Annotated in this window: 52 protein-coding genes and 1 tRNA gene (2 of these 53 running past the window's edge); 25 read left to right on the plus strand and 28 right to left on the minus strand. The window is 65.9% G+C overall.

Going from position 1 to position 56427, the window contains the following annotated elements; all coding sequences use genetic code 11:
• The 5 genes from FIU85_RS02450 to pdxH all read right to left on the minus strand — a co-directional run.
• Positions 1-1766, minus strand: the start of a protein-coding gene (locus FIU85_RS02450; RefSeq protein ID WP_152495725.1) for a vitamin B12-dependent ribonucleotide reductase. 1900 nt of this gene lie to the left of the window's left edge; the window shows 1766 of its 3666 coding nt (coding positions 1-1766); the start codon lies at positions 1764-1766; its stop codon lies off the left edge, out of view.
• Positions 1767-2349: 583 nt separating this feature from the next.
• Positions 2350-2426 (minus strand) — tRNA-Pro (locus FIU85_RS02455).
• 148 nt (positions 2427-2574) lie between these two features.
• Positions 2575-3009 (minus strand): DUF192 domain-containing protein, encoded by a 435-nt coding sequence (locus FIU85_RS02460; protein WP_152495726.1) that lies wholly within the window; start codon positions 3007-3009, stop codon positions 2575-2577.
• 23 nt (positions 3010-3032) lie between these two features.
• Complete coding sequence (locus FIU85_RS02465) at positions 3033-3578, minus strand: cold-shock protein (protein ID WP_152492242.1); 546 nt, start codon at positions 3576-3578, stop codon at positions 3033-3035.
• 113 nt (positions 3579-3691) lie between these two features.
• A complete protein-coding gene (gene pdxH, locus FIU85_RS02470; protein ID WP_152495727.1) occupies positions 3692-4297 on the minus strand; it encodes a pyridoxamine 5'-phosphate oxidase in 606 nt (201 codons plus the stop codon).
• A 180-nt stretch (positions 4298-4477) separates the two neighbouring features.
• On the opposite strand from pdxH, the gene fabI reads away from it, so the two are divergent.
• Genes fabI through FIU85_RS02500 form a run of 6 tightly spaced genes read left to right on the plus strand, consistent with a single transcriptional unit; the run spans position 4478 to position 10994 of the window.
• Positions 4478-5284, plus strand: a complete 807-nt coding sequence (fabI, locus tag FIU85_RS02475; protein ID WP_152492240.1) for an enoyl-ACP reductase FabI — start codon at positions 4478-4480, stop codon at positions 5282-5284.
• A gap of 24 nt (positions 5285-5308) precedes the next feature.
• Complete coding sequence (gene gpt, locus FIU85_RS02480) at positions 5309-5809, plus strand: xanthine phosphoribosyltransferase (RefSeq protein ID WP_152495728.1); 501 nt, start codon at positions 5309-5311, stop codon at positions 5807-5809.
• Positions 5810-5818: 9 nt separating this feature from the next.
• Positions 5819-7006 (plus strand): aminotransferase, encoded by a 1188-nt coding sequence (locus FIU85_RS02485; protein ID WP_152495729.1) that lies wholly within the window; start codon positions 5819-5821, stop codon positions 7004-7006.
• A 50-nt stretch (positions 7007-7056) separates the two neighbouring features.
• A complete protein-coding gene (locus tag FIU85_RS02490; protein WP_152495730.1) occupies positions 7057-8898 on the plus strand; it encodes a peptidyl-prolyl cis-trans isomerase in 1842 nt (613 codons plus the stop codon).
• An 11-nt stretch (positions 8899-8909) separates the two neighbouring features.
• The gene (gene trpE / locus FIU85_RS02495) at positions 8910-10421 is read left to right on the plus strand and encodes an anthranilate synthase component I (protein WP_152495731.1); all 1512 of its coding nucleotides are present in this window, start codon (positions 8910-8912) and stop codon (positions 10419-10421) included.
• A gap of 33 nt (positions 10422-10454) precedes the next feature.
• On the plus strand, positions 10455-10994 hold the full coding sequence (locus FIU85_RS02500; protein WP_152495732.1) for a pseudouridine synthase: 540 nt from the start codon (positions 10455-10457) through the stop codon (positions 10992-10994).
• Positions 10995-11067: 73 nt separating this feature from the next.
• On the opposite strand, the gene FIU85_RS02505 is transcribed toward FIU85_RS02500, so the two are convergent.
• Both FIU85_RS02505 and FIU85_RS02510 read right to left on the minus strand, forming a co-directional pair.
• Entirely contained in the window at positions 11068-12162 is a 1095-nt protein-coding gene (locus tag FIU85_RS02505; RefSeq protein WP_152495733.1) for a sensor histidine kinase, read from the minus strand.
• A 159-nt stretch (positions 12163-12321) separates the two neighbouring features.
• Positions 12322-13944 (minus strand): divergent polysaccharide deacteylase family protein, encoded by a 1623-nt coding sequence (locus FIU85_RS02510; RefSeq protein WP_254702990.1) that lies wholly within the window; start codon positions 13942-13944, stop codon positions 12322-12324.
• 121 nt (positions 13945-14065) lie between these two features.
• Between FIU85_RS02510 and FIU85_RS02515 the strand changes: the two genes are divergently transcribed.
• The 6 genes from FIU85_RS02515 (at position 14066) to lexA (ending at position 18915) form a co-directional block, all read left to right on the plus strand.
• Entirely contained in the window at positions 14066-14647 is a 582-nt protein-coding gene (locus FIU85_RS02515; protein WP_152495734.1) for an aminodeoxychorismate/anthranilate synthase component II, read from the plus strand.
• Positions 14644-15666, plus strand: a complete 1023-nt coding sequence (gene trpD, locus FIU85_RS02520) for an anthranilate phosphoribosyltransferase (RefSeq protein ID WP_152492232.1) — start codon at positions 14644-14646, stop codon at positions 15664-15666. Before FIU85_RS02515 ends, trpD begins: the two co-directional genes overlap by 4 nt.
• Positions 15663-16475 (plus strand): indole-3-glycerol phosphate synthase TrpC, encoded by an 813-nt coding sequence (gene trpC, locus FIU85_RS02525; RefSeq protein WP_152495735.1) that lies wholly within the window; start codon positions 15663-15665, stop codon positions 16473-16475. The genes trpD and trpC overlap by 4 nt, the downstream gene beginning before the upstream one ends.
• Positions 16475-16951, plus strand: coding sequence for a cyclic pyranopterin monophosphate synthase MoaC (moaC, locus tag FIU85_RS02530; protein WP_152495736.1), 477 nt, complete (start codon positions 16475-16477; stop codon positions 16949-16951). The genes trpC and moaC overlap by 1 nt, the downstream gene beginning before the upstream one ends.
• On the plus strand, positions 16948-18120 hold the full coding sequence (gene glp, locus FIU85_RS02535) for a gephyrin-like molybdotransferase Glp (RefSeq protein ID WP_152495737.1): 1173 nt from the start codon (positions 16948-16950) through the stop codon (positions 18118-18120). Before moaC ends, glp begins: the two co-directional genes overlap by 4 nt.
• A gap of 84 nt (positions 18121-18204) precedes the next feature.
• A complete protein-coding gene (gene lexA, locus FIU85_RS02540) occupies positions 18205-18915 on the plus strand; it encodes a transcriptional repressor LexA (protein ID WP_152495738.1) in 711 nt (236 codons plus the stop codon).
• Here lexA and FIU85_RS02545 read toward each other — a convergent pair.
• A complete protein-coding gene (locus tag FIU85_RS02545; protein WP_254702991.1) occupies positions 18909-20942 on the minus strand; it encodes a ComEC/Rec2 family competence protein in 2034 nt (677 codons plus the stop codon). The two genes, lexA and FIU85_RS02545, sit on opposite strands and share 7 nt — an antisense overlap.
• Positions 20943-21026: 84 nt before the next feature.
• Between FIU85_RS02545 and gltX the strand changes: the two genes are divergently transcribed.
• The 4 genes from gltX (at position 21027) to FIU85_RS02565 (ending at position 25848) form a co-directional block, all read left to right on the plus strand.
• Positions 21027-22436: a glutamate--tRNA ligase gene (gene gltX / locus FIU85_RS02550; RefSeq protein ID WP_152495739.1), complete on the plus strand. Its 1410-nt coding sequence runs from the start codon at positions 21027-21029 to the stop codon at positions 22434-22436.
• A 72-nt stretch (positions 22437-22508) separates the two neighbouring features.
• Positions 22509-23804: a citrate synthase gene (gltA, locus tag FIU85_RS02555; protein ID WP_152492226.1), complete on the plus strand. Its 1296-nt coding sequence runs from the start codon at positions 22509-22511 to the stop codon at positions 23802-23804.
• Between the two features lie 170 nt (positions 23805-23974).
• Positions 23975-24727 carry a calcium-binding protein gene (locus tag FIU85_RS02560; protein ID WP_152495740.1) on the plus strand — a complete coding sequence of 251 codons (753 nt, stop codon included), beginning with the start codon at positions 23975-23977 and terminating at the stop codon, positions 24725-24727.
• A gap of 188 nt (positions 24728-24915) precedes the next feature.
• Positions 24916-25848 carry a calcium-binding protein gene (locus FIU85_RS02565; RefSeq protein WP_172978780.1) on the plus strand — a complete coding sequence of 311 codons (933 nt, stop codon included), beginning with the start codon at positions 24916-24918 and terminating at the stop codon, positions 25846-25848.
• On the opposite strand, the gene FIU85_RS02570 is transcribed toward FIU85_RS02565, so the two are convergent.
• The 10 genes from FIU85_RS02570 to FIU85_RS02615 all read right to left on the minus strand — a co-directional run bounded on the left by FIU85_RS02570 (position 25849) and on the right by FIU85_RS02615 (position 37546).
• The gene (locus FIU85_RS02570; RefSeq protein WP_152492223.1) at positions 25849-26628 is read right to left on the minus strand and encodes an enoyl-CoA hydratase-related protein; all 780 of its coding nucleotides are present in this window, start codon (positions 26626-26628) and stop codon (positions 25849-25851) included. It abuts the gene before it with no gap.
• A gap of 73 nt (positions 26629-26701) precedes the next feature.
• A complete protein-coding gene (locus tag FIU85_RS02575; protein ID WP_152495742.1) occupies positions 26702-27154 on the minus strand; it encodes a cytochrome c-type biogenesis protein in 453 nt (150 codons plus the stop codon).
• Positions 27151-29118 (minus strand): heme lyase CcmF/NrfE family subunit, encoded by a 1968-nt coding sequence (locus tag FIU85_RS02580; protein ID WP_152495743.1) that lies wholly within the window; start codon positions 29116-29118, stop codon positions 27151-27153. Before FIU85_RS02580 ends, FIU85_RS02575 begins: the two co-directional genes overlap by 4 nt.
• Before the next feature lie 383 nt (positions 29119-29501).
• On the minus strand, positions 29502-30089 hold the full coding sequence (locus FIU85_RS02585) for a holin family protein (RefSeq protein WP_172978781.1): 588 nt from the start codon (positions 30087-30089) through the stop codon (positions 29502-29504).
• On the minus strand, positions 30080-30691 hold the full coding sequence (locus FIU85_RS02590; protein WP_152495744.1) for a holin-associated N-acetylmuramidase: 612 nt from the start codon (positions 30689-30691) through the stop codon (positions 30080-30082). Before FIU85_RS02590 ends, FIU85_RS02585 begins: the two co-directional genes overlap by 10 nt.
• Before the next feature lie 67 nt (positions 30692-30758).
• A complete protein-coding gene (ccmE, locus tag FIU85_RS02595) occupies positions 30759-31205 on the minus strand; it encodes a cytochrome c maturation protein CcmE (protein WP_152495745.1) in 447 nt (148 codons plus the stop codon).
• 28 nt (positions 31206-31233) lie between these two features.
• Entirely contained in the window at positions 31234-32262 is a 1029-nt protein-coding gene (gene argC / locus FIU85_RS02600; RefSeq protein WP_152495746.1) for an N-acetyl-gamma-glutamyl-phosphate reductase, read from the minus strand.
• 71 nt (positions 32263-32333) lie between these two features.
• On the minus strand, positions 32334-33149 hold the full coding sequence (locus tag FIU85_RS02605; protein ID WP_152495747.1) for a glutamate racemase: 816 nt from the start codon (positions 33147-33149) through the stop codon (positions 32334-32336).
• Positions 33150-33171: 22 nt separating this feature from the next.
• Positions 33172-34035: a lysophospholipid acyltransferase family protein gene (locus tag FIU85_RS02610; protein WP_152492216.1), complete on the minus strand. Its 864-nt coding sequence runs from the start codon at positions 34033-34035 to the stop codon at positions 33172-33174.
• A gap of 91 nt (positions 34036-34126) precedes the next feature.
• Positions 34127-37546, minus strand: coding sequence for an indolepyruvate ferredoxin oxidoreductase family protein (locus FIU85_RS02615; RefSeq protein ID WP_152495748.1), 3420 nt, complete (start codon positions 37544-37546; stop codon positions 34127-34129).
• Positions 37547-37725: 179 nt separating this feature from the next.
• Here FIU85_RS02615 and FIU85_RS02620 point away from each other — a divergent pair, with 179 nt between their 5' ends.
• A complete protein-coding gene (locus tag FIU85_RS02620; protein WP_152492214.1) occupies positions 37726-38619 on the plus strand; it encodes a LysR family transcriptional regulator in 894 nt (297 codons plus the stop codon).
• Positions 38620-38818: 199 nt separating this feature from the next.
• Here FIU85_RS02620 and FIU85_RS02625 read toward each other — a convergent pair whose 3' ends face one another.
• Complete coding sequence (locus FIU85_RS02625) at positions 38819-39949, minus strand: Xaa-Pro peptidase family protein (protein ID WP_152495749.1); 1131 nt, start codon at positions 39947-39949, stop codon at positions 38819-38821.
• Positions 39946-40971 carry a pyridoxal-phosphate dependent enzyme gene (locus FIU85_RS02630; RefSeq protein ID WP_152495750.1) on the minus strand — a complete coding sequence of 342 codons (1026 nt, stop codon included), beginning with the start codon at positions 40969-40971 and terminating at the stop codon, positions 39946-39948. Before FIU85_RS02630 ends, FIU85_RS02625 begins: the two co-directional genes overlap by 4 nt.
• A gap of 146 nt (positions 40972-41117) precedes the next feature.
• Here FIU85_RS02630 and purL point away from each other — a divergent pair, with 146 nt between their 5' ends.
• The 5 genes from purL to grxD all read left to right on the plus strand — a co-directional run bounded on the left by purL (position 41118) and on the right by grxD (position 45155).
• Positions 41118-43283 carry a phosphoribosylformylglycinamidine synthase subunit PurL gene (purL, locus tag FIU85_RS02635; RefSeq protein ID WP_152495751.1) on the plus strand — a complete coding sequence of 722 codons (2166 nt, stop codon included), beginning with the start codon at positions 41118-41120 and terminating at the stop codon, positions 43281-43283.
• Positions 43284-43470: 187 nt separating this feature from the next.
• Positions 43471-44019 carry a type III secretion system chaperone gene (locus FIU85_RS02640; protein ID WP_152495752.1) on the plus strand — a complete coding sequence of 183 codons (549 nt, stop codon included), beginning with the start codon at positions 43471-43473 and terminating at the stop codon, positions 44017-44019.
• A gap of 293 nt (positions 44020-44312) precedes the next feature.
• Positions 44313-44555 (plus strand): BolA/IbaG family iron-sulfur metabolism protein, encoded by a 243-nt coding sequence (locus tag FIU85_RS02645; protein WP_057793905.1) that lies wholly within the window; start codon positions 44313-44315, stop codon positions 44553-44555.
• 4 nt (positions 44556-44559) lie between these two features.
• The gene (locus FIU85_RS02650) at positions 44560-44796 is read left to right on the plus strand and encodes a hypothetical protein (protein ID WP_152495753.1); all 237 of its coding nucleotides are present in this window, start codon (positions 44560-44562) and stop codon (positions 44794-44796) included.
• Positions 44793-45155, plus strand: a complete 363-nt coding sequence (grxD, locus tag FIU85_RS02655; RefSeq protein WP_152495754.1) for a Grx4 family monothiol glutaredoxin — start codon at positions 44793-44795, stop codon at positions 45153-45155. The genes FIU85_RS02650 and grxD overlap by 4 nt, the downstream gene beginning before the upstream one ends.
• A gap of 177 nt (positions 45156-45332) precedes the next feature.
• On the opposite strand, the gene FIU85_RS02660 is transcribed toward grxD, so the two are convergent.
• From FIU85_RS02660 to FIU85_RS02690, 7 genes are all read right to left on the minus strand, one after another.
• Positions 45333-47126: a TRAP transporter fused permease subunit gene (locus tag FIU85_RS02660; protein WP_254702992.1), complete on the minus strand. Its 1794-nt coding sequence runs from the start codon at positions 47124-47126 to the stop codon at positions 45333-45335.
• A 4-nt stretch (positions 47127-47130) separates the two neighbouring features.
• The gene (locus tag FIU85_RS02665; protein ID WP_152495755.1) at positions 47131-48084 is read right to left on the minus strand and encodes a TAXI family TRAP transporter solute-binding subunit; all 954 of its coding nucleotides are present in this window, start codon (positions 48082-48084) and stop codon (positions 47131-47133) included.
• Positions 48085-48142: 58 nt separating this feature from the next.
• Positions 48143-49477: a type III glutamate--ammonia ligase gene (glnT, locus tag FIU85_RS02670; RefSeq protein WP_152495756.1), complete on the minus strand. Its 1335-nt coding sequence runs from the start codon at positions 49475-49477 to the stop codon at positions 48143-48145.
• Positions 49478-49519: 42 nt separating this feature from the next.
• Positions 49520-50857, minus strand: coding sequence for an FMN-binding glutamate synthase family protein (locus FIU85_RS02675; protein WP_152495757.1), 1338 nt, complete (start codon positions 50855-50857; stop codon positions 49520-49522).
• Positions 50858-50869: 12 nt separating this feature from the next.
• The gene (locus FIU85_RS02680) at positions 50870-51541 is read right to left on the minus strand and encodes a protein GlxC (RefSeq protein WP_152495758.1); all 672 of its coding nucleotides are present in this window, start codon (positions 51539-51541) and stop codon (positions 50870-50872) included.
• Between the two features lies 1 nt (position 51542).
• Complete coding sequence (locus FIU85_RS02685) at positions 51543-52436, minus strand: glutamine amidotransferase family protein (RefSeq protein WP_152492203.1); 894 nt, start codon at positions 52434-52436, stop codon at positions 51543-51545.
• A gap of 85 nt (positions 52437-52521) precedes the next feature.
• On the minus strand, positions 52522-53154 hold the full coding sequence (locus FIU85_RS02690; RefSeq protein WP_152492202.1) for an XRE family transcriptional regulator: 633 nt from the start codon (positions 53152-53154) through the stop codon (positions 52522-52524).
• Between the two features lie 198 nt (positions 53155-53352).
• On the opposite strand from FIU85_RS02690, the gene FIU85_RS22475 reads away from it, so the two are divergent.
• The gene (locus FIU85_RS22475) at positions 53353-53478 is read left to right on the plus strand and encodes a hypothetical protein (RefSeq protein ID WP_302849012.1); all 126 of its coding nucleotides are present in this window, start codon (positions 53353-53355) and stop codon (positions 53476-53478) included.
• Positions 53479-53548: 70 nt separating this feature from the next.
• Here FIU85_RS22475 and ndk read toward each other — a convergent pair whose 3' ends face one another.
• A complete protein-coding gene (ndk, locus tag FIU85_RS02695; RefSeq protein WP_057793921.1) occupies positions 53549-53971 on the minus strand; it encodes a nucleoside-diphosphate kinase in 423 nt (140 codons plus the stop codon).
• Positions 53972-54103: 132 nt separating this feature from the next.
• Between ndk and FIU85_RS02700 the strand changes: the two genes are divergently transcribed.
• On the plus strand, positions 54104-55969 hold the full coding sequence (locus FIU85_RS02700; protein WP_152495759.1) for an ABC-F family ATP-binding cassette domain-containing protein: 1866 nt from the start codon (positions 54104-54106) through the stop codon (positions 55967-55969).
• Positions 55970-56014: 45 nt separating this feature from the next.
• Positions 56015-56427, plus strand: the 5' portion of a protein-coding gene (locus tag FIU85_RS02705) for a MarC family protein (protein ID WP_152492200.1). Its footprint extends 208 nt past the window's final position; only the first 413 of its 621 coding nucleotides appear in the window; it begins with the start codon at positions 56015-56017; its stop codon lies beyond the right edge, outside the window.

Consider the following 56427-nt stretch of genomic DNA (forward strand, 5'->3'; position numbering starts at 1 on the left):
GCGAACGGTCCCAATTCCTTGGCCATCTCGGCCGAGGTGGCATAGGCCACGCCGGTCATGATCGCGGTCAGAGCACCACAGAGCGCCCGGCCCTCGTTACTGTCATAGCCGAAGCCCATGTTCATCAGAAGGCCGCCGATATTGGCGTAGCCCAGCCCCAGCGTGCGGAACTCGTAGCTGAGCTGCGCGATCTCCTGGCTGGGGAACTGCGCCATGGTAACGGAAATTTCCAGCGTCACGGTCCAAAGGCGCGTGGCGTGAACATACGCTTCCGCATCGAACGTGGTGCCATCGAAGAATTGCAGCAGGTTCATCGACGCCAGGTTGCAGGCCGTATCATCGAGGAACATGTATTCCGAGCACGGGTTCGAGCCGCGGATCTCGCCGTGTTCCGGGCAGGTATGCCAAGCGTTGACGGTGTCGTGGTACTGGATGCCCGGATCGGCGCAGGCCCATGCGGCGTGGCCCACCTTCTCCCACAGCTCGCGGGCGGGGATTTCCTTGACCACTTTGCCGTCGGTGCGGTTGGTCAGCGGCCACATCGCGTCGTCCTTGACCGCCTTCAGGAAGGCATCGGTCACGCGGATCGAGTTGTTGGAGTTCTGCCCCGATACGGAGGCGTATGCTTCACTGTCCCAGTCGGTGTCATAGGTCGGAAACTCGATGCTCTCGTAGCCCTGGCGAGCGTAGTCCAGCACGCGCTTGACGTAGGTTTCCGGGATGGCCGACTTTTTCGCGCCGCGAATGGCGTCCTTGAGTTGTGCGTTCTTGCTGGGGTCCACCGCGTCCTCGGTGCTGCCGTCCCAGGCGCGGATCGCGCCGAAGATCTCGTTCAGCTTGGCTTCGTGCATCTTGGAGCCGGCGACGATCGACGCCACCTTCTGTTCCTCGATGACCTTCCAGTTGATGAAATCCTCGATATCGGGGTGGTCGACGTCGCAGATCACCATCTTCGCGGCGCGGCGCGTTGTGCCGCCCGACTTGATCGCGCCCGCCGCGCGGTCGCCGATCTTCAGGAACCCCATCAGGCCGCTGGACTTGCCGCCACCCGACAGCGGCTCGTTGGCCGCGCGCAGCGAGGAAAAGTTGGTGCCGGTGCCCGAGCCGTACTTGAACAGGCGGGCCTCGCGCACCCACAGATCCATGATGCCACCGTCGCCGACAAGGTCGTCCTTGACCGACTGGATGAAACACGCATGGGGCTGCGGGTGCTCATAGGCGCTGCTCGATTTGGTCAGTTCGCCCGTCTTGAAATCCACGTAGTAGTGGCCCTGGCCGGGGCCGTCGATGCCGTAAGCCCAGTGCAGGCCGGTGTTGAACCATTGCGGGCTGTTGGGCGCCGCCATCTGCCGCGCCAGCATGAAGCGCATCTCGTCGAAATAGGCACGGGCGTCTTCCTCGGTGGTGAAATAGCCACCCTTCCAGCCCCAATAGGCCCAGGCGCCGGCCAGCCGATCGAACACCTGCTTGGCGCTGGTCTCGCCGGTCTTGGGCGTGTCGTCGCTGGCGGGAACCGAGCGCCACAGGAACTCGGGCACGTCCTTTTCCTCAACCTTCTTCACCTCGGTCGGAACGCCGGCCTTGCGGAAATACTTCTGGGCGATCACGTCGCTGGCGACCTGGCTCCACTTGGCGGGCACCTCGACCTCGTCCAGCTTGAAGACGGTGGTGCCGTCAGGGTTGCGGATTTCCGAACTCGTGGTGACGAAATCCAGCTCCGCGTAAGCGTCCTGACCTGCCTTGGTAAACTTTCTTTCGATCTTCATTGTGGCTGCCCCATGATCCAGCGTTTTATGACCTGCACGACCCTTGGCCGCGACCCTCGCGTCTCAGTGGACCAGGAGGCAAAACCCATCCCCGCCGATGCGCCGCATCCGGTCGCACCTGGCCGTCCCGGCCGTGCCGGTGGAAGTCTGTGGTGTTCGTCCCTCTCCAGATCCGCGCCACTATATCTTGTGGCTTGCTGATCCGCCCGCACAACCTGACGTATCCGGCCCTCACCGGTCAACGAATTTTTTACCTTGATTGCCGAAAAATTTCCACGCGCCGGGTTATCCACAGCACCGGGTTTGGCCCGCTGGTGATTCCTTTCCCGGCCCCGTGCGACTGACCGCTTCAGCGGGGGCCGGAAAAGCGCTTTTATCCGTGTGGCTTAGCCGGTTCTGAACGAACGAGTTCGGCACACCCACACGCAATCGCCCAGGAATCCACCACATGTGGTATCCCAAACACGCAAAACACCCCAGATAGTGCGGGCGCATGCCTCGACAACGCTCTTGGCGGTGTTATCCACAGAATCGACCGCAGGCGGCGGTGCCCGCGTGTCGGCGTTGTCATGTCGGAAAGAAGTGGTCGGGGCGGCAGGATTCGAACCTACGACCCCCTGTACCCAAAACAGGTGCGCTACCAGACTGCGCCACGCCCCGGACCGTGGCGCCCATGTAGACAGCTTTGCCGCGAATGGAAAGCCCCTTTGCGACACGCACAAGATCCGCGTGCCACGTCATCCCGGACCTGATCCGGGATCTCGGGCCGAGAGGTCCCGGGTCAGGCCCGGGACGGGCGCACGCAGGCCTATTCGGTGTCGCAGGGCCAGGCGGCGGCGTCAGCCCCGATCGCCGGATGGCGCAGCTCGGTGCCTTCGGAAATGCCCAGTTGCCGTGCCATGCCGCCATTGATCTCCAGCACGTACTGGATCGCGTCGCCGCCGTAGATCAGCGACTCGTCGAGGGGCTGCGCCTCGTGATGCACCTTCTGCACCGTGCCGGTGTCGTCGAGAAAGATCATGTCGAGCGGGATAAGCGTGTTGCGCATCCAGAACCGCACCGGACGCGGGGCCGGATAGGCGAACAGCATGCCCGCCGAACGCGCCATGCTCTCGCGGTTCATCAGGCCCTGGGACCGTTCAGCGTTGTCGTCGGCCAGTTCCACGGTAAAGCTTGCTGAGCCCCAGTCGCCGCGCAGATCGACCTTGTCCTCGCGGCAGGCGCCCATCGCGGCCCCCGCCATCAGAACCAGCGCCGCAGCACACGTCAGGAGCCTTTGGATTCCTTGACCGCCATTTCCCATCCACACACCTCCGTGGCCATGCGGCCGCGTTTACCTTCTATGACACGAATGGCAAGCGCCTCGCCCGGCTGCAAGTCCGCAAGACCCGACCGGCGCAACACTTCTATGTGAACGAACACGTCCTCGTCCCGTCCGAACGTGTTGGCGAAACCGAACCCCTTGCCCTTGTCGAACCACTTGACCCGGGCCGGTTCCAGCGGCGCGGCGCGGATCACCTCGGGGTCGATGCCTTCCAGGTCCGCCAGCCCGGTCGCCTCGGCATCCTCCGGTGGCTTGATCTCCAGCACCTCCACCGCCTGCACGCCGCGTTCGGTCTGCTGGACCGTCAGCAGGATGCCGGCACGGTCGGCGACGGAGCTTTGACCGAAATTGCGCAGAACGTTGGCGTGCAGCAGGATGTCCGGACCGCCCTCGTCGGCCACAACGAATCCGAACCCCTTGACGGGATCGAACCACTTTACATGGCCATGCAATTGCCTGGTGCCGTTTGCCGAGTCTTCCACGCTCACTGTCCGGTTGGGCCTTATTCACAGGCTGTTTCGGAATATTGCGCCGAAGTGAACCACGGTTTCAAGAGACTCCCACGGTATTCAACGGCGTGCATCCCTGAAACGCGCGTCCGCTATGGGCTCAACCGTTTGATTTCCCAAGCACTTCCCTGCCTATCGCGCCGCCAGACAAACCGATCGTGCAAACGGAAGGCGCCGTCGGCCCAGAATTCGATTTCAACCGGAGCGATACGAAACCCGCCCCAAAACTCGGGACGCGGTGGATTCGGCCCCTTGGCGGCGGTCACGCGTGCCACCTCGGCCATCAGCTCGGTCCGCGAGCCCAGCGGTTGCGATTGCTTCGACGCCCACGCCCCCAGGCGGCTTTTCAGCGAGCGCGACGCGAAATAGGCGTCGGCCTCGGGGCCGTCCTCGCGGGTGACGGTGCCACGCACCCGGATCTGTCGGCGCAGCGATTTCCAGTGCAGCACCAGCGCGACCTTGCCGCTGGCCGCGATCTCGGCGCCCTTGGCGCTCTCGTAATTGGTATAGAACACGAAACTGTCCGGGCCGATGCTTTTCAGCAGAACCATCCGGACATTGGGCATCCCCTCGGGATCGACCGTCGCCAGCGCCATGGCGTTGGGGTCGTTGGTCTCGGTCTTCTCGGCCTCGGCCAGCCAGGCGCGCGCGATCTCGAAGGGATCGTCGCCCGCGAATTTTCCGGTTCTGTCGGTCATTCGATCTTTCCCGTCCTGTCCCCTTCCCGCGCTAGACCGCGGCGCGCGATTGCGCAAGTGCAACCTGATCGGCCCGCCACGCATTCTCGCCTGCATGCCGTCGCATCCGGTCTTTGGCTTGATGCACCTTTTGCAATCGCCTAAAGCAGTCAGACAAGCGAAGTGGGCCGAGGGCACTGAATGTCAAATCAACTGATGGCGGGCAAGCGTGGGCTGATCATGGGATTGGCCAATGACAAATCCATTGCGTGGGGAATCGCCAAGGCCTGCGCCGACGCCGGTGCCGAACTGGCCTTTTCCTACCAGGGCGAGGCGCTGCTGAAACGCGTCAAACCACTGGCCGAGGAACTGGGCAGCGACACCGTCCTGCCCTGCGACGTGGCCGACATGGCCTCGATCGGGGCCCTGTTCGACGAGTTGGAAAAGAAATGGGGCAAGATCGACTTCCTGGTCCATGCCATCGGCTTTTCCGACAAGAACGAGCTGCGCGGCCGCTACGTCGACACCAGCCGCGAGAATTTCATCAAGACGATGGATATCTCGGTCTATTCCTTCACCGCTGTGGCCCATCGCGCCGAGAAACTGATGACCGATGGCGGCTCCATGCTGACGCTGACCTACTATGGCGCCGAGCAGGTGATGCCGCATTACAACGTCATGGGCGTGGCCAAGGCCGCCCTAGAGGCGTCGGTGAAATACCTGGCCGAGGACCTGGGCCGCGACGGTATCCGCGTGAACGCCATTTCCGCCGGGCCGATCCGCACGCTGGCCGCCAGCGGCATCGGCGATTTCCGCTATATCCTGAAGTGGAACGAGCTGAACTCGCCCCTGCGCCGCAACATCACGATCGAGGATGTGGGCAAGTCCGCGCTCTATCTGCTCAGCGATCTGGGCAGCGGCACCACGGGCGAGAACCTGCACGTGGACGCGGGCTATCACATCGTCGGCATGAAGGCCGTCGACGCGCCGGATATCGACAAGAGCTGATCTGCCCCGGACGGGAGACACCGCATGACCGACCGCCTGCCCCACGAAAAAGGCTTTCACGTCAGCTGGGACCAGCTGCACCGCGACGCCCGCGCGCTGGCCTGGCGGTTGCAGGACGAGGCGCCGGCCGATGCCGACTGGAAGGCCGTGGTCGCCATCACCCGCGGCGGCATGGCCCCCGCGATGATCGTCGCGCGCGAGCTGGACATCCGCGCGGTCGATACGATCAGCGTGAAATCCTATGACCACCAGACCCAAGGCAAGCCCCAGATCCTGAAATCCCCCGATCCCGACCTCGTGGGCGATGGCGAGGGGGTACTGATCGTCGATGACCTGGTCGACACCGGCAAGACGCTGGAGGTGGTCCGCGCCGCCCTGCCGAAGGCGCATGTCGCCACCGTTTATGCCAAGCCGCAGGGGCGCGAGCTGGTCCATACCTTCGTGACCGAGGTCAGCCAGGACACCTGGATCTTCTTCCCGTGGGACTTGGCCCTGCAATATGTCGAACCCTATCGCGGGGCCTGAGGGGACAACATGACAAGCCGCACCGAGACGACCTTTTCGCCCCCGGTGATGGAGGCGCGGCGCTGGCTGGAAGGCGTCACCTTCCCGCCCGAGCGCCCGCTGATCAACGTCAGCCAGGCCGCCCCGGTGGAGCCGCCGCCCGAGCAACTGCGCCGGGTCATCGCCGAGGCCGCGCTGAACGAGCCGCAAGCGCATCTCTACGGCCCCGTGCTGGGCCGCCCGGATCTGCGCGAGGAAGTGGCCCGCCAGTGGTGCGGCGCCTATGGCGGGGCCATCGCGGCCGACCAGGTCGCCATCACCTCGGGCTGCAACCAGGCCTTTGCCGCCACCATCGCCGGGCTGTGTACCGAGGGCGACGAGGTCATCCTGCCCACCCCGTGGTACTTCAATCACAAGATGTGGCTCGACATGCAGGGCGTCACTTCCGTACCCCTGCCCACCGACGACGCGCTGCTGCCCGACCCCGAGCGGGCCGAGGGGCTGATCACCCCCCGCACGCGGGCCATTTCGCTGGTCACCCCCAACAACCCCGGCGGCGTGGAATACCCCGCCGATCTGGTGCGCGCCTTCTTCGATCTGGCGCGCCGCCACAGCATCGCGCTGATCGTGGATGAGACCTACCGCGACTTCGACGCCCGTAGCGGCGCGCCGCATGACCTTTTCACCGATCCCGCGTGGGACGACACGCTCATTCAGCTTTATTCCTTCTCCAAGGCCTATCGCCTGACCGGCCACCGGGTGGGCGCGATGGTCGCCAGCCGCGCACGGCTTGCCGAGGCCGAGAAGTTCCTCGATACCGTCACCATCTGCCCCAACCAGCTGGGCCAGATCGCCGCCCTGTGGGGGATGCAGAACCTGTCCCAATGGCTGGCCGGCGAACGCGACGAGATCCTCGACCGCCGCGCGGCCATTTCCGACAGCATGGCCAGGATCGAGGGCACAGGCTGGAAACTGATGGGCTGCGGCGCCTATTTCGCCTATCTCCGCCACCCTTTTGCGATGCCGTCGGACGAGCTGGCGCAGAAACTGGTGGCCGAGGCCGGTATCCTGCTCTTGCCCGGCACCATGTTCCAGCCCGCCGGTGACGCGCAGGGCAAGCGCGAGGTCCGCGTGGCCTTCGCCAACGTGAACCGCGCTGAAATCGGCACGCTCTTCGACCGGCTGGCCGCGCTTGACTGGCCCCTTGCTCCTCGCTGAAACCGGCCTTAGACAGGCCTGAACGCAAGAGCAGCCCCGGGGGAGGCCAAATGGCAGCCAAAAGCATAACGAAACCGCTTGTCTGGATCTTGATGGGTCTTCTGATCCTCGGTCTTGGCGGCTTCGGCGTCACCAGCCTGTCGGGCACCCTGCGCACGGTCGGCACCGTGGGCGAGGCCGAGATCTCGGTCCAGGACTATTTCCAGGGCCTGCAGAACGAGATCCGCGCCGAAGAAGCCGACCGTGGCGAGTCCATCAGCTTTGCCCAGGCCCGGGAGTTGAACATCCCCGAGCGTGTCATGGGCCAACTGACCGTGCAGGGCGCGCTGGACCATGAAACCATCGTCAACGACATCTCGGTGGGCGACACGAACCTGGCCGACCAGATCACCTCGATGCGCCAGTTCACCGGGCCGGGCGGCGAGTTCGACCGCGAGGCCTACCGTTTCACGCTGGACCGCATGGGCATGAACGAGTCCGAGTTCGAGGACGACATCCGCCGCGAGATCGCCCGCAGCTTCATCCAGGCCGCGGTGCTGTCGGGCGTCACCATGCCCGAGGCCTATACCGACACCGTCAAGCAATACCTGGGCGAACGGCGCGGCATCGAATGGGCCATCCTGGAACGTGGCGACCTGGAGGTCGGCGTGCCCGAGCCCAGCGAAGAAGACCTCGCCGCCTTCCACTCCGAGAACGAGGCGCGGTTCACCCGTCCCGAGGTCAAGCGCATCACCTATGCCTGGCTGACGCCCGAGATGATCCTCGACACGGTCGAGGTGGACGAGCAGGCCCTGCGCGACGCCTACGAAGCGCGGCGCGACGAATTCGTGCAGCCCGAGCGCCGGCTGGTCGAACGGCTGGTGTTTTCCGACACCGCCGCCGCCGAAGCCGCGATGGCGCGCATTGAGGAGGGCGAGACCAGCTTCGAGGATCTGGTGGCCGAGCGCGGGCTGGCACTGGCCGATACCGACATGGGCACCGTCACCGCCGCCGATCTGGGCGACGCCGCCGACGCGGTCTTCGGCGCTGCGCCCTCGGAAGTGGTGGGTCCCCTGCCCAGCAGCGTCGGCCCCGCCCTGTTCCGCGTGAACGCGGTGCTTCAGGCCCAGGAAACCACCTTTGAAGAGGCCGAGCCGGAACTGCGCGACATCATCGCCGTCGACCGCGCCCGCCGCGTGGTCGAAGGCCGCGTCGATGCGGTCGACGACCTTTTGGCCGGTGGCGCCACCATCGAGGATCTGGGCGCCGAGACCGCCATGCGCGTGGCCAGCATCGACTGGCATCCCGGCATGTCAGAGGAAATCGCCGCCTACGAGGGCTTCCGCGCCGCCGCCGCGAACCTCGGCGAGGACGACTACCCGGAAGTGATCGAGCTGGAGGATGGCGGCATCTTCGCCATGCGCCTGGACGAGACCGTGCCCCCCACCCTGCAACCGCTCGACGAGGTGCGCGACGCCGTCGCCGAGGCCTGGACCCAGACCAGGATCAACCAGCTTCTGCGCGAGCAGGTCGCCGGCAAGGTCGGACGCTTGGCCACCGGCGAAAGCTTCGAGGAGGTCGAGCTGAGCATCGATGGCAGCGAAGAGGTCACCCGCCGCGGCTTTATCGAGGAAGCCCCGCAGGAGTTCATCCAGACCGTGTTCGGCATGGAGGCGGGCGAGGTCGAGGTGATCAACGGCAACGGCCGCATCTTCGTGCTGAAACTCAACACGATCGAGCCGCCCGACCCCGAGGATGGCGACCTGCAACAGATCGACCGCTTCCTGCGCAACGAGACGGCGGGCAGCCTGTCGCAGGACCTGTTCCAGGTGCTGGCCAACGACATCCGCACCCGCGCCGATGTCAATTTCGACCAGGGCGCGCTCAACGCCGTGCACAACAACTTTCAGTAAAGGCGGACGCGTTGGACCTCACCCCGTCATTCGAGGATTTCGCCGCAGGGTATGAGGCCGGGCAGAACCAGGTCGTCTACGCCCGGCTGGCCGCTGATCTGGACACGCCCGTGTCGCTGATGCTGAAACTAACGGGCGCGGCCCGCGATGCGTTTCTGCTGGAATCGGTGACCGGTGGCGAGGTGCGCGGACGCTATTCGATGATCGGGATGAAGCCCGACCTCATCTGGCAGTGCCACGGGGACACCAGCCGCATCAACCGGCAGGCCCGGTTCGACGCGGACGCGTTCGAGCCGCTGGACGGCTCTCCGCTCGACACGCTGCGCGCGCTCATATCCGAGAGCCGCATCGACCTGCCCGATGGCCTGCCCGCCGCCAGCGCGGGTCTCTTCGGCTATCTGGGCTATGACATGATCCGGCTGGTCGAACACTTGCCGGATGTGAACCCCGACCCGTTGGGCCTGCCCGACGCGGTGATGATCCGCCCGTCCGTGGTGGCCGTGCTGGACGGGGTCAAGGGCGAGGTGATCGTCGTGGCCCCCGCCTGGGTCAGCGACGGGCAAAGCCCGCGCGCCGCCTATGCCCAGGCCGCCGAGCGGGTGATGGACGCGGTGCGCGACCTCGAACGCGCCCTGCCCCAGCAGGCCCGCGACCTGGGCGACGCGCAAGAGGCGGGCGCGCCGGTCAGCAATTTCACCCGCGAGGGCTACAAGGCCGCCGTGGAGAAGGCCAAGGAATACATCCGCGCCGGCGACATCTTTCAGGTCGTGCCCAGCCAGCGCTGGACACAGGACTTTCCGCAGCCACCCTTCGCGCTCTATCGCAGCCTGCGGCGCACCAACCCGTCGCCCTTCATGTTCTATTTCAACTTCGGCGGCTTTCAGGTGGTGGGCGCCAGCCCCGAAATTCTGGTGCGCGTCATGGACGGCGAGGTCACGATCCGCCCCATCGCCGGCACGCGCCCCCGCGGTGAAACCCCGGACGAAGACCGCGCCAACGAGGCCGATCTTCTGGGCGACCAGAAAGAGCTGGCCGAGCACCTGATGCTGCTGGATCTGGGCCGCAACGACGTCGGCCGCGTGGCCAGGATCGGCACGGTGCGCCCCACGGAAGAGTTCATCATCGAACGCTACAGCCACGTCATGCACATCGTGTCGAACGTGGTGGGCGAACTTTCCGACGAGCACGACGCGCTTTCCGCACTGCTGGCCGGCCTGCCCGCCGGCACAGTCAGCGGCGCCCCCAAGGTCCGCGCGATGGAGATCATCGACGATCTGGAACCCGAAAAGCGCGGCGTCTATGGCGGCGGCGTGGGGTATTTCAGCTGCACCGGCGACATGGATGTCTGCATCGCCCTGCGCACGGCGGTAGTGAAGGACGGCAAACTCTACATCCAGGCGGGCGGCGGCGTGGTCTATGACAGCGACGCCGAGGCCGAGTACATGGAGACCGTCCACAAGTCCAACGCCATCCGCCGCGCCGCCGCCGACGCCACCCGCTTCACCGGCAACGGCAACACGTAGGGTGGGGTTTCACCCCACCACCCCCCGCCCCCCATGCTGATCCTCTTCAACAAACCCATGGGCGTCCTGTCGCAGTTCACCGACAAGGGCACGCAAGGCAGTCCGCGCCCCACGCTCTCGGCCTATATCGACATGCCGGGTGTGTACCCCGCCGGGCGGCTCGACCGCGACAGCGAAGGGCTCTTGCTGCTGACCGATGACGGCAAGCTGCAGGCGCGCCTGTCGAACCCGAAATTCAAGACCGAGAAAACCTACCTAGTGCAGGTCGAGGGCGACCCCGATGCCGCCGCGCTCGACGCGCTGGCGAAAGGCGTGACGCTCAAGGACGGTCCTACCCGGCCCGCCAAGGCCCGCCGCATCGACCCGCCCGACCTCTGGCCGCGCGACCCGCCGGTCCGACTCCGCAAATCCGTGCCCGATTGCTGGCTGGAAATTACCATATCAGAAGGCCGCAATCGGCAGGTCCGCCGCATGACGGCCCATGTGGGCCACCCCACCCTGCGGCTGGTGCGCTGGCGGGTGGGCGATTTCACGCTGGACGGGCTCGATCCCGGCACGTGGCGCGAGGCCTGACCCGGGCGGTCTTGTCCGCACCGTCGCCGGGCACGCCACGATGCGCCGCCGCGTCGCGCCGGTCCGGACCGCTCTACGTCGCCGCGGGTGTGAAGGTCAGCGTCGCCACGACCCCATGGGCGCCGTTCCGCAAGTCCAGGTCCGTGCCAAGCTCCAGGCAGATCACCTCGGCGATCTTCATTCCCAGACCGGCGGACTCGATCCCGTGGTCGGGCGGAAGGCCCACGCCGGTATCCGAACATGTCAGCCGGACCTGGCCGTCCGGTTCGAGACCCAGCTCGACCGTCACGCTGCCAGTATGCCCGTCGCGAAACCCGTGCTTGAAGGAATTCGCGACGAATTCGTTCACGAAGGTCCCCACGGCCACGGCCTGCTGCGCCGGGACCGAGACCGGCGTCGTCGCCACCTCGAGCGTGACCCCCTCAGGCGCCAGCCCCTCCAGCTGCGCGCAGACGCTGGTCAGGAAGGCCCCGAGTTCGACCACGCTGTGTTCGTCAGACTGGTACAGCATCTCGTGCAACTGTGTCAGCGCGTCGATCCGGGTCTTGACCATCGACAGGGCCAGCTTCGCGTCGTCCGACGCAAAGGCCCTGGATTGAAGATTGGTGAAGGACGACAGCGATTGCAGCGAATTCTTGACCCTGTGATCCACCTCGCGGCGCAGGATATCGGCCGACCGCAGCGCCTTGCGCATCTCAAGCAGGGTCACGACCTGCCGCGCCAGAACGCGCAGGGTGTCACGCTGCAACGCGGTCAGTTCGCGGGGCTCGTAGTCCAGAACGCAAAGCGTGCCCAGCGGCAGCCCGTCCTGGGTGGTCAGCAGCGCCCCGGCATAAAAGCGCAGGCCGGGCTCGCCGCAGCACAGCGGGTTGTCCTGCATCCGTGGATCGTCCAGCGTGTCCCGGATCTCGGCAAACTCGTCTTGCAGTATCACATGCGCACAGATCGAGGTCGCCAGAGGCGTCTCGCGCACCCCAAGCCCGGTTTCCGCCTTGAACCACTGCCGTTCGGCATCGATGAAATTGACCACCGAGATCGCCGTGCCGCAGGTCGCCGCGGCCAGCTTCACGATCTCGTCGAACTCCTGCTCGGGATCCGTGTCGAGGATCTCGAAGTCGCGCAGCGCGGCAAGCCTGCGCTGTTGGAGCGGATGTTGAAGGGCTTGCATGGAAAATGACGGTCCTGAACTGTGCTCAACTGGGAAATGGCGCTGCCGGGTCTGCTGCGCCGCGTATCGTGGAATATCCGGTTCCTGAGGATCCTTACGACATCCCCCGGGCGCGGCGCAACCGGGGGTGCGCCCACCGTCGCGTCACGCGGGGCTGGCCTACTCCGCAGTCAGCACCGCCGAGACCGGCGCCAGCGCCACGCTGGCGGCCCTGTCCTGCAAGCCCCACAAGAGCAGCGCGCTGATCGTGTCGGGGCGCAGGCGGCCCACCATGATTACCCCGCCCTCCTCCTGGCCGGCGCGAAACGCCGCCTGGTCGAGAAACCGGCGCACCGCGCTGGCGCTCTGGCCGTTGGAATCGAAGTCCCGGAACACGGTGGCCGAGGGCACGCCCTGGCGCGCGATCAGCTTTTGCACGGTGTTCAGCCCGTTGGGGAACATCACCAGGCCATGACCGCTGTCTTGCAGGATCGGCGCCAGTTGCTCGGCCGCCTCGCGGCTGGATTGCAGGCCGGTGCCGGTGCCCTCGAAGACGGCGACCGCCTCGGGGACGGCCTCGAGATAGATGCTCATGGACGTCTCGGCATCGCTGGCGGAGGCATTCTGCGGCAGGTCGACCATGACCAGCACCTCCATCCCCGCGGCGCGATACTTGGCGGCGGTTTCGGCGGCGTTGGCATCCGACGCATCCACCGCAAAGCTGAGCGGATAGGGGAAATCGGCCAATGCGGCCGGGCCGATCGGGCTGGTGCCGTCGTCGATCAGGATGATCGACATCAGCGGCTTGTTCTCGGGGTTCTCGAACGCGGTCGCGTAGCGTTCCAGTCGCGGCAGGTCCTCCGGCGTCGCGCCCTCGGCGGTCTCTGCCTCTGTCTCCGCCGCTTCGGCGGGCGCCGGCTCGGGCTCGGGGTCGTCGATGGCCGTGGGCAGGCGGTTGGTGGTCACGCCATCGGCCAGGTCGCCGATGGTGCCGGCCGCGCCCTCCTCGCTTGCCGTGTCCACGCCTTCGCCACCTGCCTCGCCCTCGGGCGCGGTCATGTCCGCAGGCGCATCGCCCTCCGGGGCCGCTGGCGCGGTGTCTTCCGCCGCCTCCTGCGGCTCGGACAGCTCGGCGCCGTCCTGCGCCTCCGGTGCGGGCATGTCGCTGGCCGGTGCCTCCGGGGCGGTCTCCGGCGAGGCGTCGGCCTGCGCCTCGGGCGCGGTCTCGCCGTCCTCCGCAGGGGCCGCATCGCTTTCGCCCGCCGGGTCATCCGCGCCGTCGTCCTCCCTCTCGGGAAAGGCCGCGCTTTCGGTCTCCGGCTCCGGCATCGCGGGCTGCGCCGGCTCGGTGGAAATCGACAGGTCGTCCTCCCCCGTCGGCGCTTCGGGGGCCTGGGCCTGCGGATTGGGCAGCACCGGCTGTTCCGAGCCGACATCGACACCGCTCTCGCCCTCGGGCGAGTCCGGCATGTTCAGGCCGGTCTCGGGCGCGCCGGTCTCGGGCTGGCCCGACGAGGTGGTGTCGGCCCCTTCCAGCGAACTGAGATCATCGGGATCGGGTGCGTTCACCTGCGGCACCGCGTCAGGCGTCTGCGTGTCCTGCAGCTTGGGCAGGGACACCGCGTCATCCTCCCGCGACTGGTCGAATTCCGAGCCCGCGGGCACTTCCACTTCGGTCGCCTCGGGCGGCGCATCGCCCGGCAGGTCGCTCAACACGGAAAGCCCGCCCAGGAGAAGCCCCGACACCGCCGTTCCCGTCACCAATCCGGCAAGATATCCGCGTAACACTGCTTTTGCCCTCATATTTCTTTCTTAACAGTTTTGCGCCTCTTGACCCTGCCGCGCAACCCTGAGCATCTATATCGCGATTGAAAGCCCGGGTCATAGGCCCGAAATGACACGGCGCAGACGGGAAATTGGCGACATGTTGCTGCTTATCGATAACTACGACAGTTTCACCTACAACCTCGTGCAATACGTGGGCGAGCTGGGTGCGGACGTGAAAGTGCACCGCAACGACGCCCTGAACGTGCAGGAGGCGATGGCGATGAAACCCGCGGGCATCCTGCTGTCCCCCGGCCCCGGCACGCCGTCCCAGGCGGGCATCTGCAAGGCGCTGATCGAGGCGGCGGCGGATACCGAAACGCCGCTCTTGGGCGTCTGCCTTGGCCACCAGGCCATCGGCGAGGTCTTCGGCGGCACGGTCACGCGCCACTCGGACATCGTGCACGGCAAGATGGGCACGATGCATCACACCGCCTCCGGCGTCTTCGCCGGACTGCCCACGCCGTTCGAGGCGACACGCTATCACTCGCTCGTCGTGGCGCGCGAGACCTGCCCCGATGTGCTCGATATCACGGCGGAACTCGAGGACGGCACGATCATGGGCCTGCAACACAAGTCGCTGCCCATCCACGGCGTGCAGTTCCACCCCGAATCGATCCGCTCGGAACACGGGCACGCGTTGCTGAAGAATTTCCTCGACGTGATGAAGGTGCCCGCGTGAGCGACAGCCTGAAGCCCCTGATCGGCGCCGCCGCCGACCGCCCCCTGACCCGGGACGAGGCCGAGGCGGCCTTTACTACGCTCTTCGAAGGCGAGGCGACACCCGCGCAGATGGGCGGCTTCCTGATGGCCCTGCGCACGCGCGGCGAGACGGTGGACGAATACGCCGCCGCCGCCGCCGTGATGCGCGCCAAGTGCCACAAGGTCCGCGCGCCCAAAGGCGCGATGGACATCGTCGGCACCGGGGGCGACGGCAAGGGCACGCTCAACATCTCGACCGCCACCGCCTTTGTCGTGGCCGGCGCGGGCGTGCCGGTGGCCAAGCACGGCAACCGCAACCTCAGTTCCAAATCCGGCGCGGCCGATGCCCTTACCCAGATGGGCGTCAACGTGATGATCGGGCCGGATGTGGTTGAAAAGGCTTTGGAAAAGGCCGGAATCGCCTTCATGATGGCGCCCATGCATCATCCGGCCATGGCCCATGTCGGCCCCGTCCGGGCCGAGCTGGGAACGCGCACGATCTTCAACATCCTCGGCCCGCTCACCAATCCCGCGGGCGTCAAACGCCAGCTGACCGGCGCTTTCAGCGCGGCGCTCATCCGGCCCATGGCCGAAACCCTGGGTCAGCTCGGGGCCGAACGCGCCTGGCTGGTCCATGGCGGCGACGGCACCGACGAGCTGAGCATTTCCGCCCCCAGCCAGGTGGCGGCGCTGGAAGAGGACGGCACCATACGCGAGGCGGAAATTCACCCCGAGGATGCCGGCCTGCCCGTGCACCCGTTCGAGGATATCCTGGGAGGCACGCCCGAGGAAAACGGCCGCGCCTTCCGCGCGCTGTTGGACGGCGCGCAAGGCGCCTACCGCGACGCCGTGCTGCTGAACGCCGCCGCAGCACTTGTGGTGGCGGGCCACGCGGACGACCTCAAGCAAGGCGTTGAGCAGGCCCGCGACAGCATCGACAGCGGCGCCGCCCGCGCCCGGATCGAGACACTTGCCAAAATTACATCGGAGGCCGCATGAGCACGCCGTCCATCCTTGAAAAGATCAAGGCCTACAAGCTGGAGGAAATCGCCGCGGCCAAGGCCGACAAACCTCTGGAAACACTGGAGAACGAAGCCGCGAACGCCCCCCCCGTGCGGCCTTTCGGCAATGCACTCCTGCAGGCCAGCAAGACCGGCTTCGGCCTGATTGCCGAGATCAAGAAGGCCAGCCCGTCCAAGGGCCTCATCCGCGAAGATTTCGACCCCGCCGCGCTCGCTGCCGCCTACGCCGAGGGCGGCGCCACCTGCCTGTCGGTCCTGACCGACACGCCCAGCTTCCAGGGCGCGCCAGAATACCTGAAGCAGGCCCGCGAGGCTTGCGATCTGCCGGTGCTGCGCAAGGATTTCCTTTACGATCCCTACCAGGTGGTCGAGGCCCGCGCCTGGGGCGCGGACTGCATCCTGATCATCATGGCCTCGGTCAGCGACTCCCAGGCCATCGAATTGGAAGAGGCTGCCATCGCACACGGTATGGATTCGCTGATCGAGGTGCACAACGAGGAAGAGCTGGAACGCACGAACCTGCTGAAATCCAACCTTCTGGGCATCAACAACCGCGATCTCAACACCTTCGAGACCTCGCTCGACACCACCAAGCGCCTGGCCCGGCTGGCCCCCATCGAGCACCTTCTGATCTCGGAAAGCGGGTTCTACACCAATGACGACCTCGCGGAAATGGCACGCTACGGCACGCGCTGCTTCCTCATCGGCGAAAGCCTGATGCGGCAAGAGGATGTCACCGCCGCAACCCGCGATATCCTGGCCGGCTCCGCGCCGGCGGCGCATTGATGGCGGGGCTCACGCATTTCGACGGCAAGGGCGACGCCCACATGGTCGACGTCTCGGACAAGGACGTGACGGCGCGCGTCGCCGTGGCCGAGGCCCATGTCAAGATGGCCCGCGAAACCTTTGATATCATTACCGAAGGTCGCGCGAAGAAGGGCGATGTCCTGTCCGTTGCGCGGCTCGCCGGCATCATGGGTGCCAAGCGCACGTCCGAGCTGATCCCGCTCTGCCATCCGCTGCCCATCGCCAAGGTCGCGGTGGAGCTGACCCCCGACCCCGACCTGCCCGGCATCCGCATCACCGCCACCGTCAAGACCACCGGCCAGACCGGCGTCGAGATGGAGGCGCTGACGGCGGCCAGCACCGCCGCCCTGACGGTCTATGACATGGCCAAGGCCGTTGACCGCGCGATGGAAATCGGCGGGCTGCGCGTGGTGCTGAAAGACGGCGGAAAATCAGGCCGTTACGAGGCGAAATGATCACCGTCGACGAGGCCCTAGCGCACCTCTTTTCGCTCGTCTCCCCGCTGGAGCCGGAAACTGTTCCCTTGCGCGAGGCGCATGGCCGCGTTCTGGCGCAGGATGCCGAGGCGCGGCGCGACCAGCCGCCGTTCGACGCGTCCTCGATGGACGGCTACGCCCTGAAGGCGTCCGAGGCCGCCTCCGGCGCCAGCTTCGAAATCATCGGCGAATCCGCCGCCGGGCATGGCTTTGCCGGCACCGTCGGCGCGCATCAGGCCGTGCGCATTTTCACCGGCGCGCCGGTGCCAAAAGGCGCGGACAAGGTCGTGATCCAGGAGGACGTCACCCGCGACGGCGACCGCATCACCCTCGGCGACAGGCTTGAGGACAAGCCGAACATCCGCCCCCGCGGCGACGACTTCCGCGTCGGCGACCGGATCAAGGCGCCCCGCCTGCTCTCGCCCGAGGACGTGGCACTGCTGGCGTCGATGAACGTGGCCGAGGTCACCGTTACCCGCAAACCCAAGGTGGCCCTCATCGCCACCGGCGACGAGCTGGTCATGCCCGGCGAGGACCCCGGCCCCGATCAGATCATCGCGTCAAATTCCTTCGGCCTCTGCGCCCTGCTCGACACCCTGGGCGCCGAGCCCCGCATGCTGCCCATCGCCGGCGACACGCGCGTGGCGCTGGAGACCGCCTTCGACCTCGCCAAGGGCGCCGACCTCGTGGTCACCATCGGTGGCGCGTCGGTGGGCGACCATGACCTCGTGGGCGCGGTGGCCGGCGATCTCGGCATGGAGCGGTCGTTCTACAAGGTCAGGATGCGCCCCGGCAAACCCCTCATGGCCGGTCGCATGGGCGAAGCCGCCATGCTGGGCCTGCCCGGCAACCCGGTCTCGGCCATGGTCTGCGGGCACATCTTCATGGCCCCGATGATCCGCGCCATGCAGGGACTTGGCGCACACCCTGCCCCGCGCCTTTCGGCCAGGCTCGCCGCCGCCATGGGCCCCGGCGGCCCGCGCGAGCATTACATGCGGGCGCAAGTCGAGAACGGCACCATCCTGCCCGAACGCAGCCAGGACAGCGGCATGCTCTCGGTCCTGGCCCGCGCCAACGCGCTGCTGATCCGGCCCGCAGACGATGCCCCCCGGGCGCAGGGCGACCGGGTCGATTACGTGCCGATCTGACCCGTATATCCACAGACCCGTTGACACAAAACAAGAACATGCGTAGAACAAATGTAAACGCATGGACCGTGGAGGCGTGAGAAAATGCTGACCAAGAAACAGCTCGATCTGCTGGAGTTCATTCACAAACGGGTGCAGCGCGACGGTGTGCCGCCCAGCTTCGACGAGATGAAGGATGCGCTGGACCTGCGCTCGAAATCCGGCATCCACCGCCTGATCACGGCTTTGGAGGAACGCGGCTTCATCCGCCGCCTTGCCCACCGTGCGCGGGCGCTGGAAATTATCAAGCTGCCCGAAAGCATGGGCGGAGACATGATCGGCGAAAGCGGCGGCTTTACCCCCCGCGTGATCGAGGGCGACCGCCCCGAGGCCGCACAGCCCGCCAATGCCCAGCCGGTCGCGCCGGTGCATGCGCTGGAGCTGCCCGTCATGGGCCGCATCGCCGCCGGTGTCCCGATCGAGGCGATCGCCCATGCCAGCCACAACGTCGCCGTCCCCGGCGACATGATCGCCGGCCCCGGCCAGCATTACGCGCTCGAGGTCAAGGGCGACTCGATGATCGAGGCGGGCATCAATGACGGCGACGTGGTGGTGATCCGCGAGACGTCGACGGCCGACAATGGCGATATCGTCGTGGCGCTGGTGGACGATCAGGAAGCGACGCTGAAGAAATTCTATCGCCGCGGCAACGCCATAGCCTTGGAGGCTGCGAACCCCGCCTACGAGACCCGCGTCCTGCCCGAGGACCAGGTCAAGGTGCAGGGCCGCCTTGTGGGTCTGATCCGCACCTACTGACGCGCCCCTGACCGCCGCCAGCGGTCCGTGTTCCACAGCCGCTCGCCGGTCATGTCGCGGGCAGTGACGGCCCTGAGCCCGCCTTTCTCGCGCCAGATTGCCAGCGCCCCCGTTTCCTTCAGCGTATCCGGATGGATCGTCCGGCACGGTAATTGGGCCTGCGGCACGTTGTTGAACACCACCCAATCCTTTGGGCCGCACTCGGTGAATTCTTCCGCCGCGCGCTTGCCCCGCACGGCGGTGATCGGCCAGCCGTCGCCGCCCGCGACCTTGGTCCAGCGGGCAAAAGCGCCCTCCTGGTCCACCGGATCGCCGTCATTCTCCAGCCAGTTCGCGGCGACAAAGCCCGACGCGCGGCCCGTGGAGAGCGCCCGGCCCTCGGGCGTCATCACACCCACAAGGCTGCCAGTGTCCGAGACGAGGATATCCGGCCGCTCCGCCTCGGCCCAAAGGACAAAAGCCAGCGCCACCGGCACCACCCCGGCAAACCGCGCCCGCCCCTGCCAGAGCACCACGAAAAGCGCCCCCAGCGACAGAAGCGGCAGCACCCAGGGCCCCGGGCGCACCACCGTGCCCCGGGCGCCGTCCAGCCCCGAGACCCAATGCGCCACGCCCAGGATCCACTCCAGCGCGGGCTGCATCACGGCGAGCGCCAGCCCCTCCACCCCCAAGGGCATCAACAGCCCCGCCAGCACCGCCATGGGCATCACCAGCACACCCATCAGCGGCACGCTCAGCAGGTTCGCCACCAGCCCGTAATGCGCGATCTGGTTGAAATGCGCCGCCGCAATCGGCGCCGTCGCCAGGCCGGCCACGAAGGACGACATGACCACGGCCCAGACGGGCCGCATCCATTTCGGCCCCAGGCGCCAGTCCCGGTCGCGCAAGGCCCCGAACACCGCCACCAGCGCCGTGGTGGCGGCAAAGGACATCTGGAACCCCGGCCCCATCAGCGCCTCCGGTCGCAGCAGCAGGATGATGCAGGCCGCCAGCGCCACCGCCCGCAAGCTGAGCGCCCGCCGGTCCGCCAGCACCGCCAGCAGCATCACCGCCACCATAACGAACGCCCGCTCGGTCGCCACGTTGCCGCCCGACAGCGCCAGATATCCCGCCGCCGCCAGCAACGCGCCCACCGCCGCGATCTTCTTGGTGGGCAGGCGCAACCCCCAGCCCGGCACGGCGGCCATCCCCAGCCGCAGCGCGCCAAAGACGAACCCGGCCAGCAGCCCCATATGCAGGCCGGAAATCGCCAGCAGATGCGCCAGGTTCGACACGCGCAGCGCCGTCAGCGTCTCCTGCCCCATGCCCGAGCGGTCGCCGGTCATGATCGCCGCCGCAAACGCCCCGGCCTCGCCCGGCATCTGCGCCTGGATGCGGTCCGACAACGCCATGCGCGTCTTGAACAGGATCTGCCCGCCCGCCGCCGGTTCCAGCAGCAGGACAGGCGTGCGGGTATAGCCCACCGCCCCCAGCCCCTTGAACCACGCGTGCCGCTGGAAATCGAAGCCCCCCGGCTCGACCGGGCCGGCGGGCGGCGACAGGTGCGCGGTCAGGATCAGCGTCTCGCCCGGTTGCGGATCGGCGCCCTCCGCCGCGCCGTGAAACGACACCCGCACGCGCCCCGGCGTCCGCTCGGGGGCCATGTAGCGCAGCACCACCCGGTCCAGCGTCACCCGCAACGCGTCCGAGCCTGAGCGGTCGATATCCACCACCCGCCCCTCGACCGGGCCGTAATAGCGCCAGCCCAGCTTGGCATCCGCCACGCCGTGCGCCCGGGCCGCGGCGATGCAGAGCCCGAGCGCCACCAGCGTCACGGCCCAGATCACCGGCGCCAGCCCCGCGCCGACAAAACGCAGCAGCGCAAGCGCCATGCCGACGCCTCCGGCCAATGCGGCGTACACCCATAGCGGCGGCTCGGACTTCAGCCCGAAATAGAGCGCGATCCCGCAGGCCAGCATCACCGGCACCCATGCAAACAGGTGCCCTCGCTGATCCAGCCAGGCGGTGATGGCACGATGCCAAGGCACCAAGGCTTGTCTCCCTTTTCATGGGCCGATAGACAGGACCGTAACGATACGTCCCCCATGCTTACCGAAAGGTTAACCGGCCCCATGTCGCAGCCAGTTGTCACCCGTTTTGCCCCTTCGCCGACCGGATACCTGCATATCGGCGGGGCGCGCACGGCGCTCTTCAACTGGCTGTTCGCGCGGCACCACGGCGGCTCGTTCCTTCTGCGGATCGAGGATACCGACCGCGCGCGCTCGACCCCCGAGGCGACGCAGGCGATCCTGGACGGGCTGGCGTGGCTCGGCCTCGACCATGACGGCGAGGCGGTCAGCCAGGCCGCCCGCGCCGACCGCCACGCCGAGGTGGCGAACGAACTGCTGACCAAGGGCCAGGCCTACAAATGCTTCGCCACGCAGGAGGAAATACAGGCGTTCCGCGACGCGGCCAAGGCCGAGGGCCGCTCGACCCTCTATCGCAGCCCGTGGCGCGACGCCGATCCCGCCACGCACCCCGACGCGCCCTACGTCATCCGCATCAAGGCCCCGCTAGACGGCACGACCACCATCGCCGACAAGGTGCAGGGCGACGTCACCATCCGCAACGATCAGCTGGACGACATGGTCCTGCTGCGCTCGGACGGCACGCCGGTCTACATGCTGGCCGTGGCGGTGGACGACCACGACATGGGCGTCACTCACGTCATCCGCGGCGACGACCACCTCAACAACGCCGCCCGCCAGATGCTGATCTACACCGCCATGGGCTGGCCCCTGCCGGTCTACGCCCATATCCCGCTGATCCACGGCCCCGACGGCAAGAAGATGAGCAAGCGCCACGGTGCGCTCGGCGTCGACGAGTACCAGAAGCAGGGGTACCCGGCCGCGGGCATGCGCAACTATCTCGCCCGCCTGGGCTGGAGCCACGGCGACGACGAGTTCTTCACCGACGACCAGGCGAAGGCATGGTTCGACCTAGACGGGATCGGCAAATCCCCCGCCCGGTTCGACTTCAAGAAGCTGGACAATCTCTGCGGCCAGCATATTGCCGCCAGCGACGATGCTGCGCTGCTGCATGAACTGAACGGATTCCTTGACGCGACGGCATCCGATCCGCTGCCCGAAGCGAAACAGGCGCTGCTTCTGGACGGCATGTACTGCCTCAAGGAGCGCGCGAAGAACTTTCCTGAACTTCTTGATAAGGCCGAATTTATTCTGGCGGACCGACCGATCGAACCGGACACGAAGGCCGCCGCGCAGCTGGACGCAGTATCCCGTGGTATACTGAACGAATTGACGCCGCACTTGCAAAATGCTAACTGGTCGCGCAACGATCTGGAAGAGGCAGCGAATGCGTTTGCCGCCTCCAAGGATCTAAAGTTCGGCAAGCTGGCCGGCCCGATGCGGGCCGCGCTGGCCGGTCGGGCGGCAACACCGAGCGTGTTTGACATGATGCTGGTCCTGGGCCGGGAGGAATCCCTCGCCCGACTGAACGATGCTGCCTCGAAGAGTGTTTAACACTCTTGTAAGGTGCACTGGATTAAGCAGCCAAGACGCGCCGCGCGTCACGGCTTGACGAGGGAGACCCTGATGGCAGACAGTACCAAATCCGCGAAACTGACGATCGGCGACAAGGAATACGAACTTCCGGTCTATTCCCCCACCGCCGGCCCGGACGTGATCGACATCCGCAAGCTCTACGCGCAGGCGGGCGTCTTCACCTATGACCCCGGCTTCACCTCGACCGCCAGCTGCGACAGCACGATCACCTATATCGACGGCGGCAAGGGCGAGCTTCTGCACCGCGGCTACCCGATCGACCAGCTGGCCGAGAAATCGCATTACCTCGAGGTCTGCTACCTGCTGCTCTATGGCGAGCTGCCTTCCGCGGCCCAGCTGGAGGATTTCGAGAACCGTGTGACCAACCACACCATGCTGCACGAACAGATGCACTTCCTGTTCCGCGGCTACCGTCGGGATGCGCACCCGATGGCCATCATGGTCGGCGTGGTGGGCGCGCTTTCCGCCTTCTACCACGACAGCACCGACATCTCGGACCCGTGGCAGCGCGAGGTCGCGACGATCCGCCTGATCGCCAAGATGCCGACCATCGCCTCGATGGCCTACAAGTACACGCTGGGCCAGCCCTTCGTCTATCCGCGCAACGATGTGGACTATGCGTCGAACTTCCTGCGCATGTGCTTTGCCGTCCCGGCCGAGGATTACGAGGTCAACCCGATCCTCAGCCGCGCCATGGACCGCATCTTTACCCTGCATGCCGACCACGAGCAGAACGCCTCGACCTCCACGGTCCGGCTGGCCTCGTCGTCGGGCGCCAACCCCTTCGCCTGTGTCGCGGCGGGCATTGCCTGCCTCTGGGGTCCGGCCCATGGCGGCGCCAACCAGGCCTGCCTGGAGATGCTGCAGGAAATCGGCACGCCCGACCGCATCCCGGAATTCATCGCGCGGGCCAAGGACAAGGACGATCCGTTCCGCCTGATGGGCTTCGGGCACCGCGTCTACAAGAACTTCGACCCCCGCGCCAAGGTGATGAAACAATCCGCCGACGAGGTGCTCGACCTCTTGGGGATCGAGAACAACCCGACGCTGCAAGTCGCCAAGGAACTTGAGAAACAGGCGCTGGAAGATTCCTACTTCACCGAGAAGAAGCTCTTCCCCAACGTCGATTTCTACTCGGGCATCATCCTCGAGGCGATGGGCTTCCCGACCTCGATGTTCACGCCCATCTTCGCGCTCAGCCGCACGGTGGGCTGGATTTCGCAGTGGAAGGAAATGATCGGCGATCCGCAACTGAAAATCGGCCGCCCGCGTCAGCTCTACAAGGGCGAGACGCTGCGCGATTACGTGGACATGGAAAACCGCTGAGCGCGACCTTCCTGCCGTTCCGAAACGCCCCGCCAGCGCGGGGCGTTTTCTTTGTGCCCGCAGGATGGCTAAAATTGTAGCCAAGTGATGTGCGGCGGCCGGTCGCGCATTTACCGGCGGTTCAGTCTCCTGCGCCATGATGCCCGCAACCGGGCAACTTGGGGCGCATCATGGCGATACTCGGCATCCTGATACTGATCGGCGGCGCAATGGCCGGCCTCGTGGGGCTGGGCGGGATCGACCTGCCCGAGTTTGCGCCGGACGACACAACCGAAGACTCCGCCGAGGCCGAGGCGCAGGCCGCCGCGCGCAGCGATCTCCTGCTGGGCGGCGACGGCGCCGAGCTTCTGGCGGGGGGCACCGGCGGCGACTGGCTCATCGGCTTCGATGGCGACGACACGCTGACCGGCGGCGCGGGCGGCGACGTCATCATTCCCGGCACCGGGCAGGACGCGGTTGCCGCCGGCGACGGCCACGATTTCGTCGAGGCGGCCAATGTCGCGGACGAGGCTGCCCTGCGCAGTTCCGCCGCCGGGGCCGACGATATCTTCGACATCGCGTTCGCCTACGACCTGCCGGCCGCGTCCGATGCCGGCGACCTGGTCGACCTCGGCGCGGGCGACGACACCGTGGTGGCAGGCTCCGACGACACCATCGCCGGCGGTCCCGGCGGCGACGAGTTTGCCTTGGGCGACTGGATCGCCGGCGACGCCCCGGTCGAGATCGCGGATTTCGACGCGGCGGAGGATATCATCACTTTCGTCTACGACCGGGACGGGGACGCCCCCGAACTGTCGGTCGCGCGGAACGAGACGACGGGCGTCACCACCATCATGGCCGACGGCCGCTCGATCGCCGTCCTGCGCGACACCAGCCCGGACTTCTCGTTGCGCAATGTCGCCATCGGCCGCTACACGGCCTGAGCTTTCCGTGGTCCCGCCCGAAAATCAACGCTTCTTCCAAATCGGAAAAATTGTTTCGCAAGTGGCGACGATGCACCGGGCAAATGGCCCGAAAACCGATGAATCCGGCCCGAAATCGACGAATGTTCACGACGGGCCGCCAATCGAAGAGTAATCTGCAAACATGTGAGTCTCTTGGGAATTCCTTCATGCTTGGTATAGTTTTGCTCAGTCTCCTGGGCATCGGCGCGACGGCTGCCCTAGCCATCGACCTCTTCGACGATAATGACGACAATGCCCGTGCCCCTGACACCCCGGGCGAGGAAGAGCCCGAAACCGGCGGACCCGGCCCGCTGCCCGAAGAGCCGGAAACCGGCGGCCCCGATCCCCTTCCGACCGACACGATCAATCCGATCACCGGCACGGCAGGCGCGGACTCGATCACCGGAACCGAGGCTGTCGACTTCATCGACGCCGAAGACGGCGACGATGTGGTGCGCGGCGGCGCCGAAGGCGACATCATTGATGCGGGCGACGGCGACGACCGGGTGTTCGGCGAAGACGGCCAGGACGTGATCGCGGGCAATGCCGGCAACGACTTCCTGCGCGGCGGCGCCGACGAGGATATCCTGGCGGACAGTGACGGAGCCGACACCTTGCGCGGCGACACCGGCGACGACCTGATCCTGTCGACCGGCCTTACCGATCAGACCGCCTTTATCGATGCGACCCGCACCGTGGCGCGCGATTTCGCCAATGGCGACGCAGCGTCGCTCGACGACCTGCCGGGCCTCGACCTGACCCGGGATGAAGACACCGAAGGCGACGAGGTCGATGGTGGCGCCGGAAACGATGTCATGATTTTCGGTCAGGACGACACTGTCACCGGCGGCGACGGCGCCGACCTGTTCATCGGCGGTAGCCCTCTGCTTGCCGGCAATCCGGCCACGATCACGGATTTCGAGGTGAACGAGGAACTGCTCGTGCTGACCTACGAGGGCAGCGACCCGCCGGACCTCAGCCTGACGGATGTAAACGGCGACGCCGTGCTCAGCCTCGACGGCGCCCCCGCCGTCATCGTGGCCGGGCTCGGCGGCTCGTTCCTGCTCAGCGACGTGGAACTGATCGAGGTCTCGGCCTGATCAGCGCCCCTCGTATTCCGGCTTGCGCTTGTCCAGGAAGGCCGTCACGCCTTCCTGGAAATCCCGCGTCCGACCGCATTCGCCCTGCAACTGCGCCTCGAGGTCCAGCTGCTTGTCGAACCCGTTTTCCCAGCTGCCACGCACCGCGCGCTTGATCCCGCCATAGGCCGCTGTCGGCCCCTTGGCCAGGTGCGCCGCCCGCGCCTGCCAGTGCATCTCGAACGCGTCATCCTCGACCGCCTCCCAGATCAGCCCCCAGGCATCCGCCTGGCGCGCCGAAATCGGCTCGGCAAAAAGTGCCGCGCCCATCGCCTTGGCCGCCCCCACCTGTCGCGGCATCCAGTAGGTTCCGCCCGCATCGGGGATCAGCCCGATCCGCGCAAAGGCCTGCAGGAAATAGGCGCTCTCGGTCGCGATCACCACGTCGAAGGCCAGCGCCAGGTTCGCCCCCGCCCCCGCCGCCGGGCCGTTGACCGCCGCGATGGTCGGCACCGGGCAGTCGGAAATCATCCGCAGCATCGGCTCGTACTCGTCGCGCAGCACGCGTTCCACGTCCAGCGCCGCCGCCGTGCCGTTGTCCGACAGGTCCTGCCCCGAACAGAACGCCTTGCCATTGCCGGTCAGCACCACCACCCGCGCCTCGCGCCCCGCACGCTGCACCGCGTCGGTGATCTCGGCCCGCATCTGCGTGTTGAGCGCGTTCATCTTGTCGGCGCGGTTCATCCGCAGCACGGCAATCTCGTCGCTCAGGTCGTATGTCAGGGTCTGATAGGTCGTCATCGGGCGGGCCTCCATCTGGCGTGTGCCGCCAATCAACCCCGCCCGGCCCGGAAATGCAACGCGCGACGGCGCGTCAGTCCTTCATGATTTCGCGCAGCCGCGCCTCTTCCGCCGCGCTCAGCCCCGCCTCGCCCTCCGGTTTCGCGCCCGCGCGCCCCCGGATATAAACCGCCGCCAGCAGCCCGCCGAGGATCAACATCACCGGCCCGGCCAGCCACAGCACCAGGTTGCTGCCGCTCGCCACCGGGTTCAGCAGGACGTATTCGCCATAGCGGTCCACGACGAAGTCGATGACCTCTTCGTCGCTGTCGCCGGCCACCAGCCGCTCGCGCACCAGCAGGCGCAGGTCGCGGGCCAGATCGGCATTGGAATCGTCGATGCTCTCGTTGCGGCACACCAGGCAGCGCAGGCCGGAGGATATCTCCCGCGCGCGCTCTTCCAGAACCGGATCGTCCAGGATCTCGTCCGGCTGCACCGCCCAGAGCGGCGAGGCCAGCAGCATGAGGATCAGAACCAGACGTTTCATTCCGCCGGCACCCCCACGGCGCGGGTCTTGCGCGCGCCCGCCGCCACGCGGTAACGCCGGTCGGAGAGCGACAGCGCGCCGCCGATCGCCATCATGATCGCACCGCCCCAGATCCAGTTCGCCAGCGGCTTGTAATAGGTCCGCACGGCCCATCCGCCCGCCGCCTGCTCGTCGCCGATCACCACGTAGACGTCACGCAGGAACCCGTTGTCGATGGCGGCCTCGGTCGTGGGCATCCCGGCCACCGGGTAAACCCGCTTTTCCGGGGTCAGCCGGCTCACCACGGATCCGCCCTTCGACAGGGTCACATCCGCCATGGTCGACAGGTAGTTCGGCCCCTCCACTTCGCGCACATCGTCGAGCGTGATGGTCAGTCCCGACACCTCGAAACTGTCGCCCACCTGCGCCACGCGGATATCCTCGGCCTCCCAGGCCAGCATCCCGGCGATGCCCGCGATGGTGATGCCGAACCCCGCATGGGCCACCGCCTTGCCCCAGTCGGCGCGCGGCAGGCGCGTCAACCGCGACAGGCGCCCCCCGCCCCGACCCGTCCGGCTCCAAAGATCGACGGCCGCGCCCGTAACCAGCCAGGCCGCCAGAAACAGGCCCACCGGCCCAAGCGCGCTGCGCCCGGTCTGCATCGCAAAGGCCAGCGCGCCCACGGCGACGGCCAGCGCGAAGGCGCCCGCAAGCGGCCGCAGCACACGGCCCAGATTGCCGCGCTTCCAGGGCAGCATCGCGCCCACCGGCAGGATCAGCCCCAAAACCACCATGAACGGCGTGAAGGCCATGTTGAAGAACGGCTCGCCCACGCTCAGCTTGCGGTCGAACGCCAGTTCCGAGATCAGCGGCCAGATCGTGCCCACGAAAATGACGAAGGCCGACACGCCCAACAGAACGTTGTTGGCCACCAGCATCGTCTCGCGGCTCACCAGGCCGAAGACCCCCTTGGCCTGCATCGTCCCCGCCCGCGCGGTAAAGAGCGTCAGCCCCAGCATCATGAAGAACCCGGTGATCATCAGCAGAAACACACCCCGTTCGGGGTCCGTGGCAAAGGCGTGCACCGAGGTCAGCACGCCTGAGCGCGTGATGAACGCCCCCACCATCGAGAATCCGAAGGCGATGATGGCCAAGAGGATGGTCCAGCTTTTCAGCGACTCGCGTTTCTCCACCACGATGGCCGAATGCAAGAGCGCGGCGGCAATCAGCCACGGCATGAAGCTGGCGTTTTCCACCGGGTCCCAGAACCAGAACCCGCCCCAGCCCAGCTCGTAATAGGCCCACCAGGACCCCAGCGCGATGCCGATGGTCAGGAAGATCCACGCCGCCAGCGTATAGGGCCGCACCCACCGGCCCCAGGCCGCGTCCACCCGGCCTTCGATCAGCGCGGCCAGCGCGAAGGAATAGGTCATCGAAAGCCCGACATAGCCCAGGTAGAGGAACGGCGGGTGGAACGCGAGGCCCGGATCCTGCAACAGCGGGTTCAGGTCGCGCCCATCGAAAGGCGGTACGTCCATCCGCAGGAACGGGTTCGAGGTGAAGAGGATAAAGGCAAAGAACGCCACCCCGATCAGGCCCTGGATCGACAACACACGCGCCTTCAACGTCGGCGGCAGGTTGCCCCCGAACCACGCGGCAAAGGCCCCGAACAGCGTCACGATCAGCACCCACAGCAGCATCGAACCTTCGTGGTTCCCCCAGACTCCGGTGATCTTGTAAAGCAAAGGCTTGGCCGAATGGCTGTTGGCCACCACCAGTTCCAACGAGAAATCCGAGGTGACGAAGGCCCACATCAGCGCCCCGAACGCGCCCAGCGTCAGCACGAATTGCAGCGTCGCGGCGGGCTCGGCCACCGCCATCCACCCCGCCCATCGCTTCTGCGCGCCGATCAGAGGCACGATGGACTGAAAGCACGCCACGAAGAAGGCGAGGATGAGGGCGAAATGTCCAAGCTCGGTGATCATGGCCTGGTTATAATCGTCCCGGGTCCGGTCTCCAACGCCTTTCGGGTGCGACGGGTGATCACATTGTCGCGGAAATACGCCGCGCCATCGATGCCCCCCGGGGTGGCGATCCAACGGCACATCGGCAGACCTTTATCCCGGCCAGATCCGAAAGACATCCGAGCGGAGCGCTTGCGTCTGCCAAATCGCCGCCCCCTGGGTGGGGGGCAGCGATGGCGCGGCGGCGCGTGCCGCGCCTTTGCTCCGCGCGGGTGGCGAGATAAGCAACGCCGTCCCGGACTTGATCCGGGACCTCGCCCGCCAAGAGATCCCCGAATCAAGTCCGGGGATGACGGTCAGGCCACACGGCGGGCGTCGTGTTATGCGCCACAGCCCGCGCGGCCTTACCGCCCCTGCCGCGCGTCTTCCCAGTCCATCAGCGCCGGGTTTCGCTCTGTTGCCTCCTCCTGCACCTGCAACGCCAAGCCCGCGTCATGCCCGGTATCGGCCACGCCCACGCTGCCCGCCTCCAGCGCGCGAAGGGATTTCAGGTTGCCTACCACCTGAGGCGTCCGGGCCATGGTCGTTGCGATGGAACGTTGAAACTCCTGCCCCTTGGCCTGATGCCGCGCTCCGAAATAGAAGCTGACGATCGCGCCCAACAGCCACCACAATGGCTCGGGCACCAGCGCGATCCCCTGCATCCGCTCGGAAAACCAGATCGGGTCCACCATCGCGGCCACGAACAGCCCCAGCGTCCCAAGCGCCATCGCGGGGCGCGGCACCCGGTTCAGCCCGTCGATGAACCGGTCGTACCAGCCCTTGCGCTCGGCCTTGAACTCCGCGGCCAGCTGCGCCAGCGCCGCGCCCTGCAATTCGGCGGCGCGTTGGTCGGATTTCTCGGCATTCACCCGGAACACTTCGGCGGTTTCGGCCACGGCATTGCGCCCGCCGCCGAAGACCAGGCTCAGGACCGTTTCGATCAGCCCCATTTCGCCACCCGGTCCCGGAATTCCGCCGGCGTCATGTGATAGCGGGGCGAGATGAACGCCTCGGCCCGCCGGATCCAGCCGCCCTTGCCGCCCGCACGTGTCCGCGCGTACTTGCGCGACGCGGGGCGCTGATCGGCCAGCCGGAAATAATAATTCCGCCGCGCGATGCCGTAGGCGTCGGCGATATGCAGCGGCGCCACGCCATGGGCCAGCTCGGCCGCCTCGATGGTCTGAGGCCCGATGATGCCGTCGACGGCCACCTCGTGGCCCATCTGCCGCAACAGCCGTTGCAGGATCTTCACCGCGTTGGCCCCGGCATTCACATACATGTCGAACACGCTGGCCTGCAAAACCTGTGGCAGCCGGGCGATGCCGGGCCGGTGGTAATAATGGTCGATGAAAATGTCCTGCGCCTGCGCCCGGCTCAGGCGGCGCACATCGGCCACGTCCACATCCCCGTCGCGGTCAAGGTCCAGCCCCAGCCGCCGAATCGTGTGGATGGTCACGCCATGATTGGTGGCCCCGCCCGGGTCGTCGGGATCATTCACGAACCCGCCTTCCCGCGCCAGGATATCCTCTGCGATCTCCGAGACAGTCTGCATTCCGCGCCCCCTTGGCCAGCGATTTGAACTCGCCGGCAAGGGTCGTCAGGAAGGGTTAATGCGGGGTCTAGCTACCGTCCGGTTCCTGGTAGACGCCCTGTTCCTTCAGCGCATCGACCACTTCTTTCGGCATGTATTCCTCGTCATGCTTGGCCAAGATCTCGGTGGCGGTAAAGACCCCGTTCTCGTAGCGGCCCAAGCCCACCATGCCCTCGTTCTCGCCGAAAAGATCCGGCAGAACCCCGGTATAGCGCACCGGCACCGACGCCCCGCCGTCGGTCACGCTGAAGGTCACAGTCTCGCCTTCGCCGCGCCTGAGCGTGCCTTCCTCGACCAGACCGCCGATGCGGAACGTCTCGGACGGGCTGGGCGGTTCGGCCATCACCTGGCTGGGTGAACGGAAGAAGTTGATGCCGTCGCGCATCGCATAGCCGATCAGACCCGTGGCCAGCACCAGAGCAATCGCCGTCACGGCAATGATCTGCACACGCCTCTGTTTTTTCAGTGATTTCATCGCGCTACCCCGTCCTCCTCAGGGAAACTCACGGAAACACCGGCGCCAGCATCAGCCCCGTCGTCTCGTCGAGTCCTAGCATCAGGTTGGCATTCTGCAACGCCTGCCCGCTCGACCCCTTGGTCAGGTTATCCAACGCGGCGACCACGATGGCCCGCCCGTCGATGCGGTCCGCGACCACGCCGATATGGCAGAAATTGCTGCCCCGCACATGCCGCGTGCTGGGTCCCTCGCCATAGGGCAGAACCTCGATGAACGGCTCGTCGGCGTAGGCGTTGTAGAGCGTCTCGTAAACGGCCTTCGCCTCGCCCTTCACATATCCGGTCGCCAGAATGCCCCGGTTCGCCGGCACCAGATGCGGCGTGAACTGGATGCGCACGTCCCGCCCGGCGATGGCGGAAAACTCCTGGTCGAACTCGCCCAGATGCCGGTGCGTGCCACCCAGAGCATAGGCGTGATACCCTTCCGACAGCTCCGCATGCAGCAGGTTTTCCTTCAGCGACCGCCCGGCCCCGGACACCCCGCATTTCAGATCGAGGATGATCTCGTCGAGGTCGATCACCCCAGCCTCGATCAGCGGGCGCAGCACATATTGCCCGGTCGCGGCGTTGCACCCCGTCCCGGCCACCAGCCGCGCCTCGCGGATGGCATCGCGGTAGAACTCGGTCAGGCCATAGACGGCCTCCTGCTGCATCTCCACCGCGGCGTGCTTGTTGCCGTACCATTTTTCGTAAGCATCCGGGTCGCGCAGCCGGAAATCCGCGCTCAGATCCACGATCTTCAGATCCTTGGGCAGCGCCGAGATCACTTCCTGGCTGGTCTTGTGCGGCAGCGCGCAGAAACACAGATCGATCCCGGAAAAGTCGATCTCGTCGATCGTCACCAGCGTCGGCAGGTCGAGGTGCCGCAGATGCGGAAACGCCTGCGCCATGGTCTGCCCGGCCTTGGAATTAGCCGACAGCGCGGCAATCTCCAGCCCCGGATGGGTTGCGATCAGCCGGACAAGTTCGGCGCCGGTATAGCCCGAGGCGCCCAGAATGGCGATTTTATGGGTCATGTCAGACCTCTTTCATCAGTTGTTAGTCATTTAGGGAAGTTCGTGCGCGCCCGCAATGCGACGCGCTGGCCTTAGGCGGCCTGAAACGTGATCCCTCGTCGCAGGAACTGCGTCGCCCGGTCCGAGGTCCGCTTGGGGTCGCCCGTGGTCAGGAACCGCACACCCTCGCCTCCTTCGGCCATTTCGGGGTGCCGCGACAGGTAATCGGCCAGGCTCGCCGCCACCAGGTTGGGCTGCGAAAACACCTGCACCTCAGGCCCCAATGCCGCCTGAAACACGTCCTCGACCAATGGGTAATGCGTGCAGCCCAAAACGGCGGCCTGCGGATTGGGCATCTTGCGCTTCAGCGCGTCCACATGGCTGCGCACCAGCGCCTCGGCCAGGATCATGTCGCCGTCCTCGATGGCGTCCACCACCCCGCCACAGGCCTGCGCCTCCACGTCCACGCCGATGGCCCGGAACGCCAGTTCGCGCTGAAAGGCGCGGCTGCTGACGGTCGTGGGCGTGGCGAACAGCGCCGCGTGCTTCACCGCCACCTCGCGCGGAGGAGAGTTGTCGCCCCATTGCCGCTCGGTCAGCGCCTCGATCAGCGGTACGAAGACGCCCAGCACGCGCTTGCCTTTGGGCACGCCTTCCTCCTGCATCCGGCGCAGCGCGGCGGCCGACGCTGTGTTGCACGCGAGGATGACCAAATTGCACCCTTCGTCATGCCACAGCCGCTGCACATGCGCCTTGGTGCGGGCAAAGATATCGTCAGGGTCGCGCACGCCATACGGCGCGTTGGCATTATCGCCCAAGTAGACCAGCGCCACCTCCGGCAGCCGCGCCTCCACGGCGCTCAGCACCGTCAGGCCGCCAAGCCCGCTGTCGAAAATCCCAACTGCCATGTCAATCGCGCTGCCCGCGCCCCTAGTCATATTCGAAGCCAATCTCGTCCGGGTTCACCGGACGCGTGCTAAGCTCATACGTCTTGTGCCGCAGAAACGCCATCATGGATTTCGTGTCGCCGGCCCGGGCGCGCAATTCGTCCTGCGCGATGGGCTGGCCCACCACGACCTGCACGCTGGTGTCCACGCGCTTGCAGAATTCCTTGATCAGCAAGCCCATGCGCAGGGTGTAATGCAGGTGACTGGCCAGCTGAAAGAGCCGGCTGGTATGCCCCTCGAAGAAGATCGGCACCACGGTCGCATCCGATTTCGCCACCATCCGCGCCGTGAACCCGCGCCAGCCCGGGTCCAGCGGTTGAGCAAAGGGTTTGGCCGCCGTGCTGACCGTGCCGCCGGGGAAAATCCCGATGGCGCCGCCGTCCTTCAGGTAATTCAGCGCCGTCTTGCGGGTCTCGACATTCAGCGCGACCGCCTCTTTCGTCTCGTCGAAGCTGATCGGCAGGATCACGCGGTTCAGATCCTCGGCCTTGCGAAAGACCTTGTGCGCCAGGATGCGGAAATCACCCCGCGTCTGGCTCAGGATATGGCCCATCATCAGGCCGTCCAGAATGCCGTACGGATGGTTCGCAATCAGGATCAGAGGCCCGGTGCGCGGGATGCTGTCCAGGCTGCCACCCACCACGTCCAGCGTCAGGCCATAGCGCTCCACCATCACCTGCCAGAAATCGCGGCCCGCCGCGACCTCCTGCTCGTACCCCGCCGCGCGCTTGATAAGGCGAATACGCCCCGTCAGGTTTTCCATCGTGCGGATCATGGCGCGGCCCCCGCGGGTCTGCGCCGAGTAGGCATAGCTGATGTCACGGGCCACGTGGCGTTCCTGGCGCATCTTACCTTCCGTCTCGATTCGCGTGCACCCATCTACATCGCCCTGCCACGTAACAGGGCGATGAAATTTGGGTAACAAAGGCGCGGGCCGTCTACTGTGCCGCGCGCGCCACGTCCTGTCCGCCGTCGCCGATCACCTGCAACAGATGCTCGCGCTGCTTCGCGGCCTTTCGCGCATTCGCCATCTTCACCGGACCGAAGCCGCGGATCTGCAACGGCAATTCCGCCAGCGCCACGATGGCGTCCTGCGTCTTGCCGTCCAGCTTGGTCAGAACCTCTGCCATGTCGGCCTCGTACTCGCGGATCAGCGCGCGTTCCATCCGCCGCTCCTCGCTATAGCCGAATATGTCCAGCGGCGTACCGCGCAGCCCTTTGAACTTCGCCATCAGGCGCATCGGCTTTTCCATCCAGGCGCCGAACTGACGTTTCTTGGGCCGTCCGTCCGGGCCGGTCTTGCTCAGGATCGGCGGCGCCAGGTGAAAACTCATGTCGAAATCGCCCGCAAACTCCTCCTCGGCCTTCTTCCGGCTCTGGATCAGCAGGCGCGCGACCTCGTATTCGTCCTTGTAACTCAAGAGCTTGTGATAGCCCATCGCCACCGCTTCGCGCACTTGCTCGTTCTCGATCCCGTCGACCAGCTTGCGATACCGCTTGGCCAGCCGCTTGGACTGATAGCCGATCAGGTGATCGGCGCGGAAGGCGATCTTTTCCTCCAGCGATTTCGGCTTCTGCACCACGTTCGGCGTCACCATCCGGTCCGCCTCCTCGGGATGCACGGCGGCCCACCGCCCGATGTCGAAGGCGCGCAGGTTGCGCTCCACCGCCGCGCCGTTCAGCTCGATGGCCGCGCCGATCGAGGCCTTGGACAAGGGCACCAGCCCCCGCTGCCACGCCGCGCCAAAGATGATCATGTTGGAAAAGATCGCGTCGCCCATCGCCACCCGCGCCAGCTCAGAGGCGTCGAACAGCACCACGTCATCCTGCATCCGCGCCTTCAGCGACAGCGCCAACTGGTCGGTCGGCAGCGTGAACTCGGTGTCGCGGGTGAAATCGCCGGTCATGATCTCGTGGCTGTTGACGACGCCGCCCGTGCGCCCCATCCGCGTCAGGCCCAGCGTCTTGGCCCCGGCGCTGACCACCAGGTCGCCACCAATGAGCGCATCCGCCTCGCCCGTGGCCACCCGGATGGCACTGATATCACCGGGTTTCTCGGCAATCCGGCAGTGGATATGCACCGCGCCGCCCTTCTGCGCCAGCCCGGCCATTTCCATCATGCCCGCGCCCTTGCCATCAATCTGCGCCGCCTGCGCCATCACCGCGCCGATGGTCACAACACCCGTGCCGCCCACGCCGGTAATCACCACGTTATAAGTGCCGTCGATCTTGGGCAGCGCAGGCTCCGGCATATCCGGCAGGTCAAGATCGGCCGAGGCTTCCTTGCGGATCTTGGCCCCTTCCAGCGTCACGAAGGACGGGCAAAACCCCTTGAGGCAGGAAAAATCCTTGTTGCAGCTCGACTGGTCGATGGCCCGTTTCCGCCCCAACTCCGTCTCCTTCGGCACGATGGCGACACAGTTCGACTGCACCCCGCAATCGCCGCAGCCCTCGCAGATATCGGTGTTGATGAACACGCGCTTGTCCGGGTCCGGAAACGTGCCGCGCTTGCGGCGGCGGCGTTTCTCGGCGGCGCAGGTCTGCACGTAAATTATAGCCGATACGCCCTTGATTTCCTGAAACTTCTCTTGCACCTGCATCATCTCGGCCCGCTCGTGCCAACCGATGCCCGACGGGAAGTGCGACTTCTCCGGCTCTTCCTTCTCGTCATAGACCACCGCGATGTGCTGCACGCCCATCGACTGCAACTCGCGCGCGATCCGGTCGGGGCCCAGTCCGCCCTCGTTGGTCTGCCCGCCGGTCATGGCGACCGCGTCGTTGTAAAGGATCTTGTAGGTGATGTTCACACCGGCCGCGAGCGCCGCGCGAATGGCCAGCACGCCCGAATGGTTATACGTCCCGTCGCCGAGGTTCTGGAACACATGCTCACGATTGGAAAACGGCGCCTCGCCGATCCAGTTCGCGCCTTCCGCGCCCATATGGGTGAACCCGCTGGTCTCGCGGTCCATCCACAGCGACATGATGTGGCACCCGATCCCGGCATAGGCGCGCCCGCCCTCGGGCACCTTGGTCGAGGTGTTGTGCGGACAGCCCGCGCAGAAATACGGCAACCGCGCCGCCAGCTCCTCGGCATTGTCCGATTTCTTCGCCTCGTCAATCAGTTGCAGGCCGGCCTTCACGCGATCCGTGCCGCGGCCTTCCTCCACCAGGATGGTCCCGATCTTCTCGGCCACCATTACCGGGTCCAGCGCCATGCGCGTCGGGAACAGCTCTTCGGAATGCAGGCCGCCCGCGCCGCCCTTGTACCAGCCATAAACGCGCCGCCCCTGCCGGTCGTCGAAAATCGCCTCCTTGATCTGGATCTCGATCAGCTTGCGCTTTTCCTCGACCACGACGATCAGGTCCAACTCCTCGGCCCAGTCGTGAAAGCCCTTCATGTCCATCGGGAAGGTCTGGCCCACCTTGTAGGTCGTCAGCCCCAGCCGCTCGGCCTCGGCGGCATCGATCCCCAGCATGTCCAGCGCGTGGGTCAGGTCCAGCCAGTTCTTGCCGGCGGCCACGAAGCCGATCTTCGCGCCGGGTTTGCCCCACACTCGCTTGTCGATCTTGTTCGCGTGGGCAAAGGCTTCGGCGGCGTACCTCTTGTGGTCGATCATCCGGGCTTCCTGCGCGATCCAGTGATCCCCCAGCCGGATGCTCAGCCCGCCCTCGGGCATGTCGAACTCCGGCAAAACGAAATTCATCCGGTCCAGACCGCCATCGACAACGCTGGTCACCTCCACCGTGTCCTTCATCGTCTTCAGCCCGGCCCAGACGCCCGCAAACCGCGACAACGCGAAGCCGTAAAGGCCGAAATCCAGGATCTCCTGCACCCCCGCCGGCGACAGCACCGGCATGTAGGCATCCACCAGCGCCCAGTCCGACTGGTGACAGACCGTGGAACTCTCGCCCGTATGGTCATCCCCCATCGCCATCAGCACACCGCCCAGCGGCGCCGTCCCGGCCATGTTGGCGTGCCGCATCACGTCGCCCGACCGGTCCACCCCCGGCCCCTTGCCGTACCACAGGCCGAAAACGCCATCATGCTTGCCCTCGCCGCGCAGCTGCGCCTGTTGCGTGCCCCACAGCGCCGTCGCCGCCAGATCCTCGTTCAGGCCCGGCTGGAAGGTGACATTCGCCTCGGCCAACGTCTTTTGCGCCCGCGCCATCTGCAGGTCCACCGCCCCCAGCGGCGAGCCGCGATAGCCGGTGACATACCCGGCGGTGTTGTGCCCTTCGGCGCGGTCCCGTGCCGCTTGCATCAGCATCAGCCGCACAAGGGCCTGCGTGCCGTTCAACAGGATCTGCGACTTGGACAGGTCCAGCCGGTCGTTCAGGGAAATCTTCTGATCGCTCATATCGTCCTCCCGTGGCGCTTGCGCGATTCCGCGCAATTGCTATGTATATAGGCGTGTATTAGGTCAATATATGTGACCTAATGCAGATTTTCACGCGAATTCCGCGCTATCGGCTGTGAACCGCAAATGTTTTTCTGCTATTGCGCACGCGGGCATTGGATCGAATTGAAAGTTGCGAAATGGATTGGGACAAACTGAGAATATTTCACGCGGTCGCCGACGCCGGCAGCCTCACCCATGCCGGGGACCAGCTTCACCTCTCGCAATCCGCCGTCTCGCGACAGATTCGCGGGCTCGAGGAATCACTCAACGCCACGCTCTTTCACCGCCACGCCCGCGGCCTGATCCTGACCGAACAGGGCGAGCTTCTGTTCGACGCCACCCGCGCCATGGTCAAGCGCCTGGACGCCGCCACCGCGCGCATCCGCGACAGCGAGGAAGAGGTGTTCGGCGAACTCCGCGTGACCACCACCATCGGATTCGGCACGCTCTGGCTCGCCCCGCGCCTGCCCAAGCTCTTTTCGACCTATCCCGACCTCAACATCGACCTGATGCTCGAGGAACGCGTGCTCGACCTGCCCATGCGCGAGGCCGACGTGGCCATCCGCATGAAGGAACCCAGCCAGGCAGACCTCATCCGCAAGCGCCTGATGATGATCAACATGTGCCTGTTCGCGACCCAGAAATATCTCGATGAGCGCGGCACGCCCGAAGGGATGGAAGACCTCGGAACGCACCGGCTGATCTGCCAGAACCCGCGCTCGGCCCAGGTCGGCGCCGGCGCCACGCTGGTCAACGAACTGGTGACCTACGACATACCGTCGCTGCTGACCGTCAACAACTATTACGGCGTGCTGCAAGGCGTGCTCAACAACCTTGGCATCGGCGTCCTGCCCGACTACCTGGGCCAGGATTTCGACCAGCTTGTCCGCGTCCTGCCCGACGTGCAGTCCTCCGACGTGCCGGTCTTCCTCGCCTACCCCGAGGAGCTGCGCCATTCGCAGCGCATCAAGGCGTTCCGCGATTTCGTTCAGGAAGAAATTGTGGCCTATCGCAAAAACGTCGCAAAATAAGGCGTTTCGGGAAATTTGCGCGCGCCGGAACAGCAGCCATGCGGCAACAGCATAGCAGGTTTTCGCACAGTGCGACCTGTTTACCCTTGATCGCTCGAAAAACGGGCACTAATTCCACGGCATGACGGTGATCAACCCGATCACTTCATACCTCCCTGTTGGACTATGGCCGAGCTTATCAGCTCGGCCTTTTTTTTGCTCAGATCAACGGGATGTCCGCGCCCGCCAGCGGCGACAGCGCCCGCGGCGCGCCGTCGGTGATCACGATGTTCTCCTCATGCACCATGCACAGGCCCCCGGGCCGGTCTATCCCCGGCTCCAGCGTGATCACCATGCCCGGCTCCAGCACCGTCTGATCGCGTGGCGTCAGCGACATCCCCTCGGTCAGCTGCATCCCCAGCCCGTGGCCCAGCCGCCCCGCCGTCTCGCCCGTACCGACGACAGCAGACATGGCGCGCCACAGGTCGCAGGCGCGCGCTCCGGGCCGGGCGATCTCCATCGCTGCCGCCGTGGCCTCGGTCAGCCGCGCATGGGCCTCCGCCACGCCGTCGCCCACATGGCCCACCGCGAAATTCCGGTCGAAATCGCAGAAATACCCGTCCCACACCGCGCCCGTGTCCAGCATCAGCACGTCGCCCGCCCGCAGCGGCGTCTCGGACGCGGGCGAGATCACGTCCGCGTAACCGCCCTGCGCCGCGCCGCCCGCAAGGTACGGCACCCAATCCGCGCCTTCCTCCAGCAGCTGACGCTGGAAATCGCGAAAGACCTGCGCCAGCGGCCGGCCCTCGCCCGCGATCTCGGGCACCCGGGCAAAGGCGCGCCCTGCAATGGCACAGGCCGTTTCGATCTTGGTAATCTCGGCGGGCGACTTTACCGCCCTGAGGCCGGCGACGATCCCCGCATCGCCCGTGAACGGCAGACCCGCCAGCTCCTTTATCCGCGCGAAATCCGCCAGCGGCATCCGCAAATGTGTCTCGTATCCCGATGGCACCCCTACCGGGCCGCCCACCTCGCGCAGCGTGGCCGCCAGCAGGCTCACACCGTCGTCGTCCGGATCGGGGGCCGACCACGTTCGGATCTCCTCGACCCATGTGCGCCCCATCAGCGCCGCGCCGATCGACGGAATCACCGCCTTGGGCGGCCCTTCGCGCGGCACCACCAGGAACCACGGACGGCTCGGGCTTTCCCAGAATCGCGTCAGGAACCCGGTGAAATAGCGCACATCCGCCTCGGTCGTCAGCAAGAGCGCCCCCAGCCCCGCGCGGTCCATCAGCACCTGCGCCCGCGCCGTGCGGGTCTCGTATTCCGCACGGTCGAAGCCCCGGTTCATGCCTGTTCACTCAGGATGCACAGCACCCGCGCCTCCGGCCCAAGGCCCATCAACCGCACGGCCGCCAGCCCCGCCGCACCGGATTCGGTGCTCTCCAGCCCCATCAGCGTCAGTTCCGGCAGCACCGCCGCCGCCTCCTCCTCGGTGATGGTCGCAAAATCGTCCGCATCCCGCGACAGCCCGCGCAGCGCGATCAGTGACGGGTCCTTGCAGTCCAGCCGCCCCATGGCCGAGACCGGACCTTCGGTCACCACCGGACGCCCCGCCTCGATACTCGCCTGCAACGCCGGGGCCGCCTCGGGTTCCACCACGACGATGCGCGGCGCGGCGCCCCAGCGCTGCCGAAACAGCGCCGCGCAGGCACCCGCCAGCCCGCCGACCCCGGCTTGCAAAAAGACATGCGTCGGCACCTCGGGCATCTGCCGCACCGCCTCCTCGGCCATCACGAGGTAGCCTTCCATCAGCCGCCAGGGCAGGTCCACGTATCCCGGCCAGGAACTGTCCGACAAGAGCGTCCAGCCGTTGTCCGAGGCCGCCGTCTCTGCCGCCTTCATGCTGGCCGCGTAATCCGCCCCGGCCCGCACCACATCCGCGCCCATGTCTCGCAGCCGCCCGGCAAAGCCTTCGGGCACAGTCTCGGCGATATAGACCACCGCCTTGGCGCCAAAGACCCTGGCCCCGGCGGCCACCGACATCCCGTGATTGCCCGCACTTGCCGTCACGTATGTCCGCCCAGCCAGCGCACGCGCCAAGTTGTCCGCCCCCGTCGCCGCGGCCTCATGCGCAATCACGTAAGCCGCCCCAAGCGCCTTGAAGCTGCCCAGCCCCATGCGCCCGCGCTCGTCCTTCACGAATACCGTCGTGCCAAACGCCTCGCGCCGCTCCAGCGGCGTCTCCCCATGCGCCGGGCACTGCGCCAGAAGCCGCAACGGCGCGGCGGCGTCCACGCTCGGCCCGGGGATCTCGGCCAGCACGCCATCCATCAGCCCCTGCCCGCGCCACGGGTTCTCTATGATCTTCATGGCACCTCCTATTCGCCCAACCCGACGGCATCGCGCGGCCTCCGTCAAGGCCCATGGCACGCACCGCGCCGCACCCCCTTCCCCCCGCTGCGTTCATGTCCTAATAGGGGCGCCATCTGCACCGCACCTTGGGGGACATGTTTCACATGCAGGAACCGGCCATCACGTCCGATCTGATCGCGGCCCACGGGCTCAAGCCCGACGAGTACGACCGCATCCTCGAAATCATCGGCCGCGAACCGAGCTTCACCGAACTCGGCATCTTCTCGGCCATGTGGAACGAGCATTGCTCCTACAAGTCCTCCAAGAAGTGGCTGCGCACCCTGCCCACCGACGGCCCGCAGGTGATCTGCGGCCCGGGCGAGAATGCGGGCGTCGTCGATATCGGCGACGGTCAGGCCGTGGTCTTCAAGATGGAAAGCCACAACCACCCGTCGTATATCGAGCCCTATCAGGGCGCGGCCACCGGCGTCGGCGGCATCCTGCGCGACGTCTTCACCATGGGCGCGCGCCCCATCGCCTCCATGAACTCGCTCTCCTTCGGCGAAGTCGCCCACCCCAAGACCCGCCAGCTGGTGCATGGCGTGGTCGAGGGCATCGGCGGCTACGGCAACTGCTTCGGCGTGCCCTGCGCGGGCGGCGAGGTCCGTTTCGATCCCGCCTATAACGGCAACTGCCTCGTGAACGCCTTCGCGGCGGGCCTCGCGGATGCCGACAAGATCTTCTACTCCGCCGCCTCCGGCATCGGGATGCCCGTGGTCTACCTCGGTGCCAAAACCGGCCGCGACGGCGTCGGCGGCGCCACCATGGCCTCCGCCGAATTCGACGAAACCATCGAGGAAAAGCGCCCAACCGTCCAGGTCGGCGACCCCTTCACCGAGAAACGCCTGATGGAAGCCACGCTGGAGCTGATGGCCACCGGCGCCGTCATCTCGATCCAGGACATGGGCGCGGCGGGCCTCACCTGCTCCGCTGTCGAGATGGGCGACAAGGGTGGCCTCGGCGTGAAGCTTAACCTCGACGCCGTGCCGCAGCGCGAGGCGAACATGACCGCCTACGAGATGATGCTCAGCGAATCCCAGGAACGTATGCTCATGGTCCTGCGCCCGGAAAAGGAATCCGAGGCCCGCGCCGTGTTCGAGAAATGGGACCTCGACTTCGCCATCGTCGGCGAAACCATCGCCGAGGACCGCTTCCTCATCATGCACAAGGGCGAAGTCATGGCCGACCTGCCCCTCGCCACGCTCTCGGGAAGCGCGCCGGAATACGACCGCCCATGGGACGAGCCGGAAACGCCCGAGGCATTAGTGGATGCCGACGTGCCGAATGTCGATCCCATCGACGGGCTGAAGGCCCTCATCGGCTCGGTCAACTACTGCGCCAAGCAATGGGTGTACGAGCAATACGACACCATGGTGATGGCCGACAGCGCCCGCACCCCCGGCCAGGGCGCGGGCCTCATCCGCGTGCACGGCACGGATAAGCACCTCGCCTTCACCTCCGACGTGACCCCACGCTACGTCAAGGCGAACCCCTTCGAGGGCGGCAAACAGGCGGTGGCCGAGGCCTACCGCAACCTCACGGCACTGGGCGCCGTACCGCTCGCCACCACCGACAACCTCAACTTCGGCAACCCGGAAAAACCCGCGATCATGGGCCAGTTCGTCATGGCGATCAAAGGCATCGGCGCGGCCGTCGCGGCGCTCGACATGCCGATCGTGTCGGGCAACGTCTCGCTCTATAACGAGACCGACGGCTCGGCCATCCTGCCCACCCCCACCATCGGCGCGGTCGGTCTTATAAAGGACCCCGAAACCGCCATCACCGGCCAGGCCCGCGACGGCCACGTGGCGCTTCTGGTGGGTGAAACCACAGGCCACCTGGGCCAGTCGGCGCTTCTGGCCGAGGTCTATAACCGCGTCGACGGCGACGCGCCCCACGTCGATCTCGACGCCGAGAAACGCAACGGCGACTTCATCCGCGCCAACCACGCGCTGATCAAGGCCTGCACCGACCTTTCCGACGGCGGCCTCGCACTGGCGGCCTTCGAAATGGCCGAAGCGGCGGGAGTGGGCGTCTGCCTCGACAGCGACGAGACCGCGACGCTCTTCGGCGAGGACCAGGCCCGCTACCTCGTGGCCTGCAATTTCGACCAGGCCGAGGCGCTGATGATCGCCGCAGGCCAGGCCGGCGTGCCGATCCAAAGCGTAGGCCGCTTCACCGGCAGCGACGTGCAGATGGGCCGCTCCAGCGCGCCACTCACCGAGCTCGCCGCGATCTATCGCGGCACCTTCGGCGACACCTTCGCCTGACGGCAATTCGGTGACCCCGCCCCGGACTTGATCCGGGGCCTCCACCACCCAAGAGGTCCCGGATCAAGTCCGGGACGTGTCGCACAGACCTTGCCGCTCGCGCCCCATCACGTTTGCGTCGGGGGCGTTGGCGGGCCTGCCATGCTCTGCCATTCTTTCGGAACCTACCCTCCGAAAGGTTCCGACCATGCTCCGCCTGCCCCTGACCCTCGCCCTCTTCACGCTGCCCCTCATGGCCACCGCCCAAGACAGCGAAACGCCCACCCCGGACACTCCGATCGAAGCCCCCATGTCGCTTGACCGGTTGGACACCATCCTGAAATCACTGGACGAGAACATCCGGACCGACGGCCGCGTCTGGCAACTGACCATCGCCGACACGCCCGTACTGATCATCACCGATCCCGACAATGACCGGATGCGCGCCCTGTCCCCTGTGGCCGATCTCGAAGACGTGCAGGTCGACACGCTTCGACGCATGATGCAGGCCAATTTCGACACCGCGCTCGACGCCCGCTACGCCATCGCCAAGGACATGGTCTGGTCCACCTATATCCATCCGCTCAGCCCGCTGGAAAAGGACCAGCTGATCTCTGGCCTCGGCCAGGTGGTCAACCTTGTTCAGACCTACGGCACGCTCTACACCGGCGGCGCGATGCAGTTCGGCGGTGGCGACAGCGGCACCTTGCAGCGCGACCTCATTGACGAGCTTCTGAAGAAGGGCGAGGAACTCTGACGCGGCGCACACCCGCACCACATCGTAGGGCGGGGTTTCACCCCGCCTCCGCACCCCGGTGCCGGGATGAAATCCCGGCCTACCCTGCCCCGCGTACCGGACGACGCCCTCTGTCCGTCGAAGACCTCCGCCCCACATCGTAGGGCGGGGTTTCACCCCGCCGCCCCACCCGGATGCCGGGATGAAATCCCGGACTGCCCCGCCACGGGCGACATCGCCGGAAACCACGTCCGTCGCTTGCATCCCGGCCCTGCCCTCTCTACATCAGGGACAGACACCAAGGAGACGCGCACATGCCCATGCAAGTCCAGGAAATCGAGGACCTGATCCGCGAAACCTTCCCAGACGCCAAGATCACCATCACCGATCTGGCCGGCGACGGGAACCACTACGCGGCCGAGGTCATCGACGAAAGCTTCCGGGGCAAGAACCGCGTTCAGCAGCAGCGCGCCGTCTATGCCGCGCTCAAGGGCAAGATGGACGGCCCCTCGGGCGACCTGCACGCGCTGGCGCTGACCACCAAGGCCCCGGACTAGGCCCATGAGCTGGACGCTGATCATCCTGCTGGTCCTGGTTGCCGCCGCCATCGCCGCGGTCGCCATCGTGGGCCAGCGCAAAACCCCCGGCCAGCGCGGCAGCGAACCGGGGACCGGGATGCACACACTAGAATCCGACTACCAATCCGGCATGGGCGGCGGCAACGTCCGACGCTGGGAAATCCCCCGCGATCCGCAAGCCTATGCCAAAATCTTTGCACCGAAGGACACCAGGAAATGAGCGACCCGAAGACGCAAATCGAAGAGACCGTCAAAGCCAACGACGTGGTGCTTTACATGAAGGGCACCAAGACCATGCCGCAATGCGGGTTCTCGTCCCGCGTCGCGGGCGTGCTGAACTACATGGGCGTCGAGTATACGGATGTGAACGTGCTGTCCGATGACGGCATCCGTCAGGGCATCAAGGATTATTCCGACTGGCCCACCATCCCGCAGCTCTACGTGAAGGGCGAATTCGTCGGCGGCTGCGACATCATCACCGAGATGACGCTCTCGGGCGAGCTCGACACGCTGTTCGAAGAAAACGGCGTCACCTACGACAAGGACGCCGCCGACAAGATCCGCGAAGCCAACGGCTGAGCCGGGTCTTTCACCCCGGTTAATCCAAGGCGCGGTCCCGTTTCGGGACCGCGTTTTTCTTTGCAAATGCTTAACGGCGCGCGGTCCGTTCACACAAGCCTTCGGACAACGGCACCGACGCGAGGCCACCAAAATACCGACGCAATACCGACGTGGGTTTTTGCCCCCGATTCGCCGTTAAGAAATTGGCCAAAGGATCAAAACCAGCCCCACCGCGAACGCTGCAGCCCGCACTGGCCAGCCTTTCTTCAGCACCAGCGACAGGCTGACCAGCGCCAGCCCCGCGCCCACCTTGACCATCGCCAGAACCGCCCATCCGGGCGCTTCCGCCAACGCCGTGATGCCGGGGTTCGCCACCATCCCCAACGGGATCAGGTAGAGGCCTACACCCAGCGTCATCGCCGTCAGCGCGACCCGCAGCCAGTTCTCGCCGATCATCCCCGCCGCGATGAACACGGCCCCGCAGACGGGCGGCGTGATGGTCGACAAAAGCGCGTACCAGAAAACGAACAGATGCGCCTGCAAGGGCTCCATCCCCAGCTCGATCAGCGCCGGCCCGGCGACCGAGACGCAGATCACATAGGCCGCCGTCGTGGGCACCTCCATGCCCAGAATCAAGCAGGCGCAAGCGGTTAGCAGCAGTGACGGCCACAGCATCCCGCCCGAGGCCGACAGGATCAGCGAGGTGATCTTGACCCCCAGCCCCGTGACGCCCAGCACCCCGATGACCAATGAGGCGCAAAAGATGATCGCGCCGATCAGCGCCACCTGCCGCGCCGCGGTCATCAGCGCCGTCTCGGCCCGCTCCAGCGCGCGCCCCAGGTTCACCCGCAGGTCTGACCCCAACAAGAGCAGCGCCGCCCCGGCAAAGATCGACAGGCACGCGGCGTATTGCGGCGTCACCCGCATCACGAACATGCCCCACAGCAGGATCAGGAAGGGAACAAGGAAAAACCCTGACGTTACAATCACATCGCGCCGCGCGGGCCGATCCGCATCCGACAGCCCACGCAAGTCGAACCGCGCCGCATAGCCGTCGATCCCGACCCAGACGGCCCAGAAATACAAAAGCGCGGGCAGTGCCGCGGCTGCCATGACGCCGGTATAGGGCACCCCCGTCAGCTCGACCATGACGAAGGCCCCCGCCCCCATCAGCGGCGGCATGATCTGCCCGCCCGATGACGCCACCGCCTCCACCGCGCCGGCGATCCGCTTGGGGTATCCCAGCTTCTCCATCGCCGGCAGCGTCACCGCCCCGGTCGAGGCCACGTTGGCCGAGGCCGAGCCCGAGATCGAGCCGAAGAGCGCCGAACTCAGCACCGAGACCTTGGCGGCCCCGCCCCGCAGACGCCCCGCGGCGGCAGCGGCCACGTTCATGAACCCCTGCCCCGCCTCGCCCGCGTTCAGCACCGCGCCGAAGATGACAAAGATCGCCACCACGTTCACCGACACCTGTGTCAGCGACCCCCAAAGCGCGCCTTCAGCAATGGTCAGCGTGCCCAGAAAGCTCTCAATCGGCGTGCCCGAATGGCCGAAACGGCCCGGGATATATTGCCCGAACAGCCCGTATAGAAGCGCGATAGCCGCCACCAACGGCAGAGGCCAGCCAATCGCCCGCCGGGCCGCTTCCAGCACCACGAGGATCAGCACGGCGGCGATGGCCACCTGCCCCTGGCCTTCCAGAAACCCGTACTGGTCCCCCAGCATGTCGCGGTGAAGGACCACCCACAGCGCCGCGCCCACGCCAAGCCCCGCCAGCACATACCCGCTCTGGCGCATCAGCCCCGCCTGCCCCCAGATCAGCACCCAGGGCAGCACGAACACCAGGTGCATCGGACGACTGACCAGGTTCGGCACCAGCCCCCAGAACACCAGGCCGATATGAAACACCACCGAAGCCAGCGCCAGGCCAAGCCAGAAAAGCCGCGCAGGACCGGCCTGCGCGGCGGGATCGGGGGTCGTCAGGCTCACGTGGTCACTTCTGGGCGTCGGTCAGGGCGAGGCCCGCCTCTTCGTAATAGCGCACGGCGCCGGGATGGATCTGGCCGGTGATGTTCTCCATCAGGCCTTCGTCCACGCCATTCCACCACGCAGAGGATTCCGCCAGCTTGGCCTTGCTTTCCCAATAGGTCTTGGTCAGCTGATAGGCGGTCTCGTCATCCATCTTGGTTGTCGTGTAGGCCGCCACCGGCAGCGAGGTCGTCACGATATCCTCGTACTGCCCAGCATAGGTGCCAGCGGGAATGACCAGCTTGGTGCGCCCGGTCTCGGCGATCTGCTCATCGCTCATCGACAGCACCATCACACCAGTCGAGGCCGCGGCCTCGACCACGTTCGGCGCGGGCCACGAGCCTGCGGTCACGAACCCGTCGATCTGCCCGTTCTGCATGGCAGGAACAGCGTTCGACAGTTCCACGTCGGCGATCTCGACCTTGTCAGCCAGCCCGAAAAGGTCGAGATACTTCTCGCCCTCCGTCGCGCCGAAGCTTCCCTTGCCCAGCAGGATCGTCTTGCCTTCCAGGTCGGCCGGCGTCGTGGCGCCGCTTTCCTCGGTCATGACGAAATGCATGGTCAGCGACGGGATCGGGAACAGCGCGCGGATTTCATCAAAGGCCGGGTCGCCCTTGCCCTCGAACATGGCCTTGCCGCCCTGCGCCAGGCTGACCAGCACCGGGGGCGTGGTAAAGACGTAATCGCTGCCCCGCGCGCGCACTTCCATCACGTTCTGGACCGAGCCCTGGCTTTCCTCGACGGTGACGCTGATCTCGCCGTCCGAGGCCTCCTGCATGGCCTCGGCGATCTGCACGCCCATCTGGTAATAGGACGAGGCCGTCTTGGCCGATTTGTAGGTCACGCGGGTCTCGGCGGCGGCCGGCAGAGCCAGCATCGTGCCGGCCAGAACGGCGGCGGTCATACGGTGCAACTTCATGGTATCCTCCCAACTGTCTGGGGCGCATCAAGACACGCGCCCCGGACAGGGTCAATGGTCAGATATCCAGCGTATGGTCCTTTTCCCACTGGCTGAAATGCGCCATGTAGGAATCCCACTCCTGCCGCTTCATCTTCAGGAACGCGGACGAGAATTCCTCGCCCAGCATCGCCTTCAACTCGCTGTCCTTGTCGTAAAGCCGCAAGGCATCCAGCATGTTCAGCGGCAGTTTCGGCGCGCCCCGCACCTTGTGGCCTTCGGCGTACATGTCGATGTCGTACCGCTTGCCCGGATCGGCCTTGGACCGGATCCCGCTGAGGCCCGCCGCGATGACCACGGCTTGCAACAAATAGGGGTTCGCCGCCCCGTCCGCCAGCCGCAGCTCGAACCGCCCCGGCCCCGGCACGCGCACCATGTGGGTGCGGTTGTTGCCGGTCCATGTGACCGTGTTGGGCGCCCATGTGGCCCCCGACGTGGTGCGCGGCGCGTTGATCCGCTTGTAGCTGTTCACGGTCGGGTTGGTGATCGCTGCCATGCCGCTGGCGTGCTTCATGATCCCACCCAGGAAATGCGCGCCCCGGTCCGACAGGCCCAGTTCCGCCGTCGGGCTACCCTCGGCCTTGTCGGTGGCAAAGACGTTGGTCTTGGCCTTGGCACCGGGCGCGTCCCAGACCGAAATATGTACATGCGCGCCGTTGCCTGTAAGCCCTTCGACCGGCTTGGGCATGAAGGTCGCGCGAAAGCCGTGCTTTTCGGCCACTGACTTCGTCATGAACTTGAAGAACGAATGCCGGTCGGCTGTCACCAGAGCGTCGTCGAACTCCCAGTTCATCTCGAACTGGCCATTGGCGTCCTCGTGGTCATTCTGGTACGGGCCCCAGCCCAGATCCAGCATGTAGTCGCAGATCTCGCGCACCACGTCATAGCGGCGCATCACCGCCTGCTGGTCATAGCACGGCTTTTCGGCGGTATCGAACTCGTCACTCAACGAATTGCCGTCCGGAGTCAGCAGGAAATACTCCGCCTCTACGCCCGTCTTGACGTGCAGGCCTTCCTCGGCGGCCTCGGCAATCAGGCGGCGCAGCACGTTGCGCGGGGCCTGGGCCACGTCCTCGCCCTCCATCACCGGGTTGGCGGCGACCCACGCCACCTCGGGGTTCCACGGCAGCTGGATCACCGACTCCGGGTCCGGCACAGCCAGCATATCGGGATGCGCCGGTGTCATGTCCAGCCACGTGGCAAAGCCCGCGAACCCCGCGCCATCCTCCTGCATCTCGGCAATCGCCTGCGCCGGCACCAGCTTGGCGCGTTGTCCGCCAAACAGGTCGGTGAAGGAAATCATGAAATATTTGACGCCGTTCTTGTCGGCGAATTTCGCCAGGTCCGTGGCCATTGTCGTCTCCCCGTTTCTTGTCGTTGTTGATTATTGTCGCGATTACATACCGCCCTGCCCGGGAATCCAAGAGGTTCCCGCCAAAGGCACTCGCGCCATGGCGGCGGCCTCCACGGTAAGGGCTTGTAAATCTTCTGGCTCCAGGTTGTGCACGTGGTTCTTGCCGCAGGCCCGGGCCAAGGTCTGAGCCTCCAGCGTCAGGACCTTGAGGTAATTGTTCAGCCGCCGCCCGGCCTCGACCGGGTCCAGGCGTTTCGACAATTCCGGGTCCTGGGTGGAAATGCCGGCCGGGTCGCGGCCTTCGTGCCAGTCGTCGTAGGCCCCGGCGGTGGAGCCGAGCGCGTTGTACTCGGCCTCCCACTTGGGGTCGTTGTCGCCGATGGCCACCATGGCCGCCGTGCCGATGCTGACCGCATCCGCGCCAAGCGCCAGCGCCTTGGCCACGTCTGCGCCCGTGCGGATGCCGCCCGAGACGATCAGCTGCACCTTGCGGTGCATGCCCAGTTCCTGAAGCGCGGCCACGGCCTCGCGGATACACGCCAATGTCGGGATGCCGACATGCTCGATAAAGACGTCCTGCGTGGCGGCCGTGCCGCCCTGCATCCCGTCGATCACCACCACGTCCGCCCCGGCCTTCACGGCCAGCGTCGTGTCGAAGAACGGCCGCGCGGCGCCGACCTTGACGTAGATCGGCTTTTCCCAGCCGGTGATCTCGCGCAGCTCAAGGATCTTGATCTCCAGATCATCGGGGCCCGTCCAGTCCGGGTGGCGACAGGCCGAGCGCTGGTCGATCCCCTTGGGCAGCGTGCGCATCTCGGCCACGCGGTCCGAGATCTTCTGGCCCAAAAGCATCCCGCCGCCACCGGGCTTGGCGCCCTGGCCGACAACGACCTCGATGGCATCCGCTTTGCGCAAATCGACCGGGTTCATCCCGTAACGGCTAGGAAGGTATTGATAAACAAGCGTTCTCGATTGCCCGCGCTCTTCCGGCGTCATGCCGCCGTCCCCCGTGGTGGTCGAGGTTCCGGCCATGGACGCGCCACGCCCCAACGCCTCTTTCGCCTGCGCCGACAACGCGCCGAAACTCATGCCGGCAATGGTGATCGGGATCTTCAGCTCGATGGGTTTCTTGGCATAGCGCGTGCCCAGCACCACGTTCGTGTCACACCGCTCGCGATAGCCTTCCAGCGGATAGCGCGACATGGACGCACCCAGGAACACCAGGTCGTCGAAATGCGGCACCTTCCGCTTGGCCCCGCCGCCTCGGATATCGTAGATGCCGGTGGCCGCCGCGCGCCGGATCTCAGCGTTAACGTCAGGCGTGAAGGTATTGGAATATCTCGGCAAAGTCCGCGGAGAGGATTTTTGATTGTCGCTCATTTGTCCGTCTCCTCAATAGGCGTTGTCGACTTTGAAATTGTAGAGCTTGCGGGCCGAGCCATAGCGCTTGAACTCGGACGGATCGGGGTCGATCCCGGCCTTGCCCAGCAGCTCGGTCAGCTTCTCGATATGCTCGGGCCGCATTTCCTTTTCGATGCAGTCTGCGCCCAGGCTCTTGACGCTGCCCCGCACGAACAGCTTCGCCTCGTAGATCGAGTCGCCAAGCGCATCGCCCGCATCCCCGCACACCACCAGGTGCCCCGCCTGCCCCATGAAGGCCGACATATGCCCCACATTACCGCCCACCACGATGTCGATCCCCTTCATCGAGATCCCGCAGCGGGACGAGGCATTGCCCTTGATCACCAGGAGGCCCCCATGCCCGGTCGCCCCGGCATACTGGCTGGCATCGCCTTCGACGATCACTGTGCCGCTCATCATGTTCTCGGCCACGCCGGGGCCGACATTGCCAGCCACGCGGACCGTCGCCTGCTGGTTCATGCCCGCACAATAATAGCCGGTCGAGCCCTTCACGGTCACATCCAGCGGTGCATCCAGACCCACCGCGATGGCATGGCTGCCACGCGGGTTCACCACTTCCCAGCCGGTCTCGTTGCCGCTGGCCCCTTGCAGCGCGGCGTTCAGCCCGCGCAGCCCATCCGCTTCCAAATCGTATGTCTGCATCTCAATGGCTCCAGAAATAAACGGTGGCAGGCTCCGGCTCCCACACGCGGGCGTCCTCGATCCCCGGCAGGTTCACCAGCGCGCGATACTCGCTGCCGAAGGCCACGTATTGATCGGTCTCGGCCATCACGGCCGGTTTGCAGGCAATGGGATCGCGCAGCACGCCGAACCCGTCCTTGGTGCCGACCACAAAGGTATAAAACCCGTCCAGGTCCGCCAGCCCCGCCTCCAGCGCTTCACCAAGTGTATGACCTTGCTGCATTTTCCACGTCAGGTAGGCCGCGGCGACCTCGGTGTCGTTCTGCGTCTCCACCTCGATTCCTTCACGCGCCAGTTGCCGGCGCAGCGCGTTGTGATTGCTGAGCGACCCGTTATGGACAAGGCACTGGTCGGACCCCGTGGAAAACGGGTGCGCCCCCAGCGTGGTAACCGCGCTCTCGGTGGCCATGCGGGTATGCCCGATGCCATGGCTGCCGGTGAGCTTGGGAATGTCGAAGCGTTTCGCCACGTCCCCCGGCAGACCGACTTCCTTGTAGATCTCGATGATATCGCCCGCGCTCATCACACGAATATCCGGGCGCAGCCGCTTGATCGCCTGCCGCGCCGCCGACACCTTGTCCTGCGGCAGGTCCAGCACCGCGTGAGTATCGATCACCCGCTGGCTGAGGCTGGTACCCACCTCCTTGCCGATCTCCTCGGCAAGGCCCTCGAACTGGCTTGGCTCGGCGGCTTGCAGGGTCAGCTTCGCCTGCCCGTCGCGATCCGTGCCGTAAACCGCGATGCCCGCACTGTCGGGCCCGCGGTCGGACATTGTGATCAGCATGTCGGTCAGCATTTCGCCCAAGCGCGGCTCAAGCGTCTTGTCCTTCAGGAACAGTCCAACGATTCCACACATATCGATGTCTCCTATGTTGCAGAGACGCTAATACGGCGGGAAAGAAGACGCAATGGGGTGAATTAAATATTCTTGTGGGGAATATTTATCGTTCGCCCTGCGGATAAGAGATTACCGACAGGTAGCGGATCGGCAAGCTCAGCAATTCGTCAGGGCCATGCGGCGCGTCGGCATCGAAAAACAGGCTGTCGCCGGGCCGAAGGTGAAATCGCTGGTCACCATGGCGATACCCCACCTCGCCCTCCAGAATATAGAGCAACTCTATTCCGTCGTGCTGAAAGGTGGGAAAGACGTCCGATTCCTCGTTGAGCGTGATCAGGTAGGGTTCCACCACGACACCGCTGTTGTTGGCGCCGATGTGGCCCAGAAGGTTGTATTGATGCCCCGCCCGCGTACCGGCGCGCTCCATCTCGACGGCCTCGCCCGCCTTGACATGCACCACTTCGCGCCGCTCCTCGAACCGGCGGAAGAACGCCGTGATCGGCACGCTCAGCGCGGTCGACAGCGCCTGCAACGTGGTCAGCGACGACGATGTGACGCCGTTCTCGATCTTCGACAGCATGCCGACTGACAGGCCCGTGACGTCCGACAGGTCCGACACGGTCATGCCACGGGTCTTGCGGAACTCGCGCACGGCCCGCCCGATGGCGGTTTCCAGGTTCATGTCCTGATGCTCACGAACCTTGTGCGGGTCCTGATTCAGCTTTCCGGGGGCCATGGGATCTGCACTTTTTCTCGTTTCGGAACTTACCCTTGCACGGTCTTGGACGCGATTACGATACAAATTTCACGGCGAATGCCGCAATCCCGCCACATTTCGGCCCAACTTAAGTCCATGTTGACGGCAACCCTGTTCGGATAACCAGGCGCCGGTCGGCGCTTTCCGGCCGGTCTGACCCAAAAAAGGAGCAGGCACATGGCAACGACCCCCGACCTCCCCCAGAAGTCACAGAAACCCGCACCGACACCGCGCAACGTCGTGCGCAAGGACGCCAAGGTGGTCATCTCGAGACAGGTCTTCACCGACTTCGCCGCGATCTGAAGCGCCCGGCGCAGACAAAAACGGCGCGACCCGAAGATCACGCCGTCTTTGCTCTTCTGTCTCGGTGCGGTCAGCCGACCAGTTCGAGACCTGAAAAGAAATAAGCGATTTCCACCGCTGCCGTCTCCGGCGCGTCGGACCCGTGAACCGAATTCTCGCCGACCGACTCCGCGAATTCCGCGCGGATCGTGCCCGGGGCCGCATCGGCGGGGTTCGTGGCGCCCATCACTTCGCGGTTCTTGGCAATCGCGCCTTCGCCTTCCAGCACCTGCACGACGACCGGCTCGGACGCCATGAATTCGCACAGTTCGTCGTAGAACGGACGCTCGGAATGCACGGCGTAGAACACGCCGGCCTGCGCCTTGGACAGGTGAATCCGCTTCTGCGCGATGATGCGCAGGCCGGCATCCTCGAACTTGGCATTGATCTTGCCGGTCAGGTTGCGTTTGGTGGCATCGGGTTTGATGATGCTGAGCGTGCGTTCGACAGCCATAGTAGCCTCTTTTCGTATCAGTCGTGGCGCAAACCCCATGCCTGCGCCGATGTTCGGCGCCCCGATAGCATGGGGGTGCATGATTGAAAAGCTGCGATTGACGGCGCGGGCGCGATACGGCATGCGGTGCGCATGTTGCGTCTTGATGACATAAGTTTCTCGGTCGCCGGCCGCCCCCTGATCGAGGGGGCATCGGCCGTCATCCCAGCGGGCCACAAGGTGGGTCTGGTTGGCCGCAACGGCACCGGCAAGACCACGCTTTTCCGCATGATCCGGGGCGAACTGCCGCTGGACACCGGCACGATCTCCTTGCCCGAACGCGCCCGCATCGGTGGCGTCGACCAGGAGGTGCCGGGCAACGAGGTGGCGCTGATCGACACCGTTCTGGCCGCCGACACCGAGCGCAGCGCCTTGATGGCCGAGGCCGAAACGTCGACGGACGGCACGCGGATCGCCGAAATTCAGACGCGCCTGGCCGATATCGACGCCTGGAGCGCCGAGGCCCGTGCGGCGACCATCCTCAAGGGTCTGGGGTTCACCGACGAAGAACAGGACCAGCCCTGCTCGGCCTTCTCGGGCGGCTGGCGGATGCGCGTGGCGCTGGCTGCGGTGCTTTTCACCGCGCCCGATCTGCTGCTGCTCGACGAGCCCACGAACTATCTCGACCTCGAAGGCGCGCTCTGGCTGGAAAGCTACCTCGCGCGCTATCCCCATACCGTTCTGGTCATCAGCCACGACCGAGGACTCTTGAACCGCGCCGTGGGGGCGATCCTGCATCTGGAAGACCGCAAGCTGACGCTCTACCAGGGCGGCTACGACACCTTTGCGGAAACCCGCGCCGCGCGGCTGGCCAATGCCGAGGCCGAGGCGAAGAAACAGGAGGCGCGCCGCGCCCACCTGCAATCCTATGTCGACCGATTCCGCTACAAGGCGGACAAGGCGAAACAGGCGCAGTCCCGCATCAAGGCGCTGGAGAAGATGAAGCCGATCTCGCGCCCGCAAGAGGCCGCGCTGCGCCGCTTTACCTTCCCCGAGCCCGACCAGCTGTCGCCGCCCATTCTGAGGCTGGACAATGTGGCCACGGGCTATGACGGCGTGCCGGTCTTGCAGCGCCTGACGCTGAGGATCGACCAGGACGACCGGATCGCGCTTCTGGGGCGCAACGGCGAAGGGAAGTCCACGCTTTCCAAGCTGTTATCGGGTAAACTTGAGGTTCTGGACGGCAAGAAACACGCCGCCTCGAAACTGCGCGTGGGCTATTTCGCGCAGCACCAGGTGGACGAGTTGCACCTCGACGAAAGCCCGCTCGATCACATCCGGCGCCTTTATCCCGATGACGGCCAGGCCAAGCTGCGCGCGCGGCTGGGCGGCTTCGGGATCGGCGCGGAACAGGCCGACACATTGGTGGCGAAACTCTCGGGTGGGCAGAAGGCCCGGCTGTCGCTGATGCTGGCCACGATCGACGCGCCGCACATGCTGATCCTCGACGAGCCGACCAACCATCTCGATATCGAGAGCCGCGAGGCGCTGGTCGAGGCGCTGACGGACTACACCGGCGCGATCATCCTCGTCAGCCACGACATGCACCTGCTGGAACTGGTGGCCGACCGGCTGTGGCTGGTCAAGGACGGCACGGTAAAGCCCTACGAGGGCGACCTGCAAACCTATCGCGCCGCCCTGCTGGACCAGAAGCCCCCGAAAAAGGAAGCGGCAACGGCGGCGGTGGAAAAGCCTGCGCCGAAGCCAAAACGCCCCCCTCGCGACACCGTTCTGGAGTTGCGGCATGACGTGAAGTCCTGCGAACAGCGCGTGGAAAAGCTGAACGTGATGCGCGACAAGATCGCGGCCAAGTTGGCCGATCCCACGATCTACAGCGATGCCAAGGCGAACGACATGGAAGCCTGGCAGCGCAAGTATGCCGAGGTGATGGAGGGACTCGACCGGGCCGAGGCGCTATGGCTGGCTGCACTGGAACGGCTGGACGCGGCGGAAAACTAGTCACAAGCGGTTTACAAGCCGCGCATCGCATCGCAAACCACGCGTATGGACCCCAGTTTCCTCATCACCGCCTGGGTGGCGCTCTTCGTCATCATCGACCCGATCGGGATGACTCCGCTTTTCGTGGCGCTGACCCAAGGCGACAGCCCGGCGCGCCGCCGCGCCATCGCCTTGCGCGCCTGCGTTGCCGGGGCGCTTATCCTGATCGTGTTTGCCAGCTTCGGCGAATCCGTGCTGGACTTCGTCGGCATTTCGATGCCCGCCTTCCGGATCGCGGGCGGGCTTCTGTTGTTTCTGACCGCGCTCGACATGTTGTTCGAACGGCGCACCAAGCGGCGCAAGGACCAGGCCGACGAGGAAGACGACCGCGACGACCCCTCGATCTACCCGCTGGCCATTCCGCTGATCGGCGGTCCGGGCGCGATCACCACCGTGATCCTGCTGGCCGGACAGCAACC

Origin of the sequence: Roseovarius sp. THAF8 (assembly GCF_009363735.1) — a bacterium.
Taxonomy (GTDB): Bacteria; Pseudomonadota; Alphaproteobacteria; order Rhodobacterales; family Rhodobacteraceae; genus Roseovarius.

What these genes read in the sequence shown, in the direction of transcription:
- FIU85_RS02460 (WP_152495726.1), bottom strand. Translation starts at nt 3,009, where the DNA reads ATGGCGGGGGCCGCGATGGGCGCCTGCCGCGAGGACAAGGTCGATCTG.
- pdxH (WP_152495727.1), bottom strand. Translation starts at nt 4,297, where the DNA reads ATGACCGACAGAACCGGAAAATTCGCGGGCGACGATCCCTTCGAGATC.
- fabI (WP_152492240.1), top strand. Translation starts at nt 4,478, where the DNA reads ATGTCAAATCAACTGATGGCGGGCAAGCGTGGGCTGATCATGGGATTG.
- gpt (WP_152495728.1), top strand. Translation starts at nt 5,309, where the DNA reads ATGACCGACCGCCTGCCCCACGAAAAAGGCTTTCACGTCAGCTGGGAC.
- FIU85_RS02485 (WP_152495729.1), top strand. Translation starts at nt 5,819, where the DNA reads ATGACAAGCCGCACCGAGACGACCTTTTCGCCCCCGGTGATGGAGGCG.
- FIU85_RS02490 (WP_152495730.1), top strand. Translation starts at nt 7,057, where the DNA reads ATGGCAGCCAAAAGCATAACGAAACCGCTTGTCTGGATCTTGATGGGT.
- FIU85_RS02500 (WP_152495732.1), top strand. Translation starts at nt 10,455, where the DNA reads ATGCTGATCCTCTTCAACAAACCCATGGGCGTCCTGTCGCAGTTCACC.
- FIU85_RS02505 (WP_152495733.1), bottom strand. Translation starts at nt 12,162, where the DNA reads ATGCAAGCCCTTCAACATCCGCTCCAACAGCGCAGGCTTGCCGCGCTG.
- FIU85_RS02510 (WP_254702990.1), bottom strand. Translation starts at nt 13,944, where the DNA reads ATGAGGGCAAAAGCAGTGTTACGCGGATATCTTGCCGGATTGGTGACG.
- FIU85_RS02515 (WP_152495734.1), top strand. Translation starts at nt 14,066, where the DNA reads ATGTTGCTGCTTATCGATAACTACGACAGTTTCACCTACAACCTCGTG.
- trpC (WP_152495735.1), top strand. Translation starts at nt 15,663, where the DNA reads ATGAGCACGCCGTCCATCCTTGAAAAGATCAAGGCCTACAAGCTGGAG.
- moaC (WP_152495736.1), top strand. Translation starts at nt 16,475, where the DNA reads ATGGCGGGGCTCACGCATTTCGACGGCAAGGGCGACGCCCACATGGTC.
- glp (WP_152495737.1), top strand. Translation starts at nt 16,948, where the DNA reads ATGATCACCGTCGACGAGGCCCTAGCGCACCTCTTTTCGCTCGTCTCC.
- lexA (WP_152495738.1), top strand. Translation starts at nt 18,205, where the DNA reads ATGCTGACCAAGAAACAGCTCGATCTGCTGGAGTTCATTCACAAACGG.
- gltX (WP_152495739.1), top strand. Translation starts at nt 21,027, where the DNA reads ATGTCGCAGCCAGTTGTCACCCGTTTTGCCCCTTCGCCGACCGGATAC.
- gltA (WP_152492226.1), top strand. Translation starts at nt 22,509, where the DNA reads ATGGCAGACAGTACCAAATCCGCGAAACTGACGATCGGCGACAAGGAA.
- FIU85_RS02560 (WP_152495740.1), top strand. Translation starts at nt 23,975, where the DNA reads ATGGCGATACTCGGCATCCTGATACTGATCGGCGGCGCAATGGCCGGC.
- FIU85_RS02565 (WP_172978780.1), top strand. Translation starts at nt 24,916, where the DNA reads ATGCTTGGTATAGTTTTGCTCAGTCTCCTGGGCATCGGCGCGACGGCT.
- FIU85_RS02570 (WP_152492223.1), bottom strand. Translation starts at nt 26,628, where the DNA reads ATGACGACCTATCAGACCCTGACATACGACCTGAGCGACGAGATTGCC.
- FIU85_RS02575 (WP_152495742.1), bottom strand. Translation starts at nt 27,154, where the DNA reads ATGAAACGTCTGGTTCTGATCCTCATGCTGCTGGCCTCGCCGCTCTGG.
- FIU85_RS02580 (WP_152495743.1), bottom strand. Translation starts at nt 29,118, where the DNA reads ATGATCACCGAGCTTGGACATTTCGCCCTCATCCTCGCCTTCTTCGTG.
- FIU85_RS02585 (WP_172978781.1), bottom strand. Translation starts at nt 30,089, where the DNA reads ATGGGGCTGATCGAAACGGTCCTGAGCCTGGTCTTCGGCGGCGGGCGC.
- FIU85_RS02590 (WP_152495744.1), bottom strand. Translation starts at nt 30,691, where the DNA reads ATGCAGACTGTCTCGGAGATCGCAGAGGATATCCTGGCGCGGGAAGGC.
- ccmE (WP_152495745.1), bottom strand. Translation starts at nt 31,205, where the DNA reads ATGAAATCACTGAAAAAACAGAGGCGTGTGCAGATCATTGCCGTGACG.
- argC (WP_152495746.1), bottom strand. Translation starts at nt 32,262, where the DNA reads ATGACCCATAAAATCGCCATTCTGGGCGCCTCGGGCTATACCGGCGCC.
- FIU85_RS02605 (WP_152495747.1), bottom strand. Translation starts at nt 33,149, where the DNA reads ATGGCAGTTGGGATTTTCGACAGCGGGCTTGGCGGCCTGACGGTGCTG.
- FIU85_RS02610 (WP_152492216.1), bottom strand. Translation starts at nt 34,035, where the DNA reads ATGCGCCAGGAACGCCACGTGGCCCGTGACATCAGCTATGCCTACTCG.
- FIU85_RS02615 (WP_152495748.1), bottom strand. Translation starts at nt 37,546, where the DNA reads ATGAGCGATCAGAAGATTTCCCTGAACGACCGGCTGGACCTGTCCAAG.
- FIU85_RS02620 (WP_152492214.1), top strand. Translation starts at nt 37,726, where the DNA reads ATGGATTGGGACAAACTGAGAATATTTCACGCGGTCGCCGACGCCGGC.
- FIU85_RS02625 (WP_152495749.1), bottom strand. Translation starts at nt 39,949, where the DNA reads ATGAACCGGGGCTTCGACCGTGCGGAATACGAGACCCGCACGGCGCGG.
- FIU85_RS02630 (WP_152495750.1), bottom strand. Translation starts at nt 40,971, where the DNA reads ATGAAGATCATAGAGAACCCGTGGCGCGGGCAGGGGCTGATGGATGGC.
- purL (WP_152495751.1), top strand. Translation starts at nt 41,118, where the DNA reads ATGCAGGAACCGGCCATCACGTCCGATCTGATCGCGGCCCACGGGCTC.
- FIU85_RS02640 (WP_152495752.1), top strand. Translation starts at nt 43,471, where the DNA reads ATGCTCCGCCTGCCCCTGACCCTCGCCCTCTTCACGCTGCCCCTCATG.
- FIU85_RS02645 (WP_057793905.1), top strand. Translation starts at nt 44,313, where the DNA reads ATGCCCATGCAAGTCCAGGAAATCGAGGACCTGATCCGCGAAACCTTC.
- FIU85_RS02650 (WP_152495753.1), top strand. Translation starts at nt 44,560, where the DNA reads ATGAGCTGGACGCTGATCATCCTGCTGGTCCTGGTTGCCGCCGCCATC.
- grxD (WP_152495754.1), top strand. Translation starts at nt 44,793, where the DNA reads ATGAGCGACCCGAAGACGCAAATCGAAGAGACCGTCAAAGCCAACGAC.
- FIU85_RS02665 (WP_152495755.1), bottom strand. Translation starts at nt 48,084, where the DNA reads ATGAAGTTGCACCGTATGACCGCCGCCGTTCTGGCCGGCACGATGCTG.
- glnT (WP_152495756.1), bottom strand. Translation starts at nt 49,477, where the DNA reads ATGGCCACGGACCTGGCGAAATTCGCCGACAAGAACGGCGTCAAATAT.
- FIU85_RS02675 (WP_152495757.1), bottom strand. Translation starts at nt 50,857, where the DNA reads ATGAGCGACAATCAAAAATCCTCTCCGCGGACTTTGCCGAGATATTCC.
- FIU85_RS02680 (WP_152495758.1), bottom strand. Translation starts at nt 51,541, where the DNA reads ATGCAGACATACGATTTGGAAGCGGATGGGCTGCGCGGGCTGAACGCC.
- FIU85_RS02685 (WP_152492203.1), bottom strand. Translation starts at nt 52,436, where the DNA reads ATGTGTGGAATCGTTGGACTGTTCCTGAAGGACAAGACGCTTGAGCCG.
- FIU85_RS02690 (WP_152492202.1), bottom strand. Translation starts at nt 53,154, where the DNA reads ATGGCCCCCGGAAAGCTGAATCAGGACCCGCACAAGGTTCGTGAGCAT.
- FIU85_RS22475 (WP_302849012.1), top strand. Translation starts at nt 53,353, where the DNA reads ATGGCAACGACCCCCGACCTCCCCCAGAAGTCACAGAAACCCGCACCG.
- ndk (WP_057793921.1), bottom strand. Translation starts at nt 53,971, where the DNA reads ATGGCTGTCGAACGCACGCTCAGCATCATCAAACCCGATGCCACCAAA.
- FIU85_RS02700 (WP_152495759.1), top strand. Translation starts at nt 54,104, where the DNA reads ATGTTGCGTCTTGATGACATAAGTTTCTCGGTCGCCGGCCGCCCCCTG.